This window comes from Streptomyces cahuitamycinicus, assembly GCF_002891435.1.
GTDB lineage: Bacteria > Actinomycetota > Actinomycetes > Streptomycetales > Streptomycetaceae > Streptomyces > Streptomyces cahuitamycinicus.
In genome coordinates this window covers 1-57,368 of sequence record NZ_POUC01000001.1, presented here as the reverse complement: position 1 = coordinate 57,368, position 57,368 = coordinate 1, and the positions used below count along the sequence as shown (strand labels likewise).

The 57,368-nt window shown below is 69.3% G+C and carries 48 protein-coding genes and 2 pseudogenes (1 of these 50 running past the window's edge); 30 read left to right on the top strand and 20 right to left on the bottom strand.

Annotation, left to right across the window (positions count from 1 at the left end):
• Positions 1-482: pseudogene (locus tag C1J00_RS00255) on the top strand (ATP-binding cassette domain-containing protein) (its annotated part extends 103 nt beyond the left edge of the window); the annotation flags it as partial.
• Between the two features lie 371 nt (positions 483-853).
• Here the strand turns inward: C1J00_RS00255 and C1J00_RS00250 are convergent.
• Both C1J00_RS00250 and C1J00_RS00245 read right to left on the bottom strand, forming a co-directional pair.
• A complete protein-coding gene (locus C1J00_RS00250) occupies positions 854-1,240 on the bottom strand; it encodes a hypothetical protein (RefSeq protein ID WP_245936106.1) in 387 nt (128 codons plus the stop codon).
• Positions 1,241-1,516: 276 nt separating this feature from the next.
• A complete protein-coding gene (locus tag C1J00_RS00245; protein ID WP_146046107.1) occupies positions 1,517-1,987 on the bottom strand; it encodes a hypothetical protein in 471 nt (156 codons plus the stop codon).
• A 331-nt stretch (positions 1,988-2,318) separates the two neighbouring features.
• On the opposite strand from C1J00_RS00245, the gene C1J00_RS00240 reads away from it, so the two are divergent.
• The 3 genes and pseudogenes from C1J00_RS00240 to tpg form a co-directional block, all read left to right on the top strand.
• Positions 2,319-3,134, top strand: a complete 816-nt coding sequence (locus C1J00_RS00240; protein ID WP_342751633.1) for an alpha/beta fold hydrolase — start codon at positions 2,319-2,321, stop codon at positions 3,132-3,134.
• 456 nt (positions 3,135-3,590) lie between these two features.
• Entirely contained in the window at positions 3,591-4,166 is a 576-nt protein-coding gene (locus C1J00_RS00235) for a hypothetical protein (protein WP_102906997.1), read from the top strand.
• Between the two features lie 145 nt (positions 4,167-4,311).
• Positions 4,312-4,732: pseudogene (gene tpg, locus C1J00_RS00230) on the top strand (telomere-protecting terminal protein Tpg); the annotation flags it as partial.
• A gap of 62 nt (positions 4,733-4,794) precedes the next feature.
• Here tpg and C1J00_RS00225 read toward each other — a convergent pair.
• Positions 4,795-5,718, bottom strand: coding sequence for an SDR family oxidoreductase (locus C1J00_RS00225; protein ID WP_102906996.1), 924 nt, complete (start codon positions 5,716-5,718; stop codon positions 4,795-4,797).
• A gap of 24 nt (positions 5,719-5,742) precedes the next feature.
• Positions 5,743-6,519, bottom strand: coding sequence for an SDR family oxidoreductase (locus C1J00_RS00220; protein ID WP_102906995.1), 777 nt, complete (start codon positions 6,517-6,519; stop codon positions 5,743-5,745).
• A gap of 79 nt (positions 6,520-6,598) precedes the next feature.
• On the opposite strand from C1J00_RS00220, the gene C1J00_RS00215 reads away from it, so the two are divergent.
• Genes C1J00_RS00215 through C1J00_RS00200 form a run of 4 tightly spaced genes read left to right on the top strand, consistent with a single transcriptional unit; the run spans position 6,599 to position 10,102 of the window.
• Positions 6,599-7,408, top strand: a complete 810-nt coding sequence (locus C1J00_RS00215; RefSeq protein ID WP_102906994.1) for an enoyl-CoA hydratase family protein — start codon at positions 6,599-6,601, stop codon at positions 7,406-7,408.
• Positions 7,405-8,271: a CoA transferase subunit A gene (locus C1J00_RS00210; protein WP_245936105.1), complete on the top strand. Its 867-nt coding sequence runs from the start codon at positions 7,405-7,407 to the stop codon at positions 8,269-8,271. Before C1J00_RS00215 ends, C1J00_RS00210 begins: the two co-directional genes overlap by 4 nt.
• Positions 8,268-9,041: a CoA-transferase subunit beta gene (locus C1J00_RS00205; RefSeq protein WP_102906993.1), complete on the top strand. Its 774-nt coding sequence runs from the start codon at positions 8,268-8,270 to the stop codon at positions 9,039-9,041. Before C1J00_RS00210 ends, C1J00_RS00205 begins: the two co-directional genes overlap by 4 nt.
• Positions 9,038-10,102 carry an NAD(P)H-dependent flavin oxidoreductase gene (locus C1J00_RS00200; RefSeq protein ID WP_102906992.1) on the top strand — a complete coding sequence of 355 codons (1,065 nt, stop codon included), beginning with the start codon at positions 9,038-9,040 and terminating at the stop codon, positions 10,100-10,102. The genes C1J00_RS00205 and C1J00_RS00200 overlap by 4 nt, the downstream gene beginning before the upstream one ends.
• A gap of 38 nt (positions 10,103-10,140) precedes the next feature.
• On the opposite strand, the gene C1J00_RS00195 is transcribed toward C1J00_RS00200, so the two are convergent.
• Genes C1J00_RS00195 through C1J00_RS00185 form a run of 3 tightly spaced genes read right to left on the bottom strand, consistent with a single transcriptional unit; the run spans position 10,141 to position 13,306 of the window.
• Positions 10,141-11,130, bottom strand: coding sequence for an acyl-CoA dehydrogenase family protein (locus C1J00_RS00195; RefSeq protein ID WP_102906991.1), 990 nt, complete (start codon positions 11,128-11,130; stop codon positions 10,141-10,143).
• On the bottom strand, positions 11,130-12,449 hold the full coding sequence (locus C1J00_RS00190; RefSeq protein WP_102906990.1) for an acyl-CoA dehydrogenase family protein: 1,320 nt from the start codon (positions 12,447-12,449) through the stop codon (positions 11,130-11,132). The genes C1J00_RS00195 and C1J00_RS00190 overlap by 1 nt, the downstream gene beginning before the upstream one ends.
• A complete protein-coding gene (locus C1J00_RS00185; protein ID WP_102906989.1) occupies positions 12,449-13,306 on the bottom strand; it encodes an enoyl-CoA hydratase in 858 nt (285 codons plus the stop codon). The genes C1J00_RS00190 and C1J00_RS00185 overlap by 1 nt, the downstream gene beginning before the upstream one ends.
• A gap of 38 nt (positions 13,307-13,344) precedes the next feature.
• Here C1J00_RS00185 and C1J00_RS00180 point away from each other — a divergent pair, with 38 nt between their 5' ends.
• Genes C1J00_RS00180 through C1J00_RS00165 form a run of 4 tightly spaced genes read left to right on the top strand, consistent with a single transcriptional unit; the run spans position 13,345 to position 16,243 of the window.
• A complete protein-coding gene (locus C1J00_RS00180) occupies positions 13,345-13,620 on the top strand; it encodes a hypothetical protein (protein WP_102906988.1) in 276 nt (91 codons plus the stop codon).
• Positions 13,617-14,405, top strand: coding sequence for an SDR family oxidoreductase (locus C1J00_RS00175; RefSeq protein ID WP_102906987.1), 789 nt, complete (start codon positions 13,617-13,619; stop codon positions 14,403-14,405). The genes C1J00_RS00180 and C1J00_RS00175 overlap by 4 nt, the downstream gene beginning before the upstream one ends.
• Before the next feature lie 15 nt (positions 14,406-14,420).
• Positions 14,421-15,047: a TetR/AcrR family transcriptional regulator gene (locus tag C1J00_RS00170; protein WP_180989340.1), complete on the top strand. Its 627-nt coding sequence runs from the start codon at positions 14,421-14,423 to the stop codon at positions 15,045-15,047.
• A 38-nt stretch (positions 15,048-15,085) separates the two neighbouring features.
• Positions 15,086-16,243, top strand: a complete 1,158-nt coding sequence (locus tag C1J00_RS00165) for an acetyl-CoA C-acetyltransferase (RefSeq protein ID WP_102906986.1) — start codon at positions 15,086-15,088, stop codon at positions 16,241-16,243.
• A 100-nt stretch (positions 16,244-16,343) separates the two neighbouring features.
• Here the strand turns inward: C1J00_RS00165 and C1J00_RS00160 are convergent, their stop codons facing one another.
• On the bottom strand, positions 16,344-16,697 hold the full coding sequence (locus tag C1J00_RS00160) for a hypothetical protein (RefSeq protein ID WP_102906985.1): 354 nt from the start codon (positions 16,695-16,697) through the stop codon (positions 16,344-16,346).
• Positions 16,698-17,014: 317 nt separating this feature from the next.
• Here C1J00_RS00160 and C1J00_RS00155 point away from each other — a divergent pair, with 317 nt between their 5' ends.
• Complete coding sequence (locus tag C1J00_RS00155; RefSeq protein ID WP_102906984.1) at positions 17,015-17,572, top strand: DM13 domain-containing protein; 558 nt, start codon at positions 17,015-17,017, stop codon at positions 17,570-17,572.
• Positions 17,573-17,785: 213 nt separating this feature from the next.
• On the opposite strand, the gene ku is transcribed toward C1J00_RS00155, so the two are convergent.
• A complete protein-coding gene (ku, locus tag C1J00_RS00150; protein WP_102907035.1) occupies positions 17,786-18,856 on the bottom strand; it encodes a non-homologous end joining protein Ku in 1,071 nt (356 codons plus the stop codon).
• Between the two features lie 308 nt (positions 18,857-19,164).
• Between ku and C1J00_RS00145 the strand changes: the two genes are divergently transcribed.
• From C1J00_RS00145 to lpdA, 3 genes are all read left to right on the top strand, one after another.
• Entirely contained in the window at positions 19,165-19,659 is a 495-nt protein-coding gene (locus C1J00_RS00145; RefSeq protein ID WP_102906983.1) for a MarR family winged helix-turn-helix transcriptional regulator, read from the top strand.
• Between the two features lie 140 nt (positions 19,660-19,799).
• Complete coding sequence (locus tag C1J00_RS00140) at positions 19,800-20,390, top strand: TetR/AcrR family transcriptional regulator (RefSeq protein ID WP_102906982.1); 591 nt, start codon at positions 19,800-19,802, stop codon at positions 20,388-20,390.
• 609 nt (positions 20,391-20,999) lie between these two features.
• A complete protein-coding gene (lpdA, locus tag C1J00_RS00130) occupies positions 21,000-22,412 on the top strand; it encodes a dihydrolipoyl dehydrogenase (RefSeq protein WP_102906981.1) in 1,413 nt (470 codons plus the stop codon).
• A 92-nt stretch (positions 22,413-22,504) separates the two neighbouring features.
• Here lpdA and C1J00_RS00125 read toward each other — a convergent pair whose 3' ends face one another.
• A complete protein-coding gene (locus C1J00_RS00125) occupies positions 22,505-23,320 on the bottom strand; it encodes an oxidoreductase (protein ID WP_102906980.1) in 816 nt (271 codons plus the stop codon).
• 1,779 nt (positions 23,321-25,099) lie between these two features.
• Here C1J00_RS00125 and C1J00_RS00115 point away from each other — a divergent pair.
• Positions 25,100-25,819, top strand: coding sequence for an FAD binding domain-containing protein (locus C1J00_RS00115; protein WP_102906978.1), 720 nt, complete (start codon positions 25,100-25,102; stop codon positions 25,817-25,819).
• Between the two features lie 170 nt (positions 25,820-25,989).
• On the opposite strand, the gene C1J00_RS00110 is transcribed toward C1J00_RS00115, so the two are convergent.
• The 4 genes from C1J00_RS00110 to C1J00_RS00095 all read right to left on the bottom strand — a co-directional run bounded on the left by C1J00_RS00110 (position 25,990) and on the right by C1J00_RS00095 (position 34,293).
• Positions 25,990-27,675 carry a ribonuclease J gene (locus C1J00_RS00110; protein ID WP_102906977.1) on the bottom strand — a complete coding sequence of 562 codons (1,686 nt, stop codon included), beginning with the start codon at positions 27,673-27,675 and terminating at the stop codon, positions 25,990-25,992.
• A gap of 173 nt (positions 27,676-27,848) precedes the next feature.
• Positions 27,849-31,076 (bottom strand): fused isobutyryl-CoA mutase/GTPase IcmF, encoded by a 3,228-nt coding sequence (icmF, locus tag C1J00_RS00105; RefSeq protein ID WP_102906976.1) that lies wholly within the window; start codon positions 31,074-31,076, stop codon positions 27,849-27,851.
• A 384-nt stretch (positions 31,077-31,460) separates the two neighbouring features.
• The gene (locus tag C1J00_RS00100) at positions 31,461-32,762 is read right to left on the bottom strand and encodes an RICIN domain-containing protein (RefSeq protein WP_102906975.1); all 1,302 of its coding nucleotides are present in this window, start codon (positions 32,760-32,762) and stop codon (positions 31,461-31,463) included.
• Positions 32,763-32,862: 100 nt separating this feature from the next.
• The gene (locus C1J00_RS00095; protein WP_102906974.1) at positions 32,863-34,293 is read right to left on the bottom strand and encodes an endo-1,4-beta-xylanase; all 1,431 of its coding nucleotides are present in this window, start codon (positions 34,291-34,293) and stop codon (positions 32,863-32,865) included.
• 857 nt (positions 34,294-35,150) lie between these two features.
• Here C1J00_RS00095 and C1J00_RS00090 point away from each other — a divergent pair.
• Positions 35,151-36,629, top strand: coding sequence for a non-reducing end alpha-L-arabinofuranosidase family hydrolase (locus tag C1J00_RS00090; protein WP_102906973.1), 1,479 nt, complete (start codon positions 35,151-35,153; stop codon positions 36,627-36,629).
• Between the two features lie 167 nt (positions 36,630-36,796).
• Here C1J00_RS00090 and C1J00_RS00085 read toward each other — a convergent pair whose 3' ends face one another.
• The gene (locus C1J00_RS00085; RefSeq protein WP_102906972.1) at positions 36,797-37,219 is read right to left on the bottom strand and encodes an arsenate reductase ArsC; all 423 of its coding nucleotides are present in this window, start codon (positions 37,217-37,219) and stop codon (positions 36,797-36,799) included.
• A gap of 64 nt (positions 37,220-37,283) precedes the next feature.
• On the opposite strand from C1J00_RS00085, the gene C1J00_RS00080 reads away from it, so the two are divergent.
• Positions 37,284-37,592 carry an ArsR/SmtB family transcription factor gene (locus C1J00_RS00080; protein ID WP_102906971.1) on the top strand — a complete coding sequence of 103 codons (309 nt, stop codon included), beginning with the start codon at positions 37,284-37,286 and terminating at the stop codon, positions 37,590-37,592.
• Positions 37,589-38,707 (top strand): ACR3 family arsenite efflux transporter, encoded by a 1,119-nt coding sequence (gene arsB / locus C1J00_RS00075; RefSeq protein WP_102906970.1) that lies wholly within the window; start codon positions 37,589-37,591, stop codon positions 38,705-38,707. The genes C1J00_RS00080 and arsB overlap by 4 nt, the downstream gene beginning before the upstream one ends.
• Positions 38,708-38,841: 134 nt before the next feature.
• Here arsB and C1J00_RS47545 read toward each other — a convergent pair whose 3' ends face one another.
• Positions 38,842-38,973 (bottom strand): hypothetical protein, encoded by a 132-nt coding sequence (locus C1J00_RS47545; protein ID WP_281262734.1) that lies wholly within the window; start codon positions 38,971-38,973, stop codon positions 38,842-38,844.
• Positions 38,970-39,344, bottom strand: a complete 375-nt coding sequence (locus C1J00_RS00070) for an ArsR/SmtB family transcription factor (protein WP_102906969.1) — start codon at positions 39,342-39,344, stop codon at positions 38,970-38,972. Before C1J00_RS00070 ends, C1J00_RS47545 begins: the two co-directional genes overlap by 4 nt.
• Before the next feature lie 347 nt (positions 39,345-39,691).
• Between C1J00_RS00070 and C1J00_RS00065 the strand changes: the two genes are divergently transcribed.
• Entirely contained in the window at positions 39,692-41,101 is a 1,410-nt protein-coding gene (locus C1J00_RS00065) for an NAD(P)-binding domain-containing protein (protein WP_102906968.1), read from the top strand.
• Between the two features lie 55 nt (positions 41,102-41,156).
• On the opposite strand, the gene C1J00_RS00060 is transcribed toward C1J00_RS00065, so the two are convergent.
• The gene (locus tag C1J00_RS00060; RefSeq protein ID WP_102906967.1) at positions 41,157-42,434 is read right to left on the bottom strand and encodes an NAD(P)/FAD-dependent oxidoreductase; all 1,278 of its coding nucleotides are present in this window, start codon (positions 42,432-42,434) and stop codon (positions 41,157-41,159) included.
• Between the two features lie 263 nt (positions 42,435-42,697).
• On the opposite strand from C1J00_RS00060, the gene C1J00_RS00055 reads away from it, so the two are divergent.
• From C1J00_RS00055 to C1J00_RS00015, 9 genes are all read left to right on the top strand, one after another.
• On the top strand, positions 42,698-43,378 hold the full coding sequence (locus C1J00_RS00055; RefSeq protein ID WP_102906966.1) for a haloacid dehalogenase type II: 681 nt from the start codon (positions 42,698-42,700) through the stop codon (positions 43,376-43,378).
• Between the two features lie 320 nt (positions 43,379-43,698).
• A complete protein-coding gene (locus C1J00_RS00050) occupies positions 43,699-44,385 on the top strand; it encodes a GntR family transcriptional regulator (RefSeq protein ID WP_102906965.1) in 687 nt (228 codons plus the stop codon).
• Positions 44,386-45,123: 738 nt separating this feature from the next.
• Positions 45,124-45,609 (top strand): RidA family protein, encoded by a 486-nt coding sequence (locus tag C1J00_RS00045; RefSeq protein ID WP_102906964.1) that lies wholly within the window; start codon positions 45,124-45,126, stop codon positions 45,607-45,609.
• Positions 45,610-45,730: 121 nt separating this feature from the next.
• A complete protein-coding gene (locus C1J00_RS00040) occupies positions 45,731-46,837 on the top strand; it encodes an alanine racemase (RefSeq protein WP_102906963.1) in 1,107 nt (368 codons plus the stop codon).
• A gap of 72 nt (positions 46,838-46,909) precedes the next feature.
• Entirely contained in the window at positions 46,910-47,644 is a 735-nt protein-coding gene (locus tag C1J00_RS00035) for an SDR family NAD(P)-dependent oxidoreductase (RefSeq protein WP_102906962.1), read from the top strand.
• A gap of 488 nt (positions 47,645-48,132) precedes the next feature.
• Positions 48,133-49,233, top strand: coding sequence for an ABC transporter substrate-binding protein (locus C1J00_RS00030; protein WP_102906961.1), 1,101 nt, complete (start codon positions 48,133-48,135; stop codon positions 49,231-49,233).
• Positions 49,226-50,362, top strand: a complete 1,137-nt coding sequence (locus tag C1J00_RS00025) for an ABC transporter ATP-binding protein (protein ID WP_102906960.1) — start codon at positions 49,226-49,228, stop codon at positions 50,360-50,362. Before C1J00_RS00030 ends, C1J00_RS00025 begins: the two co-directional genes overlap by 8 nt.
• A gap of 3 nt (positions 50,363-50,365) precedes the next feature.
• Positions 50,366-51,253: an ABC transporter permease gene (locus C1J00_RS00020; protein ID WP_102906959.1), complete on the top strand. Its 888-nt coding sequence runs from the start codon at positions 50,366-50,368 to the stop codon at positions 51,251-51,253.
• A complete protein-coding gene (locus C1J00_RS00015; protein WP_102906958.1) occupies positions 51,250-52,116 on the top strand; it encodes an ABC transporter permease in 867 nt (288 codons plus the stop codon). The genes C1J00_RS00020 and C1J00_RS00015 overlap by 4 nt, the downstream gene beginning before the upstream one ends.
• Positions 52,117-52,193: 77 nt before the next feature.
• On the opposite strand, the gene C1J00_RS00010 is transcribed toward C1J00_RS00015, so the two are convergent.
• Both C1J00_RS00010 and C1J00_RS00005 read right to left on the bottom strand, forming a co-directional pair.
• A complete protein-coding gene (locus tag C1J00_RS00010) occupies positions 52,194-53,258 on the bottom strand; it encodes a fatty acid desaturase family protein (RefSeq protein ID WP_102906957.1) in 1,065 nt (354 codons plus the stop codon).
• 316 nt (positions 53,259-53,574) lie between these two features.
• On the bottom strand, positions 53,575-57,368 hold a 3,794-nt coding region (locus C1J00_RS00005), incomplete at its 5' end, for an nSTAND1 domain-containing NTPase (protein ID WP_245936104.1).

The following is a 57,368-nucleotide window of genomic DNA, read 5'->3' as shown; positions in this document are numbered from 1 at the left end:
TCGATCAGGTCTCCTTCACCGTCCGCCCAGGCGAGAAGGCCGCTGTCATCGGCGAGAACGGCGCCGGCAAGTCCACACTGCTGCGGCTGCTCGCCGCTGCCGAGCGGCCGGACACGGGGGAGATCACCGTCAGCTTTCCCGGCGGCACCGGCCACCTCGCACAGACCCTCGACCTCGATCCCTCCCGCACCGTGCAGGACGCCGTCGACCTGGCCCTGACCGACCTTCGCGCTATGGAGCGAAGGCTCCGTGCAGCAGAGGAGTCGCTCGCCGACGCGTCGGACGAGGATCTCGACGCGGACGGTGAGCTGCTGATCGCGTACGAGGAACGCGGCGGATACCAGGCGGACGCCCGCGTCGACGCCGCCATGCACGGACTCGGGCTGGCCGGGATCGCCCGCGACCGCCTGCTCGGCTCGCTCTCCGGTGGTGAACTGTCGCGGCTCGCACTCGCCTGCGTCCTGGTCGCATCCCCCGAACTTCGGGTCGACGTCCCGTCAGCCATCACTATGTATCCCCGCGACATCGAGAAGTGCCCACGCCCCTGGGCGCAGGAGCGGTACCGGCAGATTGTCCGATGGAGGTCACCCGAAAACGGGGGACATTTCCCGTCGCTGGAGGTTCCCGGGTATTTCGTCAAGGATCTGCAAGAGGGCCTCGCGGCAGTGCTGTCCGCTTGAATGAGCAGGCCGTCGCCGCGGCTGGGACGCGAGGCCGCAGGGCTGATACAGCCGAACTGCGCCCAGATCGCCCAGAGCTGGTGGCAGATCGACGTGCACTCCCGGAGCGCGCGTCGGCCGCCTCCGAGTGTGATGAGACGCTCGCAGACGGCCGGGCGGTCGAGGTGCCGGAGTCAGCAGGGCTGGGGGATGCCGTTGCCGATGTGCGTGGGCACCGGGTCGGTCTCGCTGTAGATGTCCGTGTCCTTCATCCAGCCCCACTTGCCGTTGTCGGCCTGCGTCCAGAGCCACCGGTTCGGGTGCGGGCCGCCGACGTAGGCACCGGTGTCCCTGCGGCACTCGAACCAACTCGGGTTCGAGTACATCTTGCCGACGGGACGGCTGGTGTCGGGGGTGGCGTAGACGGTGGCCCCGGAGACGTTGTTGCAGTACATGCGCATGCCGCCATCGCCCCACCAGCACGGATCGGCCGCCTCGGCCGTGCCGGAGAAGACGGTGCCCAGTGCGGTGAGTGCCACTCCGGTGACGAGGGCCGAGAGCTTGCGCGTGGGTGCTTTCAAAATGTTCCCCCTGGGGTGGAGTTGGTGGTGTGCGGCCGGCAAGGACGCACCGAGTCGGTCTCGCTCGAAAAGCTTTGAGTGGGTGGAGTGGACGCCGACTTCGGACGAGGCCTCCGTGAAGTGGACTGCACCGCTGGAGAACCGCGCTGCCGAGATCGACCGTGGCGCCGGAGCAGTGCACCCCTGACAGGTCACCGCTGCCGGCGGCCCACGGCTGCGGGCGGGACGGTCCCCATGGCGGCCTGCGACCGGGAGCCGCCGCCGACCGGACGGCTGCTACCAGATTCCGCTCTGGAGGTACGGGTTGACCGCCCTGAAGTTGCTGTCATAGCTGGCCCTGAACACGTAGTTCGGGTCGGACTGGGTGAGCCACCCGGACGTGTGCGCATAGCCGGTGCCGTCCGACAGATAGGTGCCGTCGGCGAAGGACCAGGTTCTGCCGCCGTCCCTGCTGATGTCGAGCCAGATCCAGCCCCGCAGATCCCAGCCGGACCCGACGAGCCGTCCCCAGCCGTACTGGTAGCCGTTGTAGTGGCCGGAGCGGAGCTCGATGCCGATGGTTCCGCGCTGGTTGGGGGCGTGGGTCACGCGATTGGTGGTGGCCATCACCTGGTCGGTGTTGATCGTTGCGGATGCAGCGTGCGCGGGTGTGGCGAGCGCAGCGGCACCCAGCGCGCCCAGCGATCCCGCTACCGCCGCGGACCCGGCCGACCTCAGAAGAGTCCTGCGGTCCATGGAGCGACTCATGGGTTCCCCCTCGTCGAAAGTGAAGGTGCTGACCTTGCGGGCAGCGCCGTGGACAGACCCTAGCGAGGGGGCGGGTGCTGAACTCCTGACACATGTCAGGGCAACGCATGCCCCCCGGGGATTCGCCGAGACGCACTCAGACACGTTGACGAAAGTCTCCGCTGTCACGGCGGGTGATTCCACGACGGGTGCCGACCGCCGCGCCGGGAGCCCAAGGCAATATCTGCACGGCTGCGCATGAAGGTCGCCAAAGGCGCCGGCTCACGCGCCGCCGGGCCGGCGTCCTCTTCGAACGTGGCATCCCGGTTGAACGCTCTGAAATGATCGCCACGTGATAGCCAGCGCTGACGAACGATCTGACGGGCCTCCACGGGAAGTCCGCATTCCCACCCCGGACGGCGGTCGGCTTTGGGCTGAGCGTGGTGGCACCGGAAGCCCGGTTGTGCTACTGCACGGTGCCGGCATGGACTCCCGCCTGTGGGACGCCGTCGTTCCCGAGTTGGCCCGCCACCACGACGTGATCCGCTACGACGCCCGCGGGCTGGGAGGCGCCACACCTCCGAGCAAGCCGTTCAGCGATGTCGAGGATCTGGGCGCCGTACTTGACCACTTCGGGCTTCGTCGAGCCGCGCTGGTCGGGGTGAGTATGGGCGGGGAGAGCGCGCTCGATTTCGCCCTCGCCCACCCGGAGCGGGTCGCCGCGCTGGCCCTGGTCGGTGCCTCGGTCAGCGGTCACGTCTGGCCGCAGCGCCCTGAGTTGTCGGCCTATGCCACGGCCCGGCGCAAGCGTGATACGGCCACCCTGGCCGAGCTGGAACTGACGATCTGGGCAGCCATGGGCCGTACGGCTCCCGGAGGAGAGCTCATCGAGACGATGGTCGCCTCGAACGCCAAGCGGCGAGTCGTGAACGAACAGCACTGCGTCCTCTCCCCGGGCCGTGATGCCGAACCACACCTGGCAGACATCCTCGCGCCGACGCTGGTCATCCACGGTGACCGCGACCACCCGGAGATCGTGGTGATCGCCGGACGACTTGTCACCGACATCTCCGGTGCCCGCGGCGAGACGGTCCCGGACGCCGACCACTACCTGCCACTCCGTACGCCCGAACGTCTCACCGAGCTACTGCTGTCACACCTGCCCTGACACGCCGACCACCAATGATCCGCACCCGTTGACCACCACTCGTCAGGCTGCCTCGTCGCCTCGCTGCCGCTCTTGGCGCAGCCGGTGCTGGGCGGACATGCAGGAAGCCCCGCCGGCAGGAGCAGGGCATACGACCGGGCGGTGGAGAGTCATGGGCACCCGTGGTGAGTCGGAAGCCGTCGTGGGCCGCTACTGGTGTCCTCCTGACAGATGTCAGGAAGACACCAGTAGGTCAGGGCGGTTACGTTCCCGGAGATGCCGCAGTGCATCACCGTGGGGCCCACCAGCCACGACGCGTTTCACGCCGGACTCACCACGGGGTGTGCACCCCACCCGGCCTGTTCGTCGCCCTGGCCGGTGTCCTCGCGCGAGCCCGATCATGAACCGGTTGTACGAGAGCTGGGCCGGCACCCGGGCAAGTCCCCTGTCCCTCTTGCTCCTCAGGTAAGGAATGGCATGTCCGAACTGAAGCGGTACGCGTCCCTCGCAGTTGCAGCCGTGGCCCTTCTGGCCGTCGGGTTGGCGGGACCGGCATCCGCGGACACGGCACAGACCCCGGCGGCCTTCGACAAGCAGGCCCGCGCTGCCGGCCTCAGTCGGGGCGAAGCCAACGCTCTCCAGGCCAAGGTGGACCGCTACCTTGCCCGCGAGGACGGACGACAGGTCTCGGCGAACGAGATTGCCCTGGCGGACGGTGCCAAGCTGACGGTCACCGTTCCCGGCGAGCGATACGTGCGTGAGATGAGCACGGCGTCCGCAAGCCGTGCCGCCGCACAATGGGAGTGCGACTACACGTACTTCTGTATGTTCCGTCAGGAACTCGGCATGGGTGACCGACTCGCGCTGTACCACTGTCAGGACTACGCGCTGCAGAACTGGACCGGCGACGGCTCCTACTACAACAACCAGACCCCCGGTACCCGTGCACTGTTCAAGAACCAGAACCGCAACGTCATCCACACCACCCTCGGCGCTCCCTTCAGCGTGGCCAGCTATGACTGGACCCCCGTGTGGTACGTGAGGCCCTGCTAGCACCCGTCAGGGCGATCACGAGTGCCGAGCTCGTCGTGTGAATCGCGTGAATTCGCCCCGCGCGCGGCCCGTTGGCCCAGTCCGCACCTCCTGCACCACCGGCCCCTCAACGGCACTGCCTGCACGGCGATCACCCTGCCGGGAAGTGAGCCGGCGGCCGGTGGAGCGCTGCCGCACGGGTCAGCGCAAACGCCCGCCGCAGGAGATCCAGCAGAGGATCGATGCCGCCGTCCGGTCCCGATGGCAGCCTCAGGTCCGCAGACGCCGGCGCGAAGAGGCCGCCACCAGGCGCGGGATCACGGTGGAGGACAAGAGCCGGCTTCGGCTACACGGCACCGATCGGCACAACCGACGACGGCCGCTTCCGCCGCCTCACCGTGCACCTCCCGCCGGCGTACGCCCAGCAGCTGTTCGACGCCCGCGAGGCCGGCGCCACCGACCAGCAACTGCGTCAGATCATCGCCGACGGATTCAGGACCACCTGTTTCCAGGACGGAGGAGCCCGCGCAATGGGGCTGTCGGACGTCGCCATCAACGACATCGACTACATCGACCTCGACTACTGAGTTCAGGCTGCTTCGCCGGGAACGCTCACCGCCGCGTCGAGCCAGCTGCTCGAAGGGCCCCTTCATCCGCCCGGAGGTCGCTGCGCCCCGTACACCGGCTCCGGGGTCGTCGCCTCCGCGAGGAGCTTCAGCGCGGCCTCGCCGGCCTCGGCCGGAGACCAGCGGGCGCCCTTGTCCGCCGTGGGGCCGGGGCGCCATCCCTCCATGACCGTGATGCGACCGCCCTCCGCCCCGAACACCCGCCCCGTCACACCGGCGGAGGCCGCGGAGCCGAGCCACACGACGAGCGGGGACACGTTCTCCGGAGCCATGGCGTCGAAGCCGGTGTCAGGGGCCGCCATGGTCTCGGCGAACGTCGCCTCGGTCATCCGGGTACGCGCCGCCGGGGCGATGGCGTTGACCAGGACGCCGTATCGGCCCATCTCGGCGGCGGCGACCAGGGTCAGCCCGATGATCCCGGCCTTGGCCGCGGAGTAGTTGCCCTGGCCGACGCTCCCCAACAGTCCCGCTCCACTGCTGGTGTTGACGACCCGCGCCGCCGGGACCCGGCCCGCCTTGGCTTCCGCGCGCCAGTGGGCCGCCGCGTGCTTCAGCGGAAGGAAGTGCCCCTTGAGATGGACGCGCATGACGGCGTCCCAGTCGTCCTCGCCGAGGTTCACCAGCATGCGGTCGCGCAGGAACCCGGCGTTGTTGACCAGGGTGTCGAGGCGGCCGTAGGTCTCGACGGCGGCGCGGATCAACGAGGCGGCGCCCTCCGTCGTGGCGATGTCCCCACCGTGGGCGACCGCCTGTCCGCCGCGGGCAGCGATCTCGTCGACGACGAGCTGGGCGGGCGCCGTCCCGGATCCGGTCCCGTCGAGGCCGGCACCGAGGTCGTTCACGACGACCCTCGCACCCTCGGCGGCGAGGGCGAGGGCGTGCGCCCGGCCGAGTCCGCGCCCCGCCCCGGTGACGATCGCGACACGTTCGCTGCACAGTCCGGACATGCTCAGGGTCCCTTCTCTCGCAGATCAGTTGCCGGTGGTGGCGGCGTCGAGGAAGACCGGGCGCTCCCCACCACCGTGGACGAGCAGGCTCGCGCCGCTGATGTACGCCGCCCGTTCGGAGGCGAGAAAGACACAGGCGTCTCCCACCTCGGCCGGGTCGGCGAGCCGGCCGAGCGGCACCGTGCGGCCGACGGCCGCGACCCCGTCCTCGTCGCCGTAGTGCAGATACGACAGCTCGGTGCGCACCATGCCGAGGACCAGGGTGTTGACCCGGACCAGCGGGGCCCATTCCACTGCCATGCTGCGGGCCAGCTGCTCCAGTCCCGCCTTGGCCGCGCCGTAGGCCGCCGAGCCCGGTGACGGCCGACTGCCGCTCACACTGCCGATCATGACGATCGACCCGCCGCCGGGCTGGGCGCGCATCTGCTCATGGGCGGCGAGGGAGGTGGTCAGGGGAGCGAGCAGGTTCAACTCGATCACCCGTGCGTGCCGTTGGGCCCCGCCTTCCTCCAGCATCCGGTACGGCGTGCCCCCGGCGTTGTTGACGAGGACGTCCAGCCTGCCGTACTCGCCCCCCACGTGCGTGAAGAAGGCGCCGACGGCGTCCGCGTCACGCAGGTCGACCGGGAGGAACCGGGCGGTGCGCCCACCCGCTTCGACAGGCCGGTCCGCCGGGCGCCGGGCGCAGGTCACCACCTCGGCTCCCGCCTCCAGCAAGGCCCGGGCGATGCCCGCGCCCACACCCCTCGTTCCGCCGGTGACCACCGCGACGCGTCCGCTCAGGTCGGTGATCGTTGCCATGGGGGACCTCCCGCGAGGCGTACTCCGCTGCTACCTTCATACCTAACAAACGTTTGGTGGAAAGGTAGCTGATCCGCTCATGGGTGTCTCCACCACAAGCCCCGACGAGGGCATCGCCGTCATCACAGTGGACTTCCCACCGGTCAACGCCGTTCCTGTACAGGGCTGGTACGACCTGGCCACAGCGGTGCGCGCGGCCGGTTGCGACCCCGGCGTGCGCTGCGTCGTCCTCACCGCGAGGGGGCGCGGGTTCAACGCCGGCGCCGACATCAAGGAGATGCAGCGCACCGAGGGGTACACGGCGCTCGTCGGCACCAACCGCGGCTGCTACGAGGCGTTCGCGGCGGTCTACGACTGCGAGGTCCCCGTGGTCGCCGCTGTGCAGGGCTTCTGTGTGGGCGGCGGTATCGGCCTGGTCGGCAACGCCGACTCGATCGTGGCGAGCGACGACGCGACCTTCGGGCTGCCCGAGCTGGACAGGGGTGCGCTCGGAGCGGCCACCCACCTGGCCCGGCTGGTGCCCCAGCACCTGATGAGGACGCTCTACTACACCTCGCGCACCGTGACGGCCGACGAACTGCACCGCCACGGCTCGGTCTGGCGGGTCGTCCCGCGCGAGCAGCTGCACGCCGCGGCGATGGAGCTGGCCAGGGAGATCGCCGCCAAGGACGGGCTGCTCATCCGCTTCGCCAAGGCGTCGATCAACGGCATCGACCCGGTGGACGTCCGCCGCAGCTACCGTTTCGAGCAGGGCTTCACGTTCGAGGCCAACCTCAGCGGCGTGTCGGACCGGTACCGCGAGGCGTTCGTGTCGCCCCAGCCATCCCAGCAATCCCCGTCATCCCAGTCACCCAAGTCAACCAAGTCGCCTACGGGGGAGGCGTGTTGAGCGACAAGACGATGACCGCCGAGCAAGTGGTCGGTCGGCTCCGTACCGGCATGACCCTGGGCATCGGCGGCTGGGGATCGCGCCGCAAGCCGATGGCCCTGGTCCGCGCGCTGCTGCGCTCCGACATCACCGACCTGACCGTGGTGTCCTACGGCGGTCCCGACGTCGGCCTGCTCGCCGGGGCGGGACGGATCCGCACCCTCGTGGCCCCGTTCGCCACCCTTGACTCCGTCCCCCTGGAGCCGCACTTCACCGCCGCCCGGCAGCGCGGGGCCTTCGGCCTGGTGGAGCTGGACGAGGCGATGTTCATGTGGGGCCTGACCGCCGCCGCGCAACGGCTGCCCTTCCTGCCGGTCCGGGCCGGTCTCGGCTCCGACGTGATGAAGGTCAACCCGCACCTGCGCACCGTCACCTCGCCCTACGAGGACGCCGAGGAGCTCGTCGCGGTGCCCGCCCTGAGCCTGGACGCCGCGCTCGTCCACCTCAACCGGGCGGACCCGCAGGGCAACGCGCAGTACCTCGGACCCGACCCGTACTTCGACGACCTCTTCTGCCAGGCCGCTGCCGCCTCCTACGTCTCCTGCGAGCGGATCGTCGACACCGCCGACCTGCTCGAGGAAGCGGGCCCGCAGACGCTGCTGGTCAAACGGGCCTTCGTGAACGGCGTCGTCCAGACCCCGAACGGAGCCCACTTCACCTCCTGTGTCCCGGACCACGACCGCGACGAGGCGTTCCAGCGGGCCTACGTCCGGGCCGCCCGCGATTCGAAGGCCTGGCAGAGGTTCACCGAGCGGTTCCTGTCCGGCGACGAAGAGGCGTACCAGGCCGCAGTCAAGGCCTTCCACGAGGAACAGCAGTCATGAGCAGCGGTGTGACGACGACCGGCGTGACGCGCGCCGAGTACTGCGTGGTGGCCTGCGCGGAGGCCTGGCGCCACGCCGGAGAGGTTCTGGCAAGCCCCATGGGCACCGTCCCCGCCATCGGCGCCCGGCTGGCGAAGCTGACGTTCGCGCCCGACCTGCTGCTCACCGACGGCGAGGCCCTGCTGATCGGCGACGTCCCGGCGCTCGGTGCCCGCGCCCAGGTGGTCGAGGGCTGGCTGCCCTACCGTCAGCATCTGGCTCTCGTGGCCACGGGACGGCGGCACGTGATGATGGGCGCCGGCCAGATCGACCGCCACGGCAACCAGAACATCTCCTGCATCGGCGACTGGGCCCGTCCCGCCCGGCAACTGCTGGGCGTCCGGGGCGCTCCCGTCAACACCCTGAACAACCCGACCAGCTACTGGGTGCCCAAGCACTCCCCGCGCGTCTTCGTGGAGCAGGTCGACATGGTGTGCGGAGTCGGGTACGACCGTGCGGCCGAGGCCGGCCCGTCGGCCACCCGCTTCCACCACGTCCCGGAGGTGGTCAGCAACCTGGGCGTCTTCGACTTCGCCACCCCGGACCACTCGATGCGGCTGCGCTCGCGGCACCCGGGGGTCACCGTCGAGCAGATCCTGGAGGCCACCGGCTTCGCCCTCACCGTCCCGGACGAGGTGCCGTGCACCCGTGAGCCCACCGCCGAGGAGCTGCGCCTCCTCCGGGAGGTCATCGACCCGAAGGGCACCCGCGACCGTGAGGTGCCCGCATGAGCGACACCGCCATCGCCACGGCCCTCACCGAACTCGTCGGGGTCCGCACCCCCCTCGTGCAGACGGGCATGGGGTGGGTGGCCGGACCCCGCCTCGTCTCCGCCGCCGCCAACGCCGGAGCCCTGGGCATCCTCGGGTCCGCCACCATGACCCCGGAGCAGCTCCGCTCGGCCGTGCGCGAGGTCAGGTCCCGCACCGACGCGCCCTTCGGAGTCAACCTGCGGGCCGACGCCTCGGACGCGGGGGAGAGGGTGCGGATCATCCTCGACGAGGGCGTGAAGGTGGCCTCGTTCGCCCTCGCGCCGCGGCCGGAGCTGATCGCCCGTCTGAAGGACGGGGGCGTGGTCGTCATCCCCTCCGTGGGCGCCCGGCGGCATGCCGAGAAGGTCGCGGCCTGGGGTGCCGACGCCGTGCTGGTGCAGGGCGGCGAAGGTGGCGGTCACACCGGCAGCGTCGCCACCACTGTGTTGCTGCCGCAGGTCGTGGAAGCCGTGGACATCCCCGTGATCGCCGCCGGCGGCTTCCGGGACGGACGCGGACTGGTGGCGGCCCTGGCCTACGGCGCCGCCGGCGTGGCCATGGGCACACGCTTCCTGCTCACCTCCGACAGCACCGTCCCCCAAGCGGTCAAGGCCCGCTACCTAGCGGCGGGTGTCCAGGACGTCATCGTCACCACCCGAGTCGACGGCCTGCCCCACCGGATGCTGCGCACCGACCTGGTGGACGCGCTGGAGCGCTCCGGCCGCGCGGCCGGCCTGCTGCGTGCCCTGCGGCACGCCTCCGCCTTCAGACGGGAGTCGGGCATGAGCTGGGCCGGACTGGTGCGCGACGGCCTGGCCATGAAGCACGGCAAGGAACTGCACTGGGGCCAGCTCCTCCTGGCCGCCAACACCCCGATGCTGCTCAAGGCCGCGATGGTCGACGGCCGCACCGACCTGGGCGTGATGGCCTGCGGCCAGGTCGGGGGGCTGATCGACGACCTGCCGTCCTGCGCCGAACTCGTCGACAGGATCATGGCGGAAGCACACGCCACGCTCGGCAGGCTCACCACTGCCGTGTGAGGGCGGGCCGTCGGCTTCATCGCACAACTACGTCTGCGTCAGTCTGCCAGTACCCGCGCTCGGCATGCGGCAGGAGTACCCCAGGCGGTGCGCAGGGGGCGGGCCTTGCGGATCCACAGGGACAGGTCCAGTTCCTCGGTGTAGCCGACGGCACCGTGGAGTTGCAGGGCCGTACGCGCCGCCGCGTAGGCCGCTTCGCAGGCCGACACCTTCGCCGCGGCGACCTCCCGGCCCGCCGCCGGGTCGTCCGCCGTCAGGGCCAGGGCGGCGGCGTGGACGAGCGGCTGGGCGAACTCCAGGGCGATGAGGGTGTCGGCCAGGCGATGCTTCACCGCCTGGAACGAGCCGACGGCCACTCCGAACTGGGTGCGCTGCCGCACGTACTGCACCGTGCGCTCCAGCAGGGCCCGTCCCACCCCGAGGGCCTGCGCGGCCGTGACCAGCGCCGCCACATCGGCAGCGTACGCGGCTGCCGCCGGCACCGCGGGCCCCTGTGCGAGCACGACTCCGCCGAGCGGGCGGGCCGGCCTGCGCGCCGGGTCGGCCGACGGCTGCATCGGGCCGTGCGCGTCCGCGAGCCGCACGGTGTCGCCGTCCACGACGAACACCGCGTCCGCGGCGTCGGCGTCCAGCGCGTATGGGCTGCCTCCGGGCCACAGGACACACAGGGACGCCACGGCCTTGCCGGACGCGAGCTGCGGAAGCCAGACGTGGGCCGCATCGCCCCCGAGCCGGCCCAACAGGGCACCGGCGGCGGCCGTCTCGGCCAGCGGACCGGGCACGGCATGACGGCCCAGCTCACCGAAGGCGACGGCCAGTTCGAGGGGCAGCGGCCCCACGCCCTCATGCTCCTCCGGCACCGCGAGGGCGAAGACGCCGGCCTCCGCGAGCCTGGCCCACAAGGCGCGTCCGGGTCCGTGGTCGCCGGACGCCCAGGACCGTACGACGCCGGGTGTGCCGGCGGATCTCAGCATGCCGTCCAGGGTGCGGGCGAATTCCCGCTGCTCGTCGCTGAGAAGGAAACGCATCACCGGCGCCCCTTGGGCAGACCGAGCAGCCGCTCGGCGATGATGTCGCGCTGGATCTCGTTGGTGCCGGCGTAGATCGGCCCGGCCAGGGAGAAGGTGTAGCCGTCAGCCCAGCTGCCGTGGGCCGGGGCCTCGCCGGCCTCGTCGGACAGCTCGCCGTAGGGGCCGAGCAGATCGAGGGCGGTCTCGTGCAGGGCGATGTCCAGCTCGGACCAGAAGACCTTGTTGAGGCTGGACTCCGCGCCGATCGATCCACCCGCGGCGATGTGCGAGGCGTGCGCGTAGGTGAACAGCTGGTAGGCGCGCGCACCGATGACCGCGTCGGCGACCCGGTCGCGCAACGCGGCGTCGTTGGGGCCGGGGTTCGAGCCGGAGCGGGAATCGGAGCCGGAGCGGGAGCGGGATGCGAAGCCGGAGCCGGATTCGAAGCCGGAGCCGGAGCCGGATTCGAAGCCGGAGCAGGATTCGGAGCCAGGGCGGGATCCGGAGTCGGGGCCATATGCGGATCCGCCGGTGGAGCGCCACAGGTCGGTCAGCCGGCCGGCCGCGGCGGTGAAGCGCCCGGGGCTGCGCAGGGTCAGTCCGCGCTCGTTGGCGCTGGTGCTCATGGCGACCCGCCAGCCCTGTCCCGGCTCGCCGATGACGTCTTCGTCCGGCACGAAGACGTCGTCGAGGAACAGCTCGGCGAAGGCGGGCTTGCCGTCCAGCCGTCCGATGGGCCGCACGGTCACCCCGTCCGCGTCCAACGGGAACATCAGGTACGTAAGGCCCCGGTGCGGCCGGTCCGCATCCGGGTCGCTGCGGAACAGCCCGAACGCCCGGTCCGCGAAGGCCGCCCGGGACGACCACGTCTTCTGCCCGCTGACGCGCCAGCCGCCCTCCGTCCGTACAGCGACGGACCGCAGCGAGGCCAGGTCGGACCCGGCCTCCGGCTCGGACCAGGCCTGCGCCCAGATCACCTCACCGCTCGCCATGGACGGCAGAACGCGCGCACGCTGCTCGTCGGACCCGTGCTCGAAGAGCGTGGGGGCGAGGAGGCTGATGCCGTTCTGGGAGACCCGGCCGGGCGCGCCGGCCCGGTAGTACTCCTCCTCGAAGATCAGCCACTCCAGCGGGGAGGAGCCCCGGCCGCCGAACTGTTCGGGCCAGGAGACGACCGACCAGCCGCCGGCGAACAGCACGCCCTCCCACTCCCGGTGCGCGGCGAACCCCTCGGCGGTCTCCAGCGACGGCAGCGGGACGGACGGTACACGGGCGGCGAGCCAGTCCCTGGCCTCCGAGCGGAAGGCGTCCTCGGCGGCGGTGAAGTCGAGGTCCATCAGCGGCGTGCCTCCTTCATCGCGCGCACGTCCATCCCGCCGAGCGAGTCGTCGCCGGTCTCGGCGTTGTGGGCGTGGGCGAGATGGTGCAGTCCGAAGACCGAGTCCAGCCCCGAGTGCAGGCCCTGAAGGTCCTCCGCCTGGTTGACGGCGCGTTTCGTCAGCGCCAGTCCCATCCGGGGCATCGCCGCGATCCGTTCCGCCAGCTCCAGTGTGCGCCAGGTGAGTTCCTCGCGAGGCACGACACGGTTGACCATGCCGACCTCATAGGCGCGCCGCGCGCTCATCCGTTCGCCGGTGTAGAGGAACTCCTTGGCGATCCGTGGCGGCATCACCCACGGGTGCGCGAAGTACTCGACCCCAGGGATGCCCATGCGCACCACCGGGTCGGCGAAGAAGGCGTCCTCGGAGGCGACGATCAGATCGCAGACCCAGGCGAGCATCAGCCCGCCGGCCACGCACGCACCCTGGACCGAGGCGATGACCGGCTTGGGCAGTTCGCGCCAGCGCCGGCACATGCCCAGGTACACCTCGGACTCGCGGGCGAAGCGGCCCTCGGCCCCCGATTTCTGCGAATGGTCCCACCACAGTCCGGCCTTGCGGTCGAACGGCAGGTGCGCGTCCCGCTCAGGTGTCCCGATGTCGTGACCGGCGGAGAAGTGCTTCCCTGCTCCGGCGAGGACCACGACCCTCACCTCGTCGTCGTCCGCAGCGCGGTAGAAGGCCCGGTCCAGGGCGTAGGTCATCGCGGAGTTCTGGGCGTTGCGGTACTCGGGCCGGTCCATCGTCACCAGGGCGACGGCGCCGCGGCGCTCGTAACGGACGGGCTCCGGGGGCGCGGTACGGGCAGTGGGCATCCGCAACTCCTTCCCTAACAAGTGTTTGGTAGGTTAACGTGCGGGAGGTCAGCCGTCGAGAGCCGCCGGGAGCCGCCGATGAGCACCGCGCAGGAGTTCCCGCCGGTGTCCGTGCCTGGCTGGGCGCCGGCCTCACCGGCGAGTTCGCCGCCCTGCGCGGCCGCGGCGGACCGGGCCCGGAGCACGTGGCGTCCGCCCAACACCTCGCCTGGCCGTCGAGCCGTACCTCGGGCCCACGCCCATCGCCTGGCGAGGTACAGCGGAACGTCATCGCCGAGCACGTCCTCGGCCTGCCCAAGGAGGTACGCCCATGACCTCGGTCCCACCGCCGTACCTGCCCGGCCACCACCTGCTCACCGGCCGCACCGCCGTGGTCACCGCCGCCGCCGGTGCCGGGATCGGCGGCGCCACCGCCCGGCGGCTGCTGGAGGAGGGGGCGCGGGTCGTGATCTCGGATGCCCACGCCCGCCGCCTGAAGGAGGCCGGGGCGGAGCTGGCCGCCGAGTTCGGCGCGGACCGTGTCACCGCACTGCCCTGCGACGTCACGGACGACGACCAGGTCACCGCGCTGTTCGAGCACGCCGAGCACCACCACGGACGCTTGGACATCGTGGTCAACAACGCGGGCCTCGGCGGCACCACCGATGTCGTCGACATGACCGACGAGCAGTGGAACAAGGTCCTCGACGTCACACTCAACGGCACCTTCCGCTGCACACGCGCCGCACTGCGCCGCATGAAGGCCGCGGGCGCCGGCGGCGTCGTCGTCAACAACGCCTCGGTGATCGGCTGGCGCGCACAGCGGGGACAGGCCCACTACGCCGCCGCGAAGGCCGGTGTCATGGCCCTCACCCGGTGCGCCGCGGTGGAGGCCGCCGCCTACGGAGTGCGGGTGAACGCCGTCTCCCCGAGCCTGGCCATGCACCCGCACCTCGCCAAGGTCACCACCCCCGAACTGCTGGAGGAACTGACCGGACGGGAGGCCTTCGGGCGCTGCGCCGAACCGTGGGAGGTGGCCAACGTGATCGTGTTCCTGGCCAGCGGCTACGCGTCGTACCTGACCGGCGAGGTCCTGTCGGTCAGCAGCCAGCACCCGTGAGGCGAGAATGGACCCGTGCCGAAAAGCAGCGACAGCGACCACAAGAAGACCACGGTGAGCACCCCCGAGCGGCGCGAGGAACTCCTGGCCATCGCGGCCGAGGTGTTCGCCGCGCAGGGCTACAACGCCACGACCGTCCGGAAGATCGCCGACGCGGCGGGGATGCTGGCGGGCAGCCTCTACTACCACTTCGATTCCAAGGAGTCGATGCTGGACGAGATCCTCTCCGGCTTCCTGGACGAGCTCTGGGCGCGGTACGACGCCGTGCTCGGCGCCGGGCTCGGCCCCAGGGAAACACTCGAGGCCCTGGTGACCGAGTCCTTCCGGGAGATCGACCGGCACCTCGCCGCGGTCGCCATCTACCAGAAGGAATCCAAACACCTCGGGACCCAGCCGCACTTCGCCTATCTCGTCGAGTCGCAGCAGAAGTTCGAGAAGGCATGGCTGGGCACGCTGGAGCGCGGCGTGACCGCCAAGGTCTTCCGTGCAGACCTGGACGTACGGCTCACCTACCGCTTCGTGCGCGACACGGTCTGGGTCGCGGCGTCCTGGTACCGGCCGGGCGGCCGCCACAGTCCCGAGGAGATCGCCCGTCAGTACCTGTCGATGGTGCTGGAGGGCATCGCACTGCACGACTCATAGGCAGTCCCGTACGTCGCAGACTCAGAGGAGGAGACGCCATGGCCGAGGCCTACATCGTCGAAGCGGTGCGCACCCCGGTCGGCCGACGGGGCGGCGGACTGTCCGCCGTCCACCCGGCCGACCTCGGCGCACACGTGCTGACCGCGCTGATGGAACGCTCCGGTGCCGACCCGGCCGCCGTGGAGGACGTGGTGTTCGGCTGCCTCGACACCGTCGGCCCGCAGGCCGGTGACATAGCGCGCACCTGCTGGCTGGCCGCCGGGCTGCCGGAGGAGGTGCCCGGTGTGACCGTCGACCGCCAGTGCGGCTCCTCGCAGCAGGCTCTGCACTTCGCCGCCCAGGGCGTCCTGTCCGGCACCCAGGATCTCGTCGTCGCCGGCGGCGTGCAGAACATGTCGCAGGTCCCCATCGCCTTCGCCACCCGCCAGGCCGCCGAACCGCTGGGGCTGACCGAGGGCCCGTTCGCCGGTTCCGAGGGCTGGCGGGCCCGCTACGGTGACCGGCCGGTCAACCAGTTCCTCGGCGCCGAGGAGATCGCCCGCAAGTGGGGCATCACGCGGGAAGCCATGGAGGAGTTCGCATTCCGCTCCCACCGGCGGGCGATCCGGGCCATCGACGAGGGCCGCTTCGACCGGGAGACGGTCGCGTACGGCGACGTGACCCACGACGAGGGCCCACGCCGCGACACCAGCCCGCAGAAGATGGCGGGACTGCAACCGTTGGTGGAGGGCGGCCGGCTGACCGCTGCCCTCTCGTCACAGATCTCCGATGGCGCCTCGGCCATGCTGATCGCGTCGGAGCGGGCCGTACGGGAGCACGGTCTCACCCCCAGGGCCCGCGTCCACCACCTCTCCGTACGCGGCGAGGACCCGATCCGCATGCTGTCCGCCCCGATCCCGGCCACCGCGTACGCCCTGAAGAAGTCCGGGATGACGCTCGACGTGATCGACCTGGTCGAGATCAACGAGGCCTTCGCCTCGGTGGTACTGGCCTGGCTGAAGGAGACCGGTACCGATCCCGAGAAGGTCAACGTCAACGGCGGGGCCATCGCCCTGGGGCACCCGCTCGGAGCCACTGGAACCCGGCTGATGACCACGCTCCTGCACGAGCTGGAACGCACCGGCGGCCGTTACGGGCTGCAGACGATGTGCGAGGGCGGCGGCCAGGCCAACGTGACCATCGTCGAACGCCTGTGACGCGGGCACCGGTGGCCCTGGCGGTCAGTTCAACTGCTGAGAGGCTCGCGGAGGACGCCCATGCGGCCGGCCCGGGTAAGGACCACGCCCGCGTCAAACATCAGGTGCGATTGATCCGTGCGGCGATGCCGTGACCGATCAGCAGATAAATAATGGCCGGGAGTCCATAATTGAGGATGACGCGTAGCCCTTCTGTGTCCATGGTGAAAATGTCCTGCGCCCAGCCGGAAAGCCAGTCCGCCGCTCCGTGCACGAACTCCACGAATGGGTTCGCCTGGTTGGCGTCGAGCAAGTAGAGCACGATCCACAAGGCCAGCAGACCGGCCGCGACGTCGGCGATCGTGCAGAGGGTGACAGCCGTTCTGCGCGCGGCGGCCTGGTTGCGGGCGGAATGGTCGGGCACTGGGGGCTGGTCGTAGCTCTGGTACCCGGAAGCCGGGCCGGTGTTGTTCATGGGGAATCCGCTCTGACGGGTTTGTTTCCTTCTCCTTCAGCGCCCGGTATTCGCCGCCGTGTTACACCCGGCAGTTGGAATGCCCTCATGTCGCGGCCTATTCCGTCACGTACGTAAAAGGTCACCCTGGGCGGTACATTCCGGGCATCGGAAAGCGATGGTCAAGGCGCCCCGCAGTCCCGGCGCACTTGCGCCCGCAGGCCGTCCCGACGGATGTGAGAGCACGTAAGAGTTCCGTCATCTCCTGCGGGCTTCGAAACGGCGGTCCGTCGCGTTGAATGGGTGGGACAGGCGAACTCTGAAGGGGTGGGGCAAGGATGAGGCGTGAGCGGAAGGTACTGACCAGTCCGTTGGTCATCGGGCTGGTGGTGGTCGCGTTCGCCGGGGTCGGTTTCGGGCTGTACTGGTTCCAGCCGTGGAAACTGTGGCAGGACGAGACCGTCCAAGAGACTCTGCCCGAGGTGGTGGCCACATCTGCCCCGCCCGCGGCGGAGGCCGAGACGCCCTCCTCGCCGGTCGGTCCGCAGACGCTGGCGCGTGGTGAACTGATCAGCCACGAACACGCGACCTCGGGCACGGTGAAACTCGTACGGCTCGCCGATGGCTCCCACGTCGTCCGGCTGGAGAACCTCGACACCAGCAATGGCCCGGACCTGCGCGTGTGGCTGACCGACGCACCTGTGAAGGAGGGGAAGCCCGGCTGGCACGTCTTCGACGACGGAAAGTACGTCAGTCTGGGCAAGCTCAAGGGCAACAAGGGGAGCCAGAACTACGTCCTGCCCGACGACACCGACCCCGCTCGGTACACCAGCGTCAGCATCTGGTGCGACCGCTTCGACGTCTCCTTCGGCGCGGCCGAACTCGCCCGCGCCTGACATCCACGAGTGGTCTCATGAGTCCGGGCGCAAGACGCGCCTGACATCCGCGGGCGGTCCCACGGGTCCGGGCGCAACAGTGGCACAGTGGCCGTCCTCGTTGCCAAGCCACCGGCGGGCCAGGTCTCTTCAGTGCCACTGTTCCCCCTTCAGCGGCTGAGGCACGGGGGAGCTGAGCATGGGATCCGGCAGTTTCCACGGCATGTTCGCGGGTCAGGCAGCGCTCTTCTTCTTCCGGCGGCCTGCCGTACGGCTGAGGGCGTCGATGAGCTCCTGCCGGCTCATCTTCGACCGGCCGGGGAGGTCCTGGCCGGTGGCCCGCTCGTACAGCTCTGCCTTGCTCAGCTTCCGCAGCTCGTTCTTGCCCGCCACCCGCTCGCGGCCTGATGCGGACGATGCACGTCCGGCCTTCGGCGACTCCTTCCCGCCGGTGCTCTTCTTCGACGTCCCTGCGGGAGATTTCCGCGCTGTCTTCCCTGAGGAGCCCGGCCGCTTCCTCTCGCCCCCGCGAGCCTGGTCGATGCTGCCCTGCAGCGCCTGCATCAGATCGACGACGTTGGTCGCCGCCGGCGCCTCCTCGGCCGCGGCGATCTCCTGGCCCTCGGCCTTCGCCTTCACCAGTTCGCGCACCTTCTCCTGGTAGGTGTCGCGATAGCGGGAGGGCTCCCAGGCCCCGCTGAGGGAATCGACCAGCTGGAGCGCCATGTCCAGCTCCTTGCCCTTTCCGGCACGGCCGGAGGGCATCTCGGGAAGCTCCTTGAGCGGGTCGCGGACCTCATCGGCCCAGTGCAGGGTCTGGAGCACCAGGACCTTGTCCTCCGCGCGCAGCGCGGTCAGGTACTGCTTGCCGCGCATCACGAACGTCGCGATGCCGACCCTGTTCGACTGCGCCAGTGCCGCCCGCAGCAGCTCGTAGACCTTGGTGTATTCCTTTCCGCGCGGGGCGAGGTAGTAGGTGCGGTCGAAGTAGACCGGCTCGATCTCCTCAAGGTCGACGAAGTCGGTGATGTCAATGGTCTGGGAACGGCCCGGAGCGATCTCGTCCAGTTCCTCGGGCTCCACCAGGACGTACTCGCCCTCACCCACCTCGTAGCCCTTCACGAGGTCGCCGGTGCCGACCTCGTCACCGGTGCGCTCGTTCACCCGGCGGTTGCGGATCCGGTCGGCGGTGCCGCGCTGCAACTGGTGGAAGTGGACGGTGTGGTCCCGGGTCGCGGAGTACAAACCGACTGGCACGCTGACCAGCCCGAACGTGACCACACCGGTCCAGATCGCGCGTGCCATGACCGCCCACTCCATCCCATGCCGCCGGCCGACCAGTCAGGGCTCATACACCGTGCGCTCACCGCCCGGCCGATACCCGACTGGTGTGTCTCTTATGAGACACGGCAGGTCAGCGGCCCGCATCTTGGCCGCGCACCGGCGACGCGGGCCCTGTCGGCACATGGCAAGCACGCTGCCACCGACGATCAGCCGGAGCTGTGGCCGTTCGCGGCCCTCATGGGTGCCGGGCGCCGGAGTTCGCCGAAAGTCCCGACACCGATGACCTACTATTAGCCATCCATGGAAGATAATTCTCCGGAAGATGAGTGATGGCTGACCTGAAGCGCCTGTATCGGGAGCTGGTCTCGCTGGAGATCGAGCTGTGGAGCGGCATCGAGGGGCGGTTGCGGGCCGAGTACGACCTGCCGCTGACCTCGTTCGAGGTGCTGCACCTGCTGTTGCGTCGGCCCGGGCCGCGGATCCAGGACATCGCGGAGGAGTTCTCGATCACTGTGGGTGGCACCAGCAAGGTGGTCGATCGTCTGGAGGCGGCGGGCCTGTGTGTCCGGCGGGCCAATCCCGACGACCGCCGTTCGTCGGTCGTCGAGTTGACGCCTGAGGGGCGCAAGCTGGTGGCCGGGGCGCTGGAGGTTTTCGAGGACGAGCTGGAGCTGCGGATCGGGTCGGTGATTTCTGATCAGTCCGTGCGCGAGGTGACGGCGGTCCTCGGCACGCTTCGGGTAGCCGGACAGGCCCTGGACACGGAGCGTAAGGCCGCCGGGAAGACGCCGGTGCCGGGCACGCGGGGGACCAAGCAGCCCTGACTGGGACGATCCCGCGACCTCGGCGGAGGCCGCTGACGCACGGCACGACTGTGCCTCTTTGGATTACGTTCGCAATATCATAGGCTGGGGGAGTTGGGGCAGGGCAACCGGTCCTTGCGACCGGCGAGGGAGCGTGTGCTGTGGTGCGATACGGAAAAGAGCACAAGTCGGAGACCAGGCGGCGGATCATCGAGACGGCGGGTCGCCGGTTCAAGCAAGACGGTATCGACGGCTCCGGGGTCTCGACCCTCATGAAGGACGCGGGACTGACCAATGGGGCCTTCTACGCTCACTTCGAATCCAAGAACGACCTCGTCGCCACGGCGATCGCCGACCAGTTGAAGGCGCAGGCCGAGAACATCGTCGCGCGTGCTGCGCCTGGCCGTGCCGGGCTCGAGCAGATCGTTCGCGGGTACCTGTCACCCCAGCACCGCGACAACCCTGGCGACGGCTGCCCGAACGCCGCTCTGCTCGACGAGATCGGGCGCTGCACCGACACGACCAAGCAGGCCTATACCGATGGCGTGCTGGTGCTCATCGACGGCATCGCTGACCGCATGGCTCCCGAGGCCCCGTCCTCCACACGCGTGAAGGCGCTCGGCCTCCTCGGCCTGATGGTCGGGACGCTGCAGCTCTCCCGCGCCTTGACCGACAGCCGACTGTCCGACGAGCTCCTCGATCAGGGGATGAACAACGCCCTCGCCCTGCTGGACGCCGAGCAGTGCGGCTGACGCACCAGATCCCCAGCCTCCTGGCTGTGGCAGCCGTGGCTGTCGAGGAAATGCGCGATGCCGGCGCGTTCTCTCCGGCCGCTTCACTCGGTCGACGCGACCCGAGGAACGTACGGGTTTCTCGACTTCCCACTCGCGGGCCTCCTCGGCGAACTTGCGGTCGGCGAGGGCGGGGGACCGCGCCGACCAGGAGGGGCCGCCGGTACTGGCGCGACACCGCGAGTGCGGCGGGCGCGTCGATGTCGAGATCCGCTGCGAGCGGGGCCACCCGGTGCAGGCGCACGGCCTCGAGAGCGTCCCCGGCCCGGCCTTTCGTGTGAGGCCGCCCCAGTGAGCTGAGGACGCCTCGTCCGGACGAGGCCGAAGGAGCCTCGGCCCGCCGTCGATGATGGCTGAGCGGGCACGCACCACGGCGCCAGGGTGCTGAGTCGGATGTCAGGGGAACCGCTGCCGAGGTGATGAAAGACGGTTGCCTCCCCGGACCTCCACCGGCCACCCTGCGGCGGGCGACGGCGAGTACCGCCGCTGTCGAGTTGATGACCAGGTTGTTCTATCGGAGCGAGTCGGTCCCTCGCGGGAGTCGGCCGCCCAGCGGAAGGGAAGCCGTCCATGGACGAGCAGGGTGAGCACTTCGACGTCGTCGTACTCGGCGCGGGACCCGGCGGATACGTGGCCGCCATCCGGGCCGCTCAACTGGGCAAGAGCGTCGCGGTCGTCGAGGAGAAGTACTGGGGCGGCGTCTGCCTGAACGTGGGCTGTATCCCCACCAAGGCCCTGCTGCGCAACGCCGAGCTCGCGCACATCTTCACGCGCGAGGCGAAGACCTTCGGCATCAAGGTCGAGGGTGAGGTCTCCTTCGACTACGGGGAGGCCTTCCGCCGCAGCCGGAAGGTCGCGGACGGCCGGGTCAAGGGCGTCCACTACCTGATGAAGAAAAACAAGATCACGGAGATAAGCGGTCGCGGCACGTTCCTCGACCCGCACACGCTCCAGGTGGCCGACTACGACGGCAACACCCGCAGCATCGGCTTCGATCACTGCGTCATCGCCGCCGGCGCGAGCCCCAGGCTGCTGCCTGGCACTCGACGCACGTCCCGCGTGGTGACGTACGAGGAGCAGATCCTCGCCGCGGACCTGCCGCAGTCGATCGTGATCGCCGGGGCCGGAGCCATCGGTGTGGAGTTCGCCTACGTGCTGCACAACTACGGCGTGAAGGTCACAGTCGTCGAGTTCCTGGATCGGGTCGCCCCGCTGGAGGACGCCGAGGTGTCCACGGAACTCGCCAAGCAGTACCGGAAGTTGGGCATCGACGTGCTCACCTCGACGCGCGTCGAGTCGATCGACGAGTCCGGCCCGCAGGTCCGTGTCACGGTCACCGGCAAGGACGGCGCCCAGCAGGTCCTCGAGGCCGACAAGGTCCTGCAGGCGATCGGCTTCACACCGAACGTCACCGGCTACGGCCTGGAGAACACCGGCGTGCGCGTCACCGAGCGCGGTGCGATCGACGTCGACGGCCGTTGCCGTACCTCGGTCCCGCACATCTACGCCATCGGGGACGTCACAGCGAAGCTGATGCTCGCGCACGCCGCCGAGGCGATGGGTGTGGTCGCCGCCGAGACGATCGCGGACGCCGAGACCATGGAGCTGGACTACGTGATGATCCCGCGGTCCACCTTCTGCCAGCCGCAGATCGCCAGCTTCGGCTACACCGAGGCGCAGGCGAGGGAGAAGGGCTTCGACGTCCAGGTCGCCAAGTTCCCGTTCACCGCGAACGCCAAGGCCCACGGTTTGGGCGACGCGACCGGCTTCGTGAAGCTGATCAGCGACGGCAAGTACGGCGAGCTCCTCGGGGCTCATCTCATCGGCCCCGACGTCACCGAACTCCTCCCCGAACTGACCCTGGCCCAGCAGTGGGACCTCACGGTCCACGAGGTCGCCCGCAACGTCCACGCCCACCCCACCCTGGGCGAGGCGGTCAAGGAAGCCCTCCATGGTCTCGCGGGCCACATGATCAACATGTAGCAGGGTGCTTGGGGCACCGGCAGCCGGGTCCGCCGGCGCTCAGAGCCGGCTTCGATGCGACGGCCCGCGCCGAAGAGATCTCGAAGCCTGGGTCAACGCGCCATGCGGTTGTTCTTGCGGATCTGCTTGTCGAACGCTCCGGCGGGGACGAGGCGGCGTGCCGTGGTGACACGGGAGGCCAGCGGGCCGGCGGTATAGCGCAGCTTCGGCTTCTTGTCGGTGGCCGCGGTGACGATCACCGTGGCGACGACGGCGGGATCGTCGCCGTCCTTCATCGCCTGCGCCATCACCTCGTCGAAGACCCGCCGTCGCTCCGCGTACAGAGGGAGCGGGGTATCGGGCCGTGCGGCGTTGGTGTCGAAGCCGGTCTTGGTGTAGGCGGGCTGGACGAGGAGGACCCGGACGCCGTGCTCGCGGACCTCGTGGTCCAGCGACTCGGAGTAGCCCTCGATGGCGTGCTTCGAGGCGACGTACAGGGCCATGAAGGGCTGGGGAGCGACCCCGAGGACCGACGAGATGTTGATGACGCGTCCACCACCCTGGGCGCGCATGTGCGGCAGGACGGCCTTCGTCATGCGGATGACGCCCAGGACGTTGACGTTCAGGACGCTCTGCGCCTGGGCGACGGAGTTCTCCTCGACGGCGCCCGCCGCGCCGACGCCTGCGTTGTTGACCAGCACGTCGATGCGTCCGAACCGGTCGATCACCTCTGCCACCGCGGCGGCGGCAGAGGTGTCACTGGCCACGTCGAGATCGAGGTACGTCACGCCCGTGGGCGGAGTGAGTCCGGAGGTCTTGCGGCCGGTTCCGACGACCTCGAAACCCGCCGCGACGAAGGCGCGGGCCGTCTCCTTGCCGATCCCGGATGAGGCACCTGTCACGAGCGCCACCCGCCGAGTTGTCGTCATCACGAACTCCCTCATTCACATTATGATCGTATGGCATATGGTCGTACGACCATATGCTGAGGGCCGGTCGATGGCAAGTGGTCGCGTCAGGCGATCCGTAAGTGCGGCGATCCGGGCAAGGCGCCGGGGTTGCTGAGGGCGGCGCGGGGAAGAGTCACGGGCGGACGATGAGCAGGGCCCCGCTCCCGGAGTCCCGGCAGGGCCGGCCGGCGCCGCCCTCCGTCGCCGCTCGCGCCCGGTCCGCGGCATCCACCCCCGAAAATCTAACTTCGTGAGAGTAGACATTGGACAGTGGTGTGGTTATGGTTTCTCTCGTAGCCCAGACAGACGGAAAGGCCCGGCAGACATGAACTGCCGGGCAGCAGTACCGCAGTTGCAGTGCGCAGGACGGTGCGGTCGTGGAGTTTCGAAGCCAGGGAATCGCAGGACGGCGACGGGACTGACGGCCGGACCGGGTGGCCCGCAGTGATCAGGGGCCGCCGCGAGCAGTACCGCAGTACCCGCAGTGGTATCAGTGAGCAGTACCTCGGTGAAGGCGTCGACTGCGGGCGCGCGCACCGGGAGGTTCGGCAGTGGGGTTCCAAGCCAGAGCAGTGTCAGGACGGCTGACGGGGCTGGCTGCCGAAGCGTACGAACAGCGAGGGAAGAACGGAGGAATGGGACGCCATCAGGATCGCCCGGGCGGCATTTCGAGTCCCGGGTACCGCAGGACATCGATAGCGAGGTGGTCTCCGGTCAAGCAACCGCGATCCCAGCATCCCCGGCAGCATCTCGGTCGGGTATGTGGAGACAGAAGGCCGGCGCAGTATCAGGGCCGGCAGATGGTGTAGCAGTTCCTTCGGGCCCTGGCGCCGTACGGCGCCAGGGCCCTCCAGTGTTTGTATGGATGCCGACGACGGTCGGATGAGCCTGGGCAGCGCTCGGCTCCGTGGTGCCGCGGCGTACCCGTCGGCCTGAGTGGCGTAGGACGCAGGTATGCGGGTAACTGACGTGGGCTGGTCGGGAGTGGCGCAACACCTGGGGAGGTCGAGCGCCGCTCCCTGAGCGCAGCCGCTGCTCGACCTCCAGGTAAGGCGGCTCATGGCCACTGGTCCGGCCCTCGCATGCCTACGTCGGGACGTGGGTCTGCCCCGAAGCTCTGGACTTGCTCAAACGCGCTTCGAGTAGCCGCAACCGCGGGCATGCTGCGGGCAATCCGGGCGTAGCTCGGCGGAGCGGGGGCGTCGTGTTGATCGCATTCGTATTGATGAGCGGGTTCGTACTGGTGCTTGTCACGGTGGTCACCTGGATGGTGCGCCGGACGTGGCGTCGCGCCTGGGACGATCTGGGCATGCGGGCCACCGTGCGCGGCTCGAGCGCCGGGCCGGGCCATGGAGCGTGGCCGACCGGCACCGGAATGCACGGCGCAGCTACGGCGCATGAAGCCGGCAGCCCGGCCGACCACTCATCCTGGTGGGAGGCAGGCACGTGCGAAGGCACTTCGAGTGGCTGCTCCGGCGGTAGTTCCTCGACCTGCGGGAGCAGCTCGTCGTCCTGCAGCAGTTCCTGCTGACCGAAGCCGGGGCTTTGATCACGGGCGCGTCATACTCCTCTCGATCCCACCGGTGCAGGCGATGAACGTGCGCGCGTCGGGCGGCCGCGACCTCGCCGAAGAGGCGCATACCGCGCGCGTGTGAGCCCTGTATGCGCCCCCGTCGGAGCGGCCAAAATGCGCCGTGCCGACGGGCATGTGGCCGAGAGCTGTCCGTCCGAGTCCCCAGAAAGGCAGGGTGGCTGAGGGTGTTGGTACGTCTGCCCAAAACCGTGTCGGAAGCGCGGGAGTACCTGACCGAGGGAGCGGTGCCGATAGGCGGCGCGACTTTGGTCTGGGCCACCTGGCAGAGCGACGGGTTCCCCGAACAGGCCATGTCGCTGCGCGAGTTGCCACAAGCCAATGTCATCGGCCCCGAGGAGCTGGGCGGTGCGGTGGTACTGAGTCGCATCGACGACCGAATGCCGTACGTCTTGCACGCTGCGGCCAAAGCGGTGGGCACCGGCGCGGTGCGCCGCGCGGCCACGGTCGGCGGCAACCTGGCAGGCAGCGCGTTGCGCTGCCTGTTGCCCGCCGCCTTGGTCCTGGAGGCCCGTGCGACCGTACTGGCCCCGCACGGCGTCTACGAGACCGATCTCGCCGAGGTGACGGCCAAGCGGCCGCTGCTGCTCAGCCTGCGCTGGCGCGCGCCGGTCGCCAGCGCTTACCGCAAGCTGCAGGGCGAGGCGAGCGGCGAACCACCCCTCGTCGTCGCCACTGCTCTGCACACCGACACCGGTGGACGCCACCGCCTTCGCGCCGCCGTCCGCCACGGCTACGACGTCCTGACCGCGACCACGACCTTCGGCCCCGACGCCGCCCACCCCTTGGACGAGCTGCGCGAGACCTCGGCGGCGGACGCCCCCGGTGCCTGGGACCTCATCACCGAACAGGTCACCGCACTCCTGGCCTCAGCCCGGGACGACTGAGACGCGAGCCGTGAACCGGGTCGGCCCTGATGACCCTGGGCGGACCCGGACACCCACGCGCCGCGGTCCGCCGGATCGTCCGGGCGAAGCAGCATTCGAGGGGCGCACAACGCCCACCGTGCTGAGCGATCACATCGGACAGGCGCCGACCACTGCTGCCGTCCGGTGGCTCAGGCGTCGATGATGACGGGAATGATGAGCGGCCTGCGGCGGTGGGTGCGGAATGCCCAGTTCGCCACGGCGCGGGCAACGAGCTGTTCGAGTTGGTGCGCGTCCCCGACGCCCTCCGCGGCCGCGGTGGCCAGGGTCTTCTCGATGACGGGGATGACCGGCTCGAACGTGGTGTCGTCGTGGACGAAGCCGCGGGCCAGGAAGTCCGGGGCCTCGGCGAGGGCGCCGGTGTCCGCGTCCACGATCGCCACGACCGTGACCACGCCTTCGGAGGCGAGGGTAAGGCGGTCCTTCAGAGACGCTTCGGTGGCGCCGCCGACTTCCATGCCGTCCACGTAGACATTACCGGCGGGAACCTTGCCGGTGATGGACGCGCGCCCGTCGACGAGGTCGACGACGACGCCGTCCTCCGCGATGACGACCCGATCGGGGTCGACGCCGGTGCGGATGGCGAGGTCGCCGTTGGCCCGCAGGTGGCGCCATTCGCCGTGCACGGGCATGACATTGCGGGGTTTGACGATGTTGTAGCAGTAGACGAGTTCGCCGGCGCTGGCGTGCCCGGAGACGTGCACCTTCGCGTTGCCCTTGTGGACGACGTGGGCGCCCCAGCGGGTGAGTCCGTTGATCACCCGGTAGATGGCGTTCTCGTTGCCGGGGATGAGGGAGCTGGCGAGCAGGACGGTATCGCCCTTGCCGATACGGATCTGGTGGTCACGGTTGGCCATCCGTGACAGCGCGGCCATCGGTTCGCCCTGGGAACCGGTGCACACCAGGGTGATCTTGTGGTCGGGGAGCTTCTCCAGCTCCTTGGTGCTCACGACCAGACCGGAGGGGACCTTCAGATAGCCCAGGTCACGGGCGATGCCCATGTTGCGGACCATGGATCGGCCGACGAAGGCGACCTTGCGGCCGTGCTGGTGGGCGGCGTCCAGGACCTGCTGGATGCGGTGCACATGGCTGGCGAAGCTGGAGACGATGACCCGGCGTGGCGCGGTGCGCATCACCTGCTCGATCGCCGGGTTCAGCTCGCGCTCGGAGGTGGTGAAGCCGGGTACCTCGGCGTTGGTGGAGTCGGTGAGGAACAGGTCGACGCCCTCCTCTCCGAGGCGGGCGAAGGAGCGCAGATCGGTGATGCGGTCATCGAGAGGGAACTGGTCCATCTTGAAGTCGCCGGTGTGCAGCACCATCCCGGCGCCGGTGCGGATCGCGACCGCGAGGCTGTCCGGGATGGAGTGGTTGACCGCCACGAACTCGCAGTCGAAGGGCCCGAAGCCGCGCCGGTCACCCTCCCGCACCCGCGCCGTGCGTGGCCGGATGCCGTGTTCCTTGAGCTTGGCCTCCAGGAACGCCAGCGTCAGCTTCGATCCGACGACGGGAATGTCGGACCGCTCGCGCAGCAGGTACGGCACGCCGCCGATGTGGTCCTCGTGGCCGTGAGTGAGGACCACGGCCACGATGTCGTCCAGCCGGTCCCGGATCGAGGTGAAGTCCGGCAGGATCACATCCACGCCGGGCTGGGTCTCCTCGGGGAACAGCACGCCACAGTCGACGATGAGCAGCTTGCCGGCGTACTCGAAGACGGTCATGTTGCGGCCGATCTCACCGAGGCCGCCCAGGGCGATGACCCGCAACCCTCCTTCGGGAAGGGGAGGGGCGGCTTTCAGTTCGGGGTGCGGGTGACTCATACCCTGACGGTACCCGGAGAACGGGACGGGATGATCCATTGCCTGTGTGATATCCCTTCCGGACGGAGTGCGCAGTCCTCAGTGAGTGCCTGGGTACGACCGGATCACGTCGGCGGACGGTCCCGTGAGCCGCTGCGGGGTGGATTCCGGGACCGCACGCCCTACGGGCTGGGTCAGACATTGCGGCGGTACTGGCCGCCCACCTCGAAGAAGGCCTCGGTGATCTGCTGGAGGGAGCAGACCCGGGTGGCGTCCATGAGGACGGCGAAGACGTTGTCGCCGTTCGTCGCCGCGTTCTTGAGCGCGGCGAGGGCGTCGTGGGCCCGGTCGCGGTGGCCGGTGTGGAAGTCCCGCACGCGCTCCAGCTGGGACTGCTTCTCCTTCTCGGTGGCCCGGGCGAGTTCCAGCTCCTGAGACCGGCTGTCGCCGCCGGGGCGGAGGAAGGTGTTGACGCCGATGATGGGCAGGGTGCCGTCGTGCTTGCGCTGCTCGTACAGCATCGACTCGTCCTGGATGCGGCCGCGCTGGTATCCGGTCTCCATCGCGCCCAGTACGCCACCGCGGTCGCTGATCCGCTCGAACTCCTGGAGGACGGCCTCCTCCACCAGGTCCGTGAGTTCGTCGATGATGAACGATCCCTGGAGGGGGTTCTCGTTCATCGCCAGGCCCCACTCGCGGTTGATGACGAGCTGGATGGCCAGCGCCCGCCGCACCGACTCCTCGGACGGGGTGGTGACGGCCTCGTCGTAGGCGTTGGTGTGCAGCGAGTTTGCGTTGTCGTAGATGGCCGTGAGGGCCTGGAGGGTGGTGCGGATGTCGTTGAAGTCCATCTCCTGGGCGTGCAGGGAGCGTCCGGAGGTCTGGACGTGGTACTTCAGCTTCTGACTGCGTTCGCCCGCCCCGTACTTCTCCTTCATGGCGACGGCCCAGACGCGGCGGGCGACCCGGCCGAGGACGGTGTACTCGGGGTCCATGCCGTTGGAGAAGAAGAACGACAGGTTCGGGGCGAAGTCGTCGATGTGCATGCCCCGGGCGAGGTACGCCTCGACGTAGGTGAAGCCGTTGGCGAGGGTGAAGGCGAGCTGGCTGATGGGGTTCGCGCCGGCTTCGGCGATGTGGTAGCCGGAGATGGACACGGAGTAGAAGTTGCGCACCTTGTGGGCGATGAACCACTCCTGGATGTCGGCCATCATCCGCAGGGAGAACTCGGTGGAGAACAGGCAGGTGTTCTGGCCCTGATCCTCCTTGAGGATGTCGGCCTGCACCGTGCCGCGTACGCTCGCGAGCGCGTTGGCCCGCAGCTCGTCCGCCTCCTCGGGCGACGGGTCACGGCCCTCGGCGGCCCGGAACTTCTCCAGCTGCTGGTCGATGGCGGTGTTGAGGAAGAACGCCAGGATCGTCGGCGCGGGGCCGTTGATGGTCATGGAGACCGAGGTCGTGGGTGAGGTCAGGTCGAAGCCGTCGTAGAGGGCCTTCATGTCCGCGAGCGTTGCCACCGACACCCCGGAGGTGCCGACCTTGCCGTAGATGTCGGGGCGTTCGTCCGGGTCGCGGCCGTAGAGGGTGACCGAGTCGAAGGCGGTGGACAGGCGGGTGGCCGGCTGGCCCTCGGAGAGCAGCTTGAAGCGCCGGTTCGTACGGAACGGATCGCCCTCACCGGCGAACATCCGCGCCGGGTCCTCGCCGTCGCGCTTGAAGGGGAACACCCCTGCCGTGAAAGGGAAGTAGCCGGGCAGGTTCTCCCCGCGCCAGAACCGCACCAGCTCCCCGTGGTCGGTGAAGCGGGGCAGGGCGACGCGCGGGACGTTGTTGCCGGACAGGGACTCGCGGGTCAGCTTGGTGCGGATCTCCCTGTCCCGGACCTTCACCACCTGCTCGTTCCCGGAGTAGGAGGCGATGACGGCGGGCCAGTTCCCGATCTGCTCCGTGACCCGGTGCGGGAGCTGCTTGCGGGCGTCGTCGAGCAGCGAGTCCACGTTCGCGGCGTCGGAGCCGGCCTCGACGAGCTCGTCCCTGACCGCCTCCAGGCGCTGCAGCCGCCTGGCCGCCTCGGCCAGGCGCTGGGTCTCGGCGCGGTACGCGCGGACCGTGTCGGTGATCTCGGCGAGGTAGCGCACCCGGCCCGCGGGGACCACCTGCCGGATGCCGGAGGAGTGGCGTACTCCGACCGGTGCCAGCGCGCCCTCGGACAGCGGCAGTCCCTTCTCCGCCAGGCCCGACTTCAGGTGCTGGTAGAGCGCGGTGACACCGTCGTCGTTGAATGTCGCCGCCGACGTGCCGTACACCGGCATGTCCTCGGGCCGCATGCCGAACGCCTCACGACTGCGGACCAGTTGGCGGCCCACGTCGCGCAGTGCGTCCTGCGCGCCGCGCCGCTCGAACTTGTTGATCGCCACGACGTCGGCGAAGTCGAGCATGTCGATCTTCTCCAGCTGCGAGGCGGCACCGAACTCCGGTGTCATCACGTACAGCGAGGTGCCGACGAACGGCACGATCGCCGCGTCGCCCTGGCCGATGCCCGGCGTCTCCACGATCACCAGGTCGAACCCGGCGGCCTTGACCACGTCGATGACGTCGGTCAGGTGCTCGGGCAGCTCGCGACTGCCGCGGGTGGCCAGGCTGCGGAAGAAGACCCGGTTCCCGTCCAGGGAGTTCATGCGGATCCGGTCACCGAGCAGTGCCCCACCGCCGCGGCGGCGGGTCGGGTCGACCGCGATCACGGCGATGCGCAGCTTGTCCTGCTGGTCGAGGCGGAAACGGCGCACCAGTTCGTCCGTCAGTGACGACTTGCCCGAGCCGCCCGTGCCGGTGATGCCGAGCACCGGCGTGACCCGTGCCGCGGCGGCGGCCCGCAGCCGCTCCAGGAGATCCGGGGGCAGCTTGCCCAGTTCCGCGCCGGTGATCGCGCGGGCGATCGCGAACCGGTCACCGGCCAGCACGGTGGACGCGTCGGCCGGTTTGCCGTCCCAGAGGTCGAAGTCGCAGTCCTGAACAACCGAGTTGACCATTCCGGCCAGGCCCATCCGCTGCCCGTCCTCGGGCGAGAAGATGGTCACCCCACTGTCGCGCAGCCGGGTGATCTCCTCGGGCACGATGACGCCGCCTCCGCCGCCCACCACACGGATGTGGTCGGCTCCCGCCGCGCGCAGCGACTGGACCAGGTACTCGAAGTACTCCACGTGCCCACCCTGGTACGAGGAGACGGCGACACCGTGGGCGTCCTCCTCCAGAGCGGCGTCCACGACCTCCCGTACCGACCGGTTGTGTCCGAGGTGGATCACCTCGGCGCCCTGGGACTGGAAGATGCGCCGCATGATGTTGATCGACGCGTCATGCCCGTCGAACAGAGCCGAAGCCGTGACCAGACGGACGGGGTGCACGGGCCGGTGCAGATCACTCATGGGGGCCTTCCCGGACAGGGCGGGGGTACTGCTGACAGAAGAGATACTAGGACGTCCTAATAAATTGTTGGGAGTGATCGCCGTCACAGGTCGAGGTGACCGACCGAAACGCCGAGCCGCTGCCCGGCAGGCCGGTGCTGACGGGGACGGTGCTCGACAAGCCGTGAGCACGAGGTACGAGGGATCGTGAGCACCCTCTTGTGCGGGGTCCGGTCGGTCCGGGCCCCGCGCTTCACGAGGTCACGCTTTCTCGTGTGGGACGGTCCGGCGTATCCGCGGGACCCGGACAGGAACTCGCTGCGCACAGCACTGTGGCCGGACCACCCTGGGGTGCTCCGGCCACAAACCCCGGTCATCCTGGCTCCGCTCCGGGATGCGGGTGTGTCACTGGAACTGTGCGAAGAACCTCCAGATCTCTGCCTTGGTCCAGGTGGCGACGCCGCTTTCGCCGGAGGAACCGTCGACCGGACCGGGTATGTGGCCTCCGTCGAACGCGGCCCACTGGACCGGGTATCCGGCACGGCAGCCCGAGTAGGTGGTGGTGACGTGCGTTCGGCTGCCCGGCGCGGGCTCGCGCGGGCTCTGGCGGGTGCAGCCGTTGTTGCTGACGAATCGGTCGCGCAAGGACCGCCCCTGCCCGATGTTGAGGACGGAGTCGCTGATGCCGTGGATTCCGAAGTAGGCGATGGGCTGGCTGCCGCCGCTGCACCCGCTGATCTGGGCGCCGGAGATGACCGCGACGGCCCTGAAGACGTTCGCCCGGCTGCATGCGAGTGCGTAGCTCATCCCGCCGCCCCAGCTGAATCCCGTGGCGAAACGCTGTGCCGGGTTGACACAGAGACCGCCCTCGATGCGCCGGATCATGTCGTCGACGAAGGTGATGTCCTCACCGCCCGAATTGGCCCAGCCGTTGCCGAGGCCCTGGGGGGCGACGAGGATCGCACCGTTGTTCGACTGTTCTTGCTGGCCGTAGTAGGACCAGGCGTTCCCGCTCGTGCCGCCCGCGGCGACGTCGCCGGCGGTTCCGCCCCGCCAGTGGAACGCGAAGATCAGCCGGTAGCGGTGGCTGTTGTCGTAGTTGGCGGGAACCCTGAGGATGAAGCTGCGGCTCTTGCCGCCGCTCTGAATCGTGTGCGTACCGCTCGCCAGAGTCGGGGCGCTGCCGCATCCGCCGCCGCCACCGGACGACAGCTTGACCATCTGCCACTGCTGGTTGGCACCGCCCCAGTCGGAGTACTGGACGACGTTGCCGCCGTCGGCGGTGGAGGCGCCCTGCACCTCCACCGCCTTGCCGCTGGTGCGGTTGACCAGCCGGACATGGCCCGCGTCGGAGTCGGCCAGGCGGAACTGCTGGTTGGCCCCGTTGTGGTCGGCCCACTGCTGGATCGCGGCACCGTCCGCGGTCGAGGCACCGGCCACGTCGAGCACCTTGCCCGAATGCCGGGCCTTGAGGCGGTAGAAGCCGCCGCCGGAGTCCACGAACTGCCACTGCTGGTTGGCTCCGTCATGGCGCGTCCACTGGCTGATCCGCGCGCCGTCGGCGGTGGATGTGCCGGAGACGTCCAGCGCCTTGCCGCTGTTGCGATTGACCAGGACGTACCAGGCGTTGGTGTCCACCGTCGCCGCCTCGGCGGGCGTCGGATTCACCGCGGTGAGCATGCCGACGGCGAGCGCCGCCGCCACCACGGCGGCGATCCGGGACCACCAGCGACGTCTGGGGGGAGGGGCGGGGGAGCCCGCACCGTAGGTCTTCATCGATTCACCCCTGTGTCCGTGGCGGTTCCCATCAGGTGCGGGTCCAGCGCTGGTTGCTGCCGTTCGAGCAGGAGTAGAGCTGGATCAGGGTGCCGTTGGCGGTGCCGCTTGCGACGGCGTCGAGGCAGAGGCCGGACTGGACGCCGACGATGGACCCGTTGGAGTTGATGCGCCACTTCTGGTTGTCGCCGCCCCAGCAGCTGTAGATCTGCACTTTGCTGCCGTTACCGGTGCCGGCGGCGTCCAGGCACTTGTTGCCGTAGACCCTGAGCTCGCCGGCGGCGGTGTACGTCCACTGCTGGTTGGTGCCGTTGTGGCAGTCCCACAGGTGGAGCTGAGTGCCGTCGGTGGTGCTGGTGCCGGGCACGTCCAGGCAGCGGCCCGAACCGACACCCTTGACCGGTCCGGACTCGGAAGGGGGCGTGGTGGAGCCGCCGTTGAGTGCGTTGAGGACGGCGGTGTAGGCGGGCTTCTTGCTGCCGTTGTCGTTGAACAGGAGCGGCGTGTGCTCCCGTCGCCAGGAGTCGCTGTCGCGCACACCCCAGACGGTGATGCCGAGGCAGCGCGGGACGGCCAGGCAGTCGTTGGTCACGTTGGCGTAGGTCGTGGGCGAGGCGCCCTGGATGTCGAGCTCGGTGATGGCCACGTCGACGCCGAGGGCGGCGAAGCTCTGCAGGGTGGTGCGGAAGTTGCTGTTGTAGGGGCTGCCGTTGTTGAAGTGCGACTGGAAGCCGACGCAGTCGATCGGCACGCCGCGCTGCTTGAAGTCCCGGACCATGCGGTACATGGCCTGCGTTTTGGCCCACGTCCAGTTCTCGACGTTGTAGTCGTTGTAGCAGAGCTTGGCGGCCGGGTCGGCAGCGCGGGCGGTGCGGAACGCGACCTCGATCCAGTCGTTGCCGGTGCGTTGCAGGTTGGAGTCGCGGCGAGCTCCCGAATTGCCGTCCTCGAAGGCCTCGTTCACGACGTCCCACTGGGTGATCTTGCCCTTGTAGTGGGCCATCACGCCGTTGATGTGGTTGATCATCGCCTGGCGCAGCGCGCTGCCGCTGAGGCTCCGCATCCAGCCGGGCTGCTGGGAGTACCAGGCCAGGGTGTGGCCGCGCACCTGCTTGCCGTTCTGCACCGCCCAGTTGTAGACACGGTCACCGGCGGAGAAGTCGAACCGGCCCTGCTGCGGTTCGGTGGCGTCGATCTTCATCTCGTTCTCGGCCGTCACCGAGTTGAACTCACGGTTCGCGATCGACGTGTACGCCGAGTCGCCCAGCCTGCCCGAGGCGATGGCGGTGCCGAAGTAGCGGCCGCTCTGCGCCGCCGCAGCGCCGAGCGTGTTCTCGGCCGCCTGTGCGGGCGGCGGCGCGACCAGTGCGGTGACCACACCTAGGACGCCGACGACCAGCGCCAGCAGCAGGCCGCGGATCTTTCGGCGGATAGCGAGTCTGGGAAGGGCATACGAGCCCATGGCTGTGCCTCCAAGGTTGACATCACGGAAGGACTGAAGCGCAGGGGATTGCGTCGTCCGCTCCCACTCGGCGGACAAACGGGGCGGGCCGGCACCCGGGGCACGCGGAATCACCGGGCACCGTGGTCATGCGACGGGGACGATCTCGACTGGCACGGACGGCGCCCGGCCGGTCGTCGGGTGACGTCCGGTGGGCGGCGGCGGTGTTTCGACACAGGCATGGGGCACTCCATCGCAGCTCAGCCGGGGGCCGCCATGCGGCGTCGCGCACCACCTCTCCAACCGTGCGAAGAGCCGGGATGCGCTGGTGCGAACCTCACCGGAACGTGACGGGGTGACGCAGGTGCTTCGGTGCGCGGATCTGTCGTGCATCTGTCGTGCAGCTGTGCGTGGATCTGTCGTGCAGCGCAGACTTGCCCAGGAGAGCAGTGGTTCGATATATCGAACTGTGGCCGCTGTCTCAGACAGGGATGATTGAGGTATTGACGATGCATCGTCAATACTCTTCGCAGAAGAAGTTTCGATTCCCTGTCCGAAACATTCGAGAGCTCCGGCTGGTCGAACGGCGGCCGACGCCGCCGTCGGTGGAGGTCGAAGGGCCGGAGTCGGGGTCGGGGTCAGGGCTGGGACGGGTATGCCGGCCTCTTGCTCGACGGCACCTTGTCGTACCGGAGGGGAAGTGCTGTTTGTGGCCAGATCGGCGACAGGCCTTGACCGGAGAGCCCCGCATTCCTAGCTTGTGGCGTCAAAGCTTCCGGGAATTCGCCGAAACATTTCGAGATCGCCCTTGCCCCGGCAGACCGCTCCACGGTTCCTCGGGTCACCTCACCCCCCACCCCTCAAAGGAGTGCCCTCTGATGTGGTTTCGCCATTGGTCCCCGGTCCGCCCAAGACGCTTACTCGCCGTCCTTGCGCCCTTGCTGCTCGTGGCCACCTTCCTCGGTGCCCAGCCCGCCGTCGCGGCGACCGTAGACCCCAACGCCTCGTATGTCCTGGTCAACCGCAACAGCGGCAAGGCCCTGGACGTCTACAACATGGCGACCGGCGACGGCGCCCGCATCACCCAGTGGACCAGGAACGATCAGGCCCAGCAGCAGTGGCAGTTCGTCGATTCCGGGGGCGGCTACTACCGCATCAAGTCCCGCCACTCGGGCAAGGTGCTGGACGTCCACAACTGGTCCACCGCGAACGGCGGCTCGATCGTCCAGTGGGCCGATCTGAACGCCGCCAACCAGCAGTGGCGGCTGGCCGACAGCTCGGACGGCCACGTGAGGCTCATCTCGCGCCACAGCAACAAGGCCCTCGAAGTGCAAGGCGCCTCCACCGCCGACAACGGGAACATCGTCCAGTACGACGACTGGGGTGGCGCCAACCAGCAGTGGCGGCTCGTCAAGGTCGACGGTGACAGCCCCGGTACGTGCGATCTTCCGTCGACATACCGCTGGACCTCGACGGGCGTGCTGGCGCAGCCCAAGTCCGGGTGGGCCTCGCTCAAGGACTTCACCGTCGCCCCCTACAACGGCAAGCATCTCGTCTATGCGACGACGCACGGCGCCGCGGGAACGGGAGCGGGCTGGGGTTCGATGAACTTCGGCCTGTTCACCAACTGGCCGGAGATGGCCTCGGCCGGCCAGAACGCGATGTCGGCTTCCACCGTCGCCCCCACGCTCTTCTACTTCGCGCCGAAGAACATCTGGGTGCTCGCCTACCAGTGGGGCGGCGGGAGCGCCTTCTCCTACCGGACGTCGAGCGACCCCACCAACCCCAACGGCTGGTCAGCACAGAAGGTGCTCTTCTCCGGAAGTATCACCGGCTCCGGAACAGGACCCATCGACCAGACGCTCATCGCTGACGGCCAGAACATGTACCTGTTCTTCGCCGGTGACAACGGCAAGATCTACCGGGCCAGCATGCCGATCGGGAACTTCCCGAGCAGTTTCGGCTCGACCTACACCACGATCATGAGCGATACGGCGGACAAGCTGTTCGAAGCCCCGCAGGTCTACAAGCTCCAGGGCCAGAACCGCTACCTCATGATCGTTGAGGCGAGGGGCTCGCAGGGCCGCTACTTCCGCTCGTTCACGGCCACCAGTCTGAACGGCTCATGGACGCCCCAGGCCGCGACCGAGAGCAATCCCTTCGCCGGCAAGGCCAATAGCGGCGCCACCTGGACCAACGACATCAGCCATGGCGAACTGATCCGCACCAGCGCCGATCAGACGTTCACCGTCGATCCCTGCAACCTGCAGTTCCTCTACCAGGGACGTAACCCCAACTCCGGCGGCGACTACGGCCAATGGCCCTACCGTCCGGGTCTGCTGACCCTGCGGCGCTGACGGCGTGGCACGAGTCCGGCTCCGGTAGGGAGCCGGCGCGGCGGGCTCGGCGCAAGGCCGAGCCCGCCCGGTCACGCGACAACGCCAGCGCTCATACGGCGACGGAGGGCGGCAGGCATCCGAGCCGACTGGTGGACCTGCTGCCGAACTTGGCGCATGGTTTCAGCTCACGCCGTCGCATCGGGCCTCGCCGTGGCGATCTCGGTGATCAGGCCCTCGACCAGGACCTTGATCTCGTCGCGGATGGGGCGGACGGCCTCGACGCCCTGTCCGGCCGGGTCGTCGAGCTTCCAGTCGAGGTACCGCTTGCCGGGGAAGACGGGGCAGGTGTCACCGCAGCCCATGGTGATGCAGACGTCCGACTCGCGGACCGCATCGACGGTGAGAAGCTTCGGCGACTCCTGGGAAATGTCGATGCCGACCTCGGCCATCGCCTCTACGGCGGCCGGGTTGACCTGATCGCCGGGACTGGAGCCGGCGGAGCGGACCTCGACGCGGTCGCCGGCCAGGTATGTCAGCCAGGCGGCGGCCATCTGGGAGCGGCCGGCGTTGTGGACGCAGACGAACAGGACGGACGGCTTGTCGGCCATGGTGATGGTCCCTCCGGTCGCAGCCCGCTCGTATCAGCGAGTGATGATGTGACAATATCAGTGCATGCTGACTTCAGTCGACGCTGATGTGATTCGAGCGCTGGGCGATCCGCTCCGCCTGAAGATCGTGACCCTGCTGGCGCGCGAGACGCTCTGCACGACGCACCTGGTCGAGGAGACCGGAGCCAGGCAGACCAATCTGTCCAACCACATGAAGGTGCTGCGCGAGGCCGGGATCGTGGAGACCGAGCCGTGCGGCCGCTTCACCTACTACAAGCTGAAGCCCGAGGTCCTGGCCGGCCTGTCCGAACGGTTCGCTGAACTCGCCGCCTCCGCCCGTACCGCTTCCGAGAACAAGAGGGCCTGCCCGTGACCTCCACCGAGCCCACCACCGCCTCCACCCAAGGCGCCGGCCCGGCCGGGGACGACTCGATCGTCAAGAAGCTCTCCACCCTCGACCGCTACCTCGCGGTCTGGATCCTGCTCGCCATGGCCATCGGCCTCGGCCTGGGCCGCCTGATCCCGGGGATGAACGACGCGCTCGCGAAGATCGAGGTCGGCGGGATGTCCCTGCCGATCGCCCTCGGCCTGCTCGTCATGATGTACCCGGTTCTGGCCAAGGTCCGCTACGACAAGCTCGACCGCGTCACCAGCGACCGCAAGCTGCTGATCTCCTCGCTGGTCATCAACTGGATCGTCGGACCGGCGGTCATGTTCGCCCTGGCGTGGATCTTCCTGCCGGACCTACCCGAGTACCGTACCGGCCTGATCATCGTCGGCCTGGCCCGCTGCATCGCCATGGTCATCATCTGGAACGACCTGGCCTGCGGCGACCGTGAGGCCGCGGCCGTCCTCGTCGCGCTGAACTCGGTGTTCCAGGTCCTCGCGTTCGGCCTGCTGGGCTGGTTCTACCTCGACCTGCTGCCGCGCTGGATGAACCTCGGTGATGGCCAGGGCTTGGACGTGTCCGTCTGGCACATCGCGCTGAATGTCGTCATCTTCCTCGGCATCCCGCTGCTGGCCGGCTTCCTCACCCGCCGCATCGGCGAGCAGAAGCTGGGCCGGGAGGACTACGAGCAGAGGTTCCTGCCGAAGATCGGCCCGTGGGCCCTGTACGGGCTGCTGTTCACGATCGTCATCCTCTTCGCCCTGCAAGGGAAGACCATCACCTCGCAGCCGCTGGACGTCGCCCGGATCGCGCTGCCGCTGCTGGTCTACTTCGCGCTCATGTTCTTCGGCACCTTCCTCCTCGGCAAGGGCCTGGGTCTGGCCTACGACCGCACCACGACGCTGGCGTTCACTGCTGCGGGGAACAACTTCGAGCTGGCCATCGCGGTCGCCATCGCCACCTTCGGTGTCACCTCCGGCCAGGCGCTGTCCGGCGTCGTCGGCCCGCTCATCGAAGTGCCCGTGCTGATCGGCCTGGTCTACGTCGCGCTCGCCTGGCGTCGGAAGTTCGCCGTCGGCGCGGTGACGACGGCCCCGTGACAAGCACGTGGACGTGTTCGCGCGCCCCGATCTGAGCCCGTGAAGCCCGTCGCCCGGGCACCAAAATCAGTCGAAGAGCGGGCGGCGGCGCTCGACCTGGGCGGCGTAGCGACAGCGGCCGTTGGGTACCAAAATCAGTCGAAGCGCGGGCTGCGGCGCTCGATCGGGGCGGCGTCGAGCCGGCGGCCGTGCTGCTTGGCGATGCGCCCGCGCGTGTCCAGCGGCAAGACGCCCGACTGGATCGACTCCGTCCGTCCGATCGTCATGTCGCGGCGGGTATGGCCAGCAGCTTGCCCATCGCGGCGAGCACCGACGGCTCGACCTTGTAGTACACCCAGGTGCCGCGCCGCTCGGAGGTGAGCAGGCCGGCTTCCCTGAGCTTCTTCAGGTGGTGGGAGACGGTGGGCTGGGAGACGCCGACGTCGGAGATGTCGCAGACGCACGCCTCCCCGCCTTCGTGCGAGGCCACGGCCGAGAACAGACGCAGCCGCACGGGGTCGCCGAGCGCCTTGAACATCCGAGCTGCCGTCTCGGCCTCCTCGGCACTCATCGGGCGCTCTGTGAGCGGCGGACAGCACGGCACCACGCCCTGACCGGCGGCGGTATCGAGCAGCGGCAGTACCTTCGCATTCGACATGCGTCTATGTTGACATACGTCGAACCAGTGGGGTGGAGATGTCCCAGGGTGTTCGACCTCGGCAGTGAGCCGCACAGGCGGGTGAGAGCAGGGTGAGGCTGTCGTAGTAGTGCGGGCGCGACCCGCGCGGCCGGACGCCTCCACCGCCACCGGGAGCAGCCCCCGGCGGAGCAAGGCGTGGGGGACGGCGAGACCGGAATGACCTCCACGGATGCCGATGGCCTCGGCGTACTCCATCAGACCTTCCCCTCGTGAATCGATATGTGTCTATGTTGACGCTCATCAATACAAGTGCCATGCTGGGCCCCGGAGTCATCGACGGATGTCGAACCACGCAAGGAGTCGCCGTGAACGTGCCTGCCACCGCCGAGCTGCCCGTCGTCGTGATCGGGGCCGGACCCGCCGGTCTGGCCGCCGCCGCCCACCTTCTCGACCAGGGCATCGAACCCTTGGTCCTGGAAGCCGGACAGAAGTCCGGCGCCGCGGTGCGCGAGTGGGCGCACGTGCGCCTGTTCTCCACCTGGGGCGAGGTCGTCGACCCGGTCGCCGAAAAACTGCTGGCCCCCACCGGCTGGACGCGCCCGGACCCGGCGACCTACCCCTCCGGCGGCGACTGGGCGGAGCTCTACCTGCAGCCGCTCGCCGACCTCCTCGGCCACCGCGTCCGCACCGGAGCGCGCGTCACCGGCGTCTCCCGAGCCGGCCGGGACCGCATCGTGGACGCCGACCGCGACCGGCAGCCGTTCGTCGTGCACATCGCCCACGCCGACGGCCGCGAGGAGCGCGTCTTCGCCCGCGCCGTCATCGACGCCTCCGGCACCTGGGCGACGCCGTCCCCGGCCGGCGGCAGCGGCCTTCCCGCCCTCGGCGAGAAAGCCGCCTCGGACCGGATCACCTACCGGGTCCCGAACCTCAAGGACACCGCCGTACGCGCCCGGTACGCCGGCAAGCGCACCGCCGTCATCGGCTCCGGCGCCTCCGCCTTCACCGCCCTCGCCTACCTGGCCGAGCTCGCGAAGTCGGGCGACGGCGTGGGGACGAAGGGGGTGTGGATCCTGCGCCGGGGCATCTCCGGCTCAACCTTCGGCGGCGGCGAAGCCGATCAGCTCCCGGCGCGCGGCGCCCTGGGCCTGGCGGCGAAGGCCGCCGTGGACGAGGGCCACGCGGACGCGGCCACCGGCTTCCGTACCGAGGCGATCGAGCGAGCGGACGACGGCCGCCTGGTCCTGGTCGGTGAGGACGGACGCCGCCTGGACCCGGTAGACGAGGTGATCGTTCTGACCGGCTTCCGCCCCGACCTGTCCTTCTTGGAGGAGCTGCGCCTGGGCCTGGACGAGCGCCTTCAGGCACCGGTCGAGCTGGCGCCGCTGATCGACCCGAACCAGCACTCGTGCGGCACTGTCTACCCGCACGGCCACCGCGAGCTCTCCCACCCCGAATCCGGCGTCTACCTCGTCGGCATGAAGTCCTACGGCCGCGCCCCGACCTTCCTGGCGATGACCGGCTACGAGCAGGTCCGCTCCGTCACCGCGGCGATCGCCGGCGATCTCGAGTCCGCCGACCGTGTCGAACTCACCCTCCCGGAGACCGGCGTGTGCGGCGGCGCAGGACTGTTCGACGACCCCGCCGCCGGACAGGCCGAAGCCGGCGGCTGCTGTGCTCCCGCTCCGGCGCTCGTGCAGATCGCCGTCGGCACGCCCGCCGCCACCGTGACCGAGGGGGCGCCGGCGGGCGGCTCCTGCGGCTCCTGTCAGTGAAGGTCCGTTGCAGTAGCCCTCGCAGCATGGACTCCAGGGCAGGACCGTCTCGCGCCTACTTGATGAGGTCCTTGAACTTGTAGTAGCCGCCCGCGAAGGGCAGGAACCACGGTGGGCCGAAGTGGCCCGGGATCCGCCGGAAGGGCAGTTCGCGCCAAGGGTTGGCGGTCGGGGTGCCGTTCATGCACTCGGCCATCTGCTTGCCCATGTGGGTGGCCATCTGGACGCCGTGGCCGGAGTAGCCGAGCGAGTAGAAGAGCCCGTCCTGCTCGCCGGCGTGCACCATGCGGTCCATGCTCATGTCGACCAGGCCGCCCCAGCAGTAGTCGACGCGCGCGTTCGTGAGCTGAGGGAAGACCTGGGTCATCGCCTTGTGCAGGATGCGCCCGCTCTTCGCGTCCGACTGCTGGTTGGACATGGCGAACCGGGCGCGGCCACCGAACAGCAGCCGCTGGTCCGGAGTGATGCGGAAGTAGTTCAACAGGTTCAACGAGTTCGATGCCATCCGCCGGTTCGGCAGCAGTGTGTCGCAGACGTCCTTGCCCAGCGGCTCGGTCACGATGATGAAGCTGCCGACCGGAGCGATCCTGACCTGGTGCCAGCGGAACGGTCTGCTGGTGTAGCCGCTGGTCGCGACCAGCACCTGGTCGGCCCGGACGGTCCCGCGCGGCGTGACCAGCTCGTGCCGCGTGCCGTCCACTCGACTGACCTGCTCGACCGGTGCCTTCTCGTGGATGGTGACACCGATCCGCGCGGCCGCCTCGGCGAGACCCATCGTGAACTTGCCGACATGCAGCCCCGCGCTCTTGGCGTCGACCAGGGCGCCGTGGAAGCGGTCCGAGCCGATCTCCGAGTGGATCTCGCTCTTGGGGATCAGCCGGGTCTCGATCCCGAGACGGCCGGACATGATCTCGTGGGTCTTGCGCAGACCCTCGAGATGGGCCGGCTTGGAGGCCAGGTTCAGCTTGCCCGTGCGGGCGAAGTCGCAGTCGATTCCCTCATCGGTGACGAGCTTCTCGAGCGTGTCGACCGCGTCGTGGTAGGTCATCAGGTATGCCTTCGCGGTGTCGAACCCGTAGCGGGCAACCGCGTCCCGGAACCCGATCGACAGGCCCGTCGTGGCCATGCCGCCGTTGCGACCCGACGCGCCGAATCCCACCGTGTCCTTCTCGAAGACGTGCACGTTCGCGCCCTTGCGCGCCAGGTGCAGTGCCGCGGAGAGACCGGTCAGGCCGGCCCCGATGACCGCCACGTCGACATGCCCACCGATTTCGGTACGGGACCGGTCCGGACCCTGGGGAGCGGTGTCGAGCCAGTAGGGGGTGAACTTCATATCGCTGCTCTCTCTCCTGCCAGTGCCGTCCGCTGTGAACGCACGCGGGTCAGGCCCTCACGGGTTCCGCTGTCGGAAGTGTGCTCGCTGTCACTCGGAGACCGTTCATCGCAGTTCTCTCCGAGAACGGTCTTGACGTCCGACGTCCGGGGGTGCGGCCTGAGTCAAGGTCGGGGCCTGTTGACAGTGGTCGACCCTACTCTTATGGTCGACAATCGACAAGCGACAGACTGACCGCCCTTCGATCGACACCTGGAGGAACCGTGGAATTTGAGAGCAAGCCGAAGTTCGTCGCGTTCGACATGAACGGAACGTTGATCCACTTCCGTATCAACGAGGTGATCCGTCGGGTCCTGGGCGACCGGCTCCCGGCCGAGATCGCCGACGAGTTCCTGCGCACCGGCAACCAGTACCGGATCGACGAGTGCCTGGGCGCGTACCAGCCGTTCCACCAGGTCGTCGCCCGCTCGTTGGAACGGACCATGCGCAGGTTCGGCCTGGAGTTCCGGGAGGGCGACGGTCAGGCGGTGTACGAGGAGATCCCGACGTGGGGTCCGTACCCCGGTGTCAGTGAGGCGCTGCGGCGCTTGGCCGAGGAGTACCCGCTGGTGATCGTGACGAACTCCGACGACGTGCATGCGAAGCGCCTCGCGGAGAACCTCCAGGCCCCGTTCGAGGTCGTGATCAGCGCCGAGGAGATGGGCATCTACAAGCCACGGCTCGGTGCGTTCGAATACACGCTGGACAAGCTCGGCGTGACACCCGACGAAATCGGGTGGGTCTCGGCGAGCCCGAAGTACGACCTCCGCACCGCGGCCAACATGGGCATCAAGAGCAAGGTGTACATGGACCGCGGCTTCGAGCACGACGAGCACTGGCTCGACTACAAGCGGATCACCGACATCGCCGAACTCCCCGCCCTTTTCGGCCTGCCCCGCCCTTGACGGGAGAGGTGGGTACCGCATCATCAACCGCCGGTCTCCCGTCCTGCGTCGTCCAGGGCTCGGGGATCACGGCCCGGAGTGACACTCGGCCCGACCGGCCTCCGCGCGGGTGTGGGTCGAGGAGTCGGTCTCCGGGTTGCTGACATCGAGGAGGAGGAAGGCCATCCCCGCGCCCCCGGTCGGCTCGTCCGGCACCCCTGTGCCGGACGGCTCAAGGGTGCCGGGCCGGCCGTCGGCAGCTCACTGCAGTCGGTGTCGGTCCCAGAGGTATAGTCGACAAACGACCAAGTGGTCGACAACGGCCAAGGGAGGGCGACCGGGTGGACCACAAGTTCGAGTGGCTTGAGCAACGGACGACCACGCCGGACGGCGTCTACCGCACGCTGCGGGCCGCCATCCTCGACGGGACCGTGCCTCCTGGTGGACAGCTGCGCGAGGCGCACATCGCTGCAGATCTCGGGATCAGCCGCTCCCCGCTGCGTGAGGCGCTGACCAAGCTGGAGGAGGAAGGGCTCATCGTGAAGATCCCCTTCCGTGGGGCCTTCGTCGTAGAGGTGAGCGCTCGTGACGTCGCCGAGATCGCATCGGTCCGCCTACGTGTCGAGCCGTACGCCGCTGAGCTCTCGGCCGGAGCCCTACGCGGTCCTGAGCGTCCGCAGTTGATGCAAACCGTCGAGGATCTTCACCGGGCAACGGAGAAGAACGACATCCCGGCGAGCATCGACGCCCACCTTCGCTTCCACCGGCTCTTCTACGACCTCTCGGAGCACGGCGTCCTGCAGAGTCTTTGGAATGGCTGGGAGACCAAGCTGCGCCTCTACCTCAGCGTCGACCACCGCACTTACAGCGACGACCCGCATCAGCTGGTCGTCGAGCACGAGAGGTTGGCTGCGGTTGCCCTGGAAGGCGACACCGACGCCTTCCGCCAGGAACTGGCCGCCCATTTCAAATCGGCGCTGCAAGCCCAGACGGAAGCTCAGCAAGCACGTACGTCCAGGCGTGCATGAGGTGATGTCGCCTGCGAGAAGGGTTCAAGCACCCTCGCCACGGCGACATCATTGACCCATGCCGCGCTCGGGGATCGAGCGGGCGACCACGGCAGGACCCCGGCGAAGGGTACGCGCCGGGGTCCGTTGTCGCGCTCGGCAGCGGCCTGCCCCTGAGCGCTGCGGTGCTCCAGATCTGCCCCAGCAGGTCGGTGTCCGTCGCGGTGGCTGCGAGTCTCGGTAGTTCTGCTCGCTGTCGAACCGCGCCCAGAACGCAGACGCCCCGTCCTCCAGTTGGACGTCGAGGGCCCCCGGTGGCATGTCGGGGGCGCCCGTGGCGCAGGGGATCTCGTCGGGCCTGATGTGCACCCTCCGTGTCGATCATTCGAGGTCCCACCGCCGTCAGCGACCGCGATGGATACAGGCGTACTGCAGCACATGCTCGTCCACGCCGAACCGTATGAGACCGGTGAGCTGTGTCCTGACGTAGGCCGTCGCTTCAGCGGCAGTCGCCGAGGGGGGCGCAGGCGGTGATCCAGGCCGTGGCTCTGGGCTGAAGTTTCTGTTGACAGCAAACGACGACCCTCATATGGTCGACAAACGACAATCCGGTGGTCGTTTTAAGCCATCATCACGGCATTTCGCCACCGCTGTTACTCGCGAGGAGACCCGAGTGCAGATGATCAAGATTGATTCGAAGCGGGTTATCGTGCCCAACTACGAGGGTTGGCGCCCCGTGCCGTCCGCGGCGGTGACTCAGTGAGCCGGCCCGGGACTTCGGCAGCGAACACCGGCTCGGCTTCCGATCGGCTCCAGGCCTTCGGTCTGGCCCTTCCCAGCCTCGCTGCCAACCCGAACTACGTGCACCACCGGGCGGTGGGCTCCAGCATCCACATCTCTGGCCAACTGCCTTACAAGGACGGTGAGCTGCTGGGGCAGGGCACTGTCGGCCGGGACGTCGAGCTGGAGACGGCTCGGGAGCTCGCACGCCATGCCGCGCTCAACGCGCTCGCCGCCGCTGTGCGGGCGGTGGGAGATCTGGACCGGGTCCGGATCGTGCAAATGCTGGTCTTCGTGGCCAGTACGCCGGACTTCGGTCTGCAGTCGCGGGTCGCCGACGCGGCCAGTGAACTGCTCATCGAGGTGCTGGGCGAGAACGGACGACACGCTCGCACAGCGATCGGCGTCGCCGGGCTACCGCTCAACAGCCCGGTCGAGATTCAGATGGTCTGCACTGCGGCGTAGGGCGGACACGACGGCGGTGTAGCGCGAGCGCGCGCTATTGCGGGCCGCGCACGTGCGGCATCGAGGGAGTCGGCATCCGCGCCCCTCGACCATTGGCAGACAGAATCACGAGGAGGGCAGCGTGAACCGGCTTCAACGAGCACTCGACGCTCTGGTCGAGCGGGTCGACACCCCCGCGCCGATCGTGCTGGTCGACGTCATGCAAGCCAACATCGACCGCATGCAGGGCTTCGCCGACCAGCACAACCTGGAGGTCAGGCCCCACGTCAAGACGCACAAGTGTGTGGAGATCGCGCGGCGTCAGGTCGAGGCCGGGGCGGTGGGAATCACCGCGGGAAACGTCGGTGAGGCCGAGGTCTTCGCCGCGGCCGGCTTTGACGACATCTTCCTCGCCTACCCGATCTGGCCCGCGGGAACGAAGGGGGCACGGATCCGCCGGCTTGCCCAGTCCACCCGGCTACGGGTCGGCGTCGACAACGTCGCGGCGATCGAGGCCCTCGCCGACGCGATGGGAGACGAACCGGATCGGCTGAAGGTCGTCATCGAGGTCGACTGTGGCGCCCGTCGTTCCGGGGCGCCACCCGAGCTCGCGGGCGACCTCGCGCTCGCCGCCCACAAGCGCGGCCTGGCTCCCGTGGGCGTCTTCACTTATCCAGGTCACGGCAGCTCCGGTCCGGATGCACGCGAGCGCGCCGCGCAGGACCAGGAGGACGCGCTCACCACCGCGGTGCGCAGCCTCGCCGGTGTCGGGGTCACCGCACGGGTGGTCAGCGCCGGCTCCACCCCCACCATCGAATTCTCCACCAGCGGCGTGATCACCGAGATCCGTCCCGGCGAGTACGTCTTCTGCGACCTGAACAACACCCGGCTCGGCGCTTGCACGGACGACCAGATCGCGCTGTTCGTCGCCGCCACAGTCGTCAGCGACTGGGTTCCCGACCAGGTCATTCTCGATGTGGGCACCAAAGCCCTCGGTCGTGAGGGCAGCCCGGAGCGCGGCTACGGCGGCGTCGCCGGCACGAAGGCAGTCCTGGCCAAGCTCAACGAGTACCACGGATTCCTCCCGCTGCCGGCCGGCGAGTTCCGCCCTGGCGTCGGCACCCTCGTACCGGTGGTGCCGAACCACGTATGCCCGGTCGTCCTCGGTTTCGAGGAGCTGATCGTCACCGACAGCACGGGCACCTCGCTGCAGCGGTGGCCGGTCGACGCCCGCGGATTCCTCAACTGACCGGCACCGGGGCGAGACCTTCGCCCCAGCCCGCAACCCGACCGACTTTCCCCCCGCTAAGGAGTGCCTGACATGAGACTCAAGAACATCGCGGCCCTGGTGACCGGCGCCGGCAGTGGCATCGGGGAGGCAGTGAGCTCCCACTTCCGCCGCGAGGGCGCGCGGCTGCTGCTCACCGGCCGCAGGAAGCGACTCGACACCGCTCAACCCGACGACCTGTACGTTCCTGGAGACCTCAATGACGAGACGTTCGTCGAGGACCTGGCCAAGCAGGCCGTCGAGTCCCTCGGCACCGTCGACGTCGTCGTCCTCAACCACGGCCTGCAGGCCAGCAGCCCGCTCACCGAGATGACCTACGCCGACGCGAAGAACGTACTCGAAAGCAACCTGCTCAGCGCGTTCCTGGTGATGAAGCACTTCGCGCCGCTCATGCCCCGGGCAGGAGGCTCGTTCGTCTGCGTCAGTTCACGGCTCGGCATGGTCGGCAAGTCCGGGGAAGTCCTGTACTCAGCCGCCAAGGGAGGCCTCATCATGCTCGCCAAGGGCGCGGCGATCGAATGGGCCCCGCGCGACATCCGCGTCAACGTCGTCGCTCCTGGCCTGACCGCCACCCCGATCATCGAAGCGTCGATCCAGCGCAGCCCCGACCCCGAGGCCTACCGCCGCGAGCGCGAGAACCAGATCCCGCTCCAACGCCTCGCCACCCCCGAAGAGGTCGCCGACGCCGTTCTCTTCTTCGCATCATCGGAATCGTCGTACGTCACCGGTTCGGTCCTCCCCGTCGACGGCGGGTACACCGCCTTCTGAACACCCTGCTGGACATCCACCAGCATCGGGCTGAACGACCAGTCCTCCGTCTCGCCCTCTGTCTCGGGCGACCGCCGATCGCTGCATGACCGATCGACCACGAGTCGAGCGTATGCCCTGATCGTCGCGCTCGAACCGCGCCATCCACGGTGCGCCCGTGCCGAGCATCGCATCCGCGCCATCCCGGCCACCCCGACGCCGGCCACGACGTGTCGCGATGCGGACCACCGCCACCCCGCCGGTCGCCGTCGGCGACGGCTCCATCTTCCCAACCGCCGCTCACCCGGCCGTCCAGCCCGGCGTCGCCCTGACAGCACGATCGTCGCGGACTTCAGTCCACGGCGAGGACGCGCCCAGAAGCGGAGACCGGCAACGCGCGCGGGCGACGCATGTGTCCGCGTTCCCCGCCCCACAAGATCCCGACCCCCGGCACCTGCGAAAGCCGCCGCACAGTCGGTCCCACGCGTCAATAGATGAGGAGTATTGCCATGAATGACCCCCAGATCGGCCGGAGAGCGATTTTGCGCGGAATGGGCGGCCTGGCCGCCCTCGCCGCTGTGCCCTCGATCGCCGCCTGCGGCACTGGCACCAGCCGCGCAGCGGCCGGAGGCAAGGGCGGCGGCAAGACGGTGGTCGTCCGCGACAGCGGCGGTTCCTACGGCGCGGCCCTGCAGAAGGCGATCTACACGCCCTTCACCCAGGAGACCGGCATCGGCGTCAAGGTGCTCAACCTGGACGACGCCCCGCTGCTCGCCCAGATCAAGCAGGGCCGTCCGCAGTGCGACCTCATCAACAACTCGATGATGTCCCACTTCAAGTACGTGAAGCAGGATGCCCTGGAGACGCTGGACCCTGACCGGCTCAAGAGCCTGAAGAGCGCGAAGATACCCGAGAACCAGATCACCGACCATGCCATCGGGCACAGCTTCTACGGCCAGTGCATCGCGTACCGCACGGACGCGTTCGGGGGTAAGAAGCCGGAGTCGTGGGCGGACTTCTGGGACACCAAGGCCTTCAAGGGCGGCCGCGCGATGGTCAGCCCGGACGGTGACCTGCCCGAGCTGGAGTTCGCGCTGCTGGCCGACGGCGTCCCGATGGACAAGCTGTACCCGCTGGATGTGGACCGCGCATTCAAGGTGCTGACCCGGCTGCGGGCCGACATCAAGAAGTTCTGGGACAGCGGCCCGCTGCCCGGCGTGCTCCTCAGCCGCCAAGAGGTGACGATGTCCACCGTCTGGGACGGCCGGATCGCCGACCTGCAGAAGCAGGGTGTTCCGGTGGAGCGGCAGCTCAACGGCATGCGCCGCCAGTTCTCGGGCTACGCCATCGCCAAGGGCGCGGCCAACGTGGACGGCGCCTACCAGCTCATGGACTTCGCGCTGCGTGCCGAGATCCAGGCTGCCCTGGCCAAGGCCTTCCCGTCGAACCCGTCCTCTCCGGTGGCCTACGCCAAGCTCACCGAGGACGAGCGCAACGCTCTGGCCGGTGCGCCGAAGTACTACGACAAGGGTTTCGACGCGGACATCGACTGGTGGCTGAAGAACGAATCGGCCGTCACTAAGCGCTGGTTGGAGTGGGCTCGTGGCTGAATTCGATGTGGTCACACCGTCCGTGAAGGTGGCCGACGGCACCCTGCCCACCGCGACGGGCAAAGCGCTGTCGGTGGTGGCCCTGCGCAAGACGTACGGGGATGTCGTCGCGGTCGACGAGGCGTCCATGGAGATCGCGGCGGGGGAGTTCGTCACCTTCCTCGGCGCCTCGGGGTCGGGCAAAACCACGACACTGATGATGATCGCCGGCTTCTGCGAACCCGACTCCGGCACCATCACCGTCGGGGGCCGTGACATGACACGGCTCGCGCCGCAGAAGCGGGGCCTGGGTTTCGTCTTCCAGCAGTACCTGTTGTTCCCGCACATGACCGTGAGCGAGAATGTCGCTTTCCCGCTCACCCTGCGCGGGGTGCCGAAGGACGAGATCCGCAGGCGCGTCGGGGAGACGCTGGAGATCGCGGGCCTGTCCGGGTTCGGCGGCCGCAAGCCGCGGGAGCTGTCCGGCGGTCAGCAGCAGCGTGTCGCGCTGTGCCGGGCGCTGGTCTACCGCCCGCCGGTCATCCTCATGGACGAGCCGCTGGGCGCCCTGGACAAGAAGCTCCGCGACCAGCTTCAGGTCGAGATCAAGGCCATCCAGCAGGAACTCGGCCTGACCGTCATCTACGTGACACACGACCAGGAAGAAGCGCTGGTCCTGTCGGACCGCATCGCGGTGATGCGCAACGGGCTGATCGAACAGTTCGACACTCCCCGTGAGCTGTTCGAGCGGCCCAGGACGCCCTTCGTCGCGGACTTCCTGGGCGCGGCGAACTTCCTGTCCGGCCATGTGGAGAAGCACACCGATGAGCACACATTGGTCCGCCTCGACGAGACTGGCGGCCTGCTGAAGGCGCGCCGCCATGAGCTGGCCACCGGCACCCAGATCAAGGCCGCCGTCCAGCCGGGCCGACTGCGGGCCGGCGCCCCGGGCGACGGCTTCTGCACCGGCACGGTGGAGACTGCCACATACGTGGGCACGTTGGTCCGCGCGGGTGTGCGGGTCGGAAGCGGTGACGTGCTGCTGCGCCTGGAGGTACCGGCCGGCCGGGGCCCCGTCGCCGGCGAGCGGGTCGGGGTCACAGCCGACCCTGAGGACGTCAACCTCTTCGCCGACGAACGGGAACGGTGAGTCATGGCCGCCCTCACCGCCACCGCCCGTCCACGAAAGCTGCTGGCCTCTCGCCGGACCCGGGTCGGGATTCTCTACGCGCTGCCCGTCGTCGTCTATCTCCTGGTGCTGTTCGTCTACCCGATCTTCGGCACGCTGTTCCTCAGCCTGAAGAACGCCGACGGATCGCTGACGCTGCACTGGTACGTCGACGCGCTGACCGGCGTCAACCTCTCGGTCCTGATCACCACGCTGCGGATCTCCGCGGAAACCGCGCTGTTGAGCCTCGTCTTCGGGTTCGTTCTGGCCAATGCGATCTCGCGGCTGAAGCCCCTGTGGGCCGGACTGGCGATGCTCGTCGTGGTCGTCCCGCACTTCATCAGCGCCCTGGTGCGCACTTATGGCTGGATCATCCTGCTGGGTGACAAGGGCCTGGTGAACGAGACCCTGGCCGGCCTGTCGGTACCAGGCACGCCCTACCGGCTGCTCTATAACGAGCTGGGCGTGGTCATCGGCACCACCTCCATGATGCTGCCCTACACCGTGCTGCTGCTGTACGGGGTGATGCGCGGCGTGGACCGCCGCCTGCTCGCCGCCGCGGCCAGCATGGGCGCGGGACGCGTGACGATCTTCCGCCGGGTCTACCTGCCGCTGGTCGCCCCCGGCCTGGCCAGTGCCGGACTGCTCAGCTTCATCCTCTCGCTGGGCTACTACATCACCCCCGCCCTGATGGGCGGACCCAACCAGACGATGATCGCCACCCTCATCAACCAGCAGGTGACCAAGGAGAACCAGTGGAACGGGGCGGCCGCCCAGGGAGTCATCCTGCTGCTGCTCACCCTCGCCGGACTGCTGCTGGTCAAGCTCGTCAGCTCCCTCGGCGCCAGCCGTAAGAAGAGGAGTGCGTCATGATGGAGCTGCGCAAGACCGTCGCCGGGCGGATCGCCCTGACCGCGGTCGCCACCGTGATCCTGCTGTTCCTGGCGCTGCCGATCGTCGTCATCCTCGTCACCTCCTTCAGCAGCAACGCCTTCTCCGCGTTCCCGCCGGAAGTGTGGACGCTGAACTGGTACAAGGCGCTGTTCGCCGACGGCAGCAAATGGCCGGCCGCGCTCTCACTGAGCGCCCTCATCGCCGCCCTGAGCACCGTCTTCTCCCTGATCATCGCGGTGACCGCCGCCACCGCCCTCACCAGAAGCGAACTCCCACTGCGCTCGGCGGTCTACGCCTTGGTCCTAGGGCCGCTGCTCATTCCGCAGATCGTCACCGCCCTGGGCCTGTTCCTGCTCTTCGAGCCGGCCGCGATGCTGGGCAGCCCGCTCGCCATCGCCCTCGGGCACACCGTGCTGGCCTCACCGATCGCGGTGCTCATCCTGATCGCGACCCTGCGCGGCATCGACGAACGCCTCGAGGACGCCGCCGCCAGCATGGGTGCGGGCCGCATGACGATCGCCCGGCGGATCACCTTCCCCCTCGCCGCCCCCGGCATGATCGCGGCGGCCGTCTTCTCCTTCATCACCAGCTTCGATGAGTTCTACATCTCCCAGTTCCTGTCCTCCGTCGGCACCATCACCCTGCCGGTGCAGGTGTACAACTCCCTCACCTTCGACATCGATCCCAGCGTGACCGCGGTCAGCGCCATCCTCATCGCCTTCGCGGTCCTCGCCCTCGCCCTGGTGGCTCTGGTGCGCTGGCTCGGCTCCGGACGGCAGAACTCCCTGCTGTCGGTCGAGAACACGGCAGGCATCGCCAACCCGGCAGAGGAGACCGTATGACCACCAGCGCTCATGCTCACGGGCCACCGAAAGAGCCCGGCTTCCTTTGAGTGATCGCAGCCGGGCCGTCAACTGGGTCAGCGCTCCGCCGGGGCGCGCAGCGGTTCGCCGACGCTCCTGAGATGGCGCAGGGCCTCCCGGTGCGAGGCAATCAGCCCGGTCCGGTGGTACGGGATGCCCAGCTCTGCGCAGTACCGCTCGGTGATGACCTGCGCCCTGGCGAGTGCAGGTGTCGGCATGCTCGGGAAGAGGTGGTGCTCGATCTGGTAGTTGAGCCCGCCCATGAAGGCATCGACCAGCGCGCCGCCCCGCACGTTGCGCGAGGTGAGGACCTGGCGGCGCAGGAAGTCCAGCCGTGTCCCCTCCTCGATCACCGGCATGCCCTTGTGGTTGGGTGCGAACACCGAACCGAGGTAAACCCCGAACAGGCCTTGGTGCACGGCGAGGAAGAGCAACGCCTTGGCGGGGGAGAGGACGGCGAACAGGCCGCCGAAATACACCACGAAATGCGCCAGGAGCAGTGTGCCCTCAAGAGCCGGCCTTTTCACCGACGGTGACTTGAGGGCCCGGAAGCTGCTGAAGCTCAGGTTCAGACCTTCCAAGGTCAGCAGAGGGAAGAAGAGTGCGGCCTGGTGCTTTCCGACGAAACGCGGCAAACCCCTGGCATTGCGTGCCTGCCGACGCGACCAGACGAGAATGTCCGGCGAGATGTCCGGGTCCTTCCCCTCGTGATTGGGATTCGCGTGATGCCGGGTGTGCTTGTTCATCCACCACCCGTAGCTCATGCCCAGCAACAGGTTGGCGACCAGTAGTCCCCCCACCTCACTGGGCCGCCGGCGGGAGAAGACCTGCCGGTGGGCGAGGTCGTGGGCGGCCAGTCCGAGCTGGCCGAAGACAAGGGCCAGGGCGATGGCGACCCAAAGCTGGCCCCAGCTGTCACCCAGTGCGAGAAACGCGCCGACGCACCCCGCGAGAGCGAGGGCGACCAGTCCGAAACGTACCGTGTAATACAGTGGACGGCGTCGGAGAAGCCCGGCCTCGGCTATGCGCCTCGACAATTCTGCGAAGTCGCTTCCCCTGTGCTGCTTCTGTCGTTCTCCTTGTCCCGACGGGTCTACCGATAGCACCGCTGAATTGGTCATGGACCCAGTATCTGAGCAGGCCCACGGTGGAGGAATGGCGTCCACCCCCTGAATGAGGTGGAGTTGGCACCACCATGGCAACGGGGGAGGACCGCAGCCAAGTCCGCCGGCCGGCGACGGTGGGGCGGACGGGAGCCGGATCAGGGTGTGGAGAGGGACGTCACACGGGTGCGAGGCGAGCGTTGCCGGGGTGGCCATCGGGGTGGTGCCAAGGTCGCGGCGGCGGCGCGGGCGGTGAGGCCGGTTTCGATGGCACGCTGAAGGCGACCGTCGTCGCGCATGACGAAGACGGGGCGGTACCGAGGTTCGCCCGGTCTTAACGAGCGGGACAGACCTTCCGGTACCCGAGCTGCGGCAGGTGCTTCTGCCACACCGCCCGGGTGAGGATGCCGCCGGTGTGGTCACAGACGTGGTCCGCCGCGTGGTCGGCGTCCAGGGTCCACAGCCGGGCCGTCAGGTCGTAGCCCGCGGAGGCGAGGGTGCCGCCGGGGCGGAAAGCGACGGTGGTGACCGTGTCGACGTGGCCCGTGAGTTCCCGGCCGTAGGGCTCGGCACGGGCCGGGTCCCGCACGTCCCACAAGCGGACCGTGCGGTCGCCGCCGCCGGTCGCCAGTGTTTTCCCGTCCGGGGCGAAGGCCACGGCCCGGACCTCCGCACGGTGCCCGGTCAGCTCCCGGCCCGACGGGCGTGCGCGGCCGGTCCGCTTCCCGTCGCCCACGTCCCACAGCCGCACCGTGCGGTCGTCGCTGCCGGTCGCCAGCGTCCTTCCGTCCGGGGCGAAGGCCACCGCGTTGACCGGTTCGTGATGCCCGGTGAGGGGAGCGCCCGCGGGAACGGGGCGGGTGCGTACGTCCACCTGCCACAGGCGGACCGTGGCGTCCTCGGAACCGGTCGCCAGGAGGCGGCCGCCCCGGGCGAAGGCCACGGAGGTGACGGCGTCCGTGTGTCCGCGCAGGGCGGGGCCGATGGGCCTGACGCCGACCGGTCCCCGGATGTCCCACAGCCGCACCATGTCGTCCTCGCCGCCGGTGGCGAGCGTGCGGCCGTCCGGGGCGAACGCGACGGAATGGACTGCGCCGTCGTGTGCGGGCACGGGTTCGCCGAGCAGAGTGGGACGGTCCGGCGTGGAGACGTCCCACAGGCGTACAGTGCCGTCCGCGCTGCCGCTGACGACCGTGCGGCCGTCCGGTGCGAACGCGACGGACAGCACCCGGTCCTCGTGGGCGAGCATCCGCGGCAGCCGGCGCGGGCGGTCCGGGCGGCCTACGTCCCACAGGCGGACCAGTCCGTCATCGGTGCTGGCGGCGGCGAGCAGGAGGCCGTCGCGGCCGAAGGCGACGGCGGTCACCGGGTTGGTGAAGTCGGTGAGGACGGTCGGCGGCCGGTGCCACAGCAGGACGCTGCCGTCGGCGCCGGTGCTGGCGAGGGTGCGGCCGTCGGGGCTGAAGGCGACCTCCCACACTGCCCCCGTGTGGCCGGTCAGCGGCTCCCCGAGCCGCAGCGGATAGGCGGGGTTGGCCACGTTCCACAGCAGCGGCGCGTCGTCCTCGCCCGCGCTCGCCAGGGTTTCGCCGTCGGGACTGAAGGCGACCGACATGACGGGCGCGGTGTGTCCGGTGAGCGGTTCGCCCAGGGACTCGACGTGGTCCGGATCGGACGCGTCCCACAGGCGTACGGTCTCGTCGAAGCCGGCGGTTGCCAGGGTGCGGCCGTCCGGGGAGTAGGCCAGGGTCCAGACCGGGTCGGTGTGGGCGCGCAGGGGCTCGCCCAGCGGTGTGATGCCGTCGTCGGTGCCGTACCGCCACATCCGAACGGTGCCGTCGTAGCCCGCCGTCGCCAGCGTCCTGCCGTGCGGGGCGAACGCGACGGCCCGGACGCTGCGGTCCCGCGCCCCGTCGGCCGCGGCGGGCTTCCCGAGCGGCTCCGGGCGGGCAGGATCGGAGACGTCCCACAGCCGTACGGTGCCGTCGTCACCGGCCGTGGCCAGGGTGCGGCCGTCGGGCGCGAAGGCGACGGTGACGACGTTCTGCTCGTCGTGGCTCGCCGGCGGCCTGCCCACGGCGCGCGGGCGCTCCCGGTCACGCAGGTCCCACAGGCGGACGGCGCCGCCTTCGCCGGTGGCGGCCAGCAGGTCCCGGTCGCCCGGCGCGAAGGCGACCGCGCCGACCCGGCTCGTGCCGAGGCGCAGGGGTTCGCCCAGGGCCCGGCCGTCGATGTCCCACAGCCGGACGGTGCCGTCGTGGCCGCCGCTGGCGAGAGTGCGGCCGTCGGGCGCGAACGCCACGGAACTGACGACACCGTCGTGGCCGGGCAGCCGCGTGGCCAGCACCCGGCCCGCGTCCGAGGCCAGCCGGGTCCGCAGGTCCGGCGTGGAACGCATGCCGTACGCGGCGACGTCGAACCGCGCGGCCAGCCCGGCGTTCGTTTCGCGGACCCGGTCGGCCTCGGCGGTGAGCTGTCCGAAGACGGCGTCGTCCCGTTCGGCCTGTGCCGTGGCACGCGCCTGGAGGGCGACGACGGCGGTGCCGGTGGCGAGCAGGGCGAGCGCGGCGAGTACGGCCACGACCGTGCGGCGCAGGAGCGCGGCACGGTGTCGGCGACGGAGGGAGGAGGTGAGGAAATGTCGCTCCACCGGGGTGAGTTCGTCATCACCCGGGTCCGGCTGTGCCGTGTCGCGCGGGAAAGCGTCGCGGGCGGCGCTCAGCCGGGACCCGGCGTACAGCGCGGCGTTCTCCTGCCCGAGGTCCTGCCAGGTGCGGGCCGCCTCGGAGAGCGCGCGGTGGACGCGCAGCCGGTCGCGCTCGGCGTCGATCCAGGCACGCAGCCGGGGCCAGGCGGTGATGAGGGCCTCGTGGGCCAGGTCGGCGGTGCCGTCGTCGAAGGTGATGAGGCGGGCCCGGGCCAGACGTTCCAGCACCAGCCGGGTGTCGGCGGGGTCACCGAAGCCGAGTTCCGCGTGGTCGGTGGGGCGTCGGGTGTCGGGGGTCCCGTCCCCGGGCGCCACCAGGCGCAGCAGAATACGCCGGGCCAACTCCGCCTGGTCGCCGCTCAGTTCCCCGTAGAGCTGCTCGGCGGTCCGTACCACGGCACCGTGCAGGCCGCCGGCCGCCTCGTACGCGGCCTCCGTCAGGGCGCGGCCGCCGCGGTGGCGCCAGGTCTCCAGCAGGGCGTGCGACATCAGAGGCAGTCCGCCGGGAGCGTCCTCGACCTCGTCCAGGAGGCGGTCGGTCAGAGAGCGTTCCACGATCAGGCCGGCCACGGCGGCCGGGCGGACGATGGCCTCCCGCAGCTCCGCGCGGCTCATCGGCCCGGCGAGCAGCGTGGCGTCCTGCAACGCGGCGGTCAAGGCGAGATGTTCGGCACAGCGGCCGAGGAAGTCGGCCCGCACCGCGATGACGACGCGCAGCCTGCTGCCGGCGTCGCCGGCGGCGACGAGGCGGTCGATGAAGGCGTCCCGGTCGGCAGGGTCGGCGCCGAGGGTGTACAGCTCCTCGAACTGGTCGACGATCAGCCAGGTGTCGGCGTCGGTGTCCGGTACGGGCTCCAGCCGGTCGGCATGGGTGCGCAGCGGGTCCGCGCCGGGCGTGAGGATCCGCACGGCCGCCGACGGCACGTCCTCGTCGAAGGCCCCCCGCAGCCGGGGGATCAGGCCGGCCCGCAGCAGTGAGGACTTCCCGCTGCCGGAGGGACCGAAGACAGCGGTGAAGCGGTGCTTGCGGTTCAGCTCGGTGAGCCGCTCCACGAGCTGGTCGCGGCCGAAGAACAGTTCGGCGTCGCCCGGCTCGAAGCGGGTCAGGCCGCGGTAGGGCGGCCGGGCGGTCTCGTCGGCGGCGGCCCCGGCGGCCAGTTCGTCCGACGCCTCGCGCCAGCGCCGCTCCCACTCGACGATGTCACCGCCGCACGCCTTCACATAGGCGAGCGTCACCGCGCGGGTGGGCAGCTGCTTCCCGGCCGCCGCCTGCGACAGGGTGGTCACGCCGTAGCGGGCCTGCCGGGCCATCTCCCGGTAGGTGGGTTTGCCGGCCGATTCGCGCAGCGCCCGCAGCCCGGCGGCGAACCGCTGCACCGGTCCGGCCTCCGGATCCAGCTCCCCCTCGGACCGGCCCGGCC

Bases quoted from the DNA above. Each gene is read 5' to 3' on its own strand.
- C1J00_RS00245 (WP_146046107.1), bottom strand. From the start codon at position 1,987: ATGAGTCGCTCCATGGACCGCAGGACTCTTCTGAGGTCGGCCGGGTCC.
- C1J00_RS00235 (WP_102906997.1), top strand. From the start codon at position 3,591: ATGTCCGAACTGAAGCGGTACGCGTCCCTCGCAGTTGCAGCCGTGGCC.
- C1J00_RS00225 (WP_102906996.1), bottom strand. From the start codon at position 5,718: ATGTCCGGACTGTGCAGCGAACGTGTCGCGATCGTCACCGGGGCGGGG.
- C1J00_RS00220 (WP_102906995.1), bottom strand. From the start codon at position 6,519: ATGGCAACGATCACCGACCTGAGCGGACGCGTCGCGGTGGTCACCGGC.
- C1J00_RS00215 (WP_102906994.1), top strand. From the start codon at position 6,599: ATGGGTGTCTCCACCACAAGCCCCGACGAGGGCATCGCCGTCATCACA.
- C1J00_RS00205 (WP_102906993.1), top strand. From the start codon at position 8,268: ATGAGCAGCGGTGTGACGACGACCGGCGTGACGCGCGCCGAGTACTGC.
- C1J00_RS00200 (WP_102906992.1), top strand. From the start codon at position 9,038: ATGAGCGACACCGCCATCGCCACGGCCCTCACCGAACTCGTCGGGGTC.
- C1J00_RS00195 (WP_102906991.1), bottom strand. From the start codon at position 11,130: ATGCGTTTCCTTCTCAGCGACGAGCAGCGGGAATTCGCCCGCACCCTG.
- C1J00_RS00190 (WP_102906990.1), bottom strand. From the start codon at position 12,449: ATGGACCTCGACTTCACCGCCGCCGAGGACGCCTTCCGCTCGGAGGCC.
- C1J00_RS00185 (WP_102906989.1), bottom strand. From the start codon at position 13,306: ATGCCCACTGCCCGTACCGCGCCCCCGGAGCCCGTCCGTTACGAGCGC.
- C1J00_RS00175 (WP_102906987.1), top strand. From the start codon at position 13,617: ATGACCTCGGTCCCACCGCCGTACCTGCCCGGCCACCACCTGCTCACC.
- C1J00_RS00165 (WP_102906986.1), top strand. From the start codon at position 15,086: ATGGCCGAGGCCTACATCGTCGAAGCGGTGCGCACCCCGGTCGGCCGA.
- C1J00_RS00160 (WP_102906985.1), bottom strand. From the start codon at position 16,697: ATGAACAACACCGGCCCGGCTTCCGGGTACCAGAGCTACGACCAGCCC.
- C1J00_RS00155 (WP_102906984.1), top strand. From the start codon at position 17,015: ATGAGGCGTGAGCGGAAGGTACTGACCAGTCCGTTGGTCATCGGGCTG.
- ku (WP_102907035.1), bottom strand. From the start codon at position 18,856: ATGGCACGCGCGATCTGGACCGGTGTGGTCACGTTCGGGCTGGTCAGC.
- C1J00_RS00145 (WP_102906983.1), top strand. From the start codon at position 19,165: ATGGCTGACCTGAAGCGCCTGTATCGGGAGCTGGTCTCGCTGGAGATC.
- lpdA (WP_102906981.1), top strand. From the start codon at position 21,000: ATGGACGAGCAGGGTGAGCACTTCGACGTCGTCGTACTCGGCGCGGGA.
- C1J00_RS00125 (WP_102906980.1), bottom strand. From the start codon at position 23,320: ATGACGACAACTCGGCGGGTGGCGCTCGTGACAGGTGCCTCATCCGGG.
- C1J00_RS00110 (WP_102906977.1), bottom strand. From the start codon at position 27,675: ATGAGTCACCCGCACCCCGAACTGAAAGCCGCCCCTCCCCTTCCCGAA.
- icmF (WP_102906976.1), bottom strand. From the start codon at position 31,076: ATGAGTGATCTGCACCGGCCCGTGCACCCCGTCCGTCTGGTCACGGCT.
- C1J00_RS00095 (WP_102906974.1), bottom strand. From the start codon at position 34,293: ATGGGCTCGTATGCCCTTCCCAGACTCGCTATCCGCCGAAAGATCCGC.
- C1J00_RS00090 (WP_102906973.1), top strand. From the start codon at position 35,151: ATGTGGTTTCGCCATTGGTCCCCGGTCCGCCCAAGACGCTTACTCGCC.
- C1J00_RS00085 (WP_102906972.1), bottom strand. From the start codon at position 37,219: ATGGCCGACAAGCCGTCCGTCCTGTTCGTCTGCGTCCACAACGCCGGC.
- C1J00_RS00080 (WP_102906971.1), top strand. From the start codon at position 37,284: ATGCTGACTTCAGTCGACGCTGATGTGATTCGAGCGCTGGGCGATCCG.
- C1J00_RS47545 (WP_281262734.1), bottom strand. From the start codon at position 38,973: ATGACGATCGGACGGACGGAGTCGATCCAGTCGGGCGTCTTGCCGCTG.
- C1J00_RS00070 (WP_102906969.1), bottom strand. From the start codon at position 39,344: ATGTCGAATGCGAAGGTACTGCCGCTGCTCGATACCGCCGCCGGTCAG.
- C1J00_RS00060 (WP_102906967.1), bottom strand. From the start codon at position 42,434: ATGAAGTTCACCCCCTACTGGCTCGACACCGCTCCCCAGGGTCCGGAC.
- C1J00_RS00035 (WP_102906962.1), top strand. From the start codon at position 46,910: ATGAGACTCAAGAACATCGCGGCCCTGGTGACCGGCGCCGGCAGTGGC.
- C1J00_RS00030 (WP_102906961.1), top strand. From the start codon at position 48,133: ATGAATGACCCCCAGATCGGCCGGAGAGCGATTTTGCGCGGAATGGGC.
- C1J00_RS00020 (WP_102906959.1), top strand. From the start codon at position 50,366: ATGGCCGCCCTCACCGCCACCGCCCGTCCACGAAAGCTGCTGGCCTCT.
- C1J00_RS00015 (WP_102906958.1), top strand. From the start codon at position 51,250: ATGATGGAGCTGCGCAAGACCGTCGCCGGGCGGATCGCCCTGACCGCG.
- C1J00_RS00010 (WP_102906957.1), bottom strand. From the start codon at position 53,258: ATGACCAATTCAGCGGTGCTATCGGTAGACCCGTCGGGACAAGGAGAA.